Here is a 57,671-nt window from a genome sequence, read left to right as displayed (position 1 = left end):
TGCTCCGTTGGAGGAGGAGTTACAAGATAGAGAAATTAATGATCTGGCTTTTATTATGCGCGATTGCAGATAAACTATGGCAAGGTGAATCCTTCCTTAATTCTACGTTTACTCCCGCTAATCTTAAAGCAGCACGGGCGGATCAACCCTTTGGTATTTTTCATTTGGCAACTCATGGTGAATTTAAATCGGGTCAACCGGAAAATTCCTATATCCAGTTTTGGAATACGAGACTATCCTTAGCTCAAATTCGCCAACTTGGATTGCATAATCCCCCTGTAGAACTAATGGTATTAAGTGCCTGTCGAACCGCATTAGGAAATGAAGAGGCTGAGTTAGGTTTTACCGGATTAGCGGTACAAGCCGGGGTAAAATCAGCGTTAGGAAGTCTCTGGTATGTCAGTGATGAGGGTACATTGGGATTAATGACCACTTTTTATCGAAATTTAAAAGAAGTCCCAATTAAAGCCGAAGCGCTGCGACAAACACAATTAGCCATGATTCAGGGTCAAGTGAAGATTGAAAATGGGCAATTGATTACTCCAAATGGGACGATTACCTTACCTGAAGAATTAGCTGGAATTGAGGATAAGGAGTTTACCCATCCTTATTTTTGGAGCGCGTTTACCTTAGTGGGCAGTGTCCTCCCTAGGGCATATTCAGGGTTTCGGTGATCCCAAAATCCAAATTTTCAGTGCCATTTATTTTAAATGTGTAGGGGCGGGTTTAGGGAGTTGCGTTTAGTTATTGATGATAACGTTTGTGCAAAACCCGCCCTGACTAAGTGTTAACTCCCACTACTCAACCGGATGCTGATGAAATTTCCAGAAGCGCCACAAGAGAGCGATCGCCAAAATTATAGCAGGTGTGAGTACGGCAATCAGCGCATTCCCGGATGTTGCCGGAATAGAGGGTAAACTAGGACTGGTGTATTTAATCACCAGGGAAATGCTAAGGGAGAGAATTAAGACTTTGACAATGAAATTGAATTGAATACCCATCAGTTTTTGTGCTACCTGGTATGCCGTTGTGATATTATTCCCTTTTTTAGCACTGATGAGCAATGAGCAAATTCCCACCTGATAAGGTTTTTGTTCCTTAAACCAAAGCACCATGAATCACCTCGACCGATTGGACAATCAAAACCTGCAACGTTTACAGCTATTTGCCTACCTGCTGCCTGTGATCGGCTTTTTTCCGGCACTGTGGACACTCTACCGTCGTCAAGGAACACGAGAACAGCAAACGGTGAGTCGCTTGTCCGTCACCTTGGCTTTCGCTTGGCTACTAGGCTACATTTTATTATTGTCAGGGGCGCAGCTTACGGAGTTCTGGATCTTCCGCCTGTTATTTATCAATACCATGCTCACCTCTGGGTATTTTTTAGTGAGTGTTTGGCTCATGGTGCGCTTGTGGCAAGGGAAGTTACCCCGTCTCCCTGGGATTAGCCAGGTGGCAGAAGGAAAAGTGCGAAAGCATCTGTCCGAGTAAACGATTTCAACGTTTGGGTTGTCCGGTTATAGGAAAATGGTGACGGGCTTTTATGCCTGGAGTTGATCGACTGCTCTCTTCTTTTGCCGTATTTGCCTGGTTTTGCCCCAAACGGTGAGAAAACCTGATATGAGTGTTTGTGTAAAACGCTCTAAATCAGACTCAGGGTAAGCAATGAGGGCATCGGCGTGTATCATCTGCTTAAACCCATCCTGATCGCTTATGTGTGTGTGAGGAAACCAAGTGCCAGCTCGAAAAACCTACGAACAACCCCGCCCAGGACAGAAAAAGAGGATTCAACCGCCGAAAAAGAAACCGACTAAAGCTAAACGAGGACATTGGCTTTGGCTGTGGTTAGGCTTTACTGGCGTCGCCATGTTATCAGCAACAGCAGGGGCAATGCTTGCTGTTTCGCTATCGAGTATGCCTTTACTGCAAAGCCAACTGAGTGATGATGATGCAGCCGTCTTTAGTGACAAGGGTAGTATGACCCGCAATAGTATGCGACTACCTGAATTGACACGACCTGTCAATATTTTGATATTGGGGACTAAGGTTCTCAGTTCTGACTTGGATCAACCTCTAGAGGAAGATTTGGGATACCATGCACTGGTCAATTCCTTTGATGGACTCTCCGACACCATGCTTTTGGCTCGGTTTGACCCCAACCACCAAAAGTTAAAGGTTCTCTCCATTCCCCGCGATACCCAAACCTACGTTGAAGGGTATGGTGTGATTAAAATCAACGCCGCTAATTACCATGGTGGACCAGCTTTAACGGCAAAGGCAACCAGTGAACTCCTTGATGGTGTAGGCATTGACCGTTATGTCCGAGTTAATGTACAAGGTGTGGAAAAGCTCGTGGATGCCCTAGGTGGGGTCACCGTGTATGTTCCTCAGGACATGAAGTATAAAGATGACTCTCAACGCCTCTATATCGACCTTAAGCAAGGCAAACAGCATCTTAATGGCGATCAGGCAATGCAATTTTTGCGATTTCGCTATGACAAATATGGTGATGTGGGTCGAGTACAGCGCCAGCAAATACTAATGCGGGCATTGATAGAGCAAGCACTCAATCCAACAACCTTAGGGCGACTGCCCAAAATTCTATCGGTTATTCAGTCTCACATTGACACAAACTTAAGCGTCGAAGAATTGGTGGCTCTGATCGGATTTGCTGTCAATAGCAAGCGTTCTGACGTACAAATGTTAATGGTTCCAGGTCGGTTTAACGGCACCGGAGAAAAGGAAGTCAGTTATTGGTTACCAAACCACCGCCAGATTCGCCAAATGGTGGCTCAACATTTCGATCAAGGCTATAGCGAACTCTCCGATATTGACCCAGGTTATTTGCGGGTGGCGATTCAAGATAGTACTGATAATCCAGAAGCCGTTCAATCCCTAGCCAGTACGCTCAAAGAAGCTGGCTATCGAAACAGTTATGTCGGCGAACCCTGGGCAGAACCCTTGCGCGTCACCCGCATTATCGCTCAACAAGGAGACGAAGCCACCGCTGCGGCTATCCGGGCTGATTTGGGATTTGGTGAGGTGCGGGTTGAGAGTACAGGTTCCCTCGCCTCCGATGTGACCATTCAGTTGGGTCAAGATTGGCTGGAACAGCAGGATTTCTCAGATGAGGGGTTTTTCAATTTCTAGGTAGTTATTTGTCATTTGTCATTTGTGAGGGAATAGGGAACACCTCGGCTTCGCTCGGTGTGTCATAGGGAATAGGAATAGAAATTTTGTCCCTCATCTCCCCCCGCTCCCAGACGCGCCATGGCGCGTCTCTACATTGCTCCCCCCGCTCCCCTAAGCGATCCCCTTTGGCTGAAAATGTTATGGAATCTTGACATTGCGATCCCCGACAAGCTTGTAAATTCGTCAATTCTTGAAAATTGGCGTCTTGATCCCCTTGACCGTACCTAAGGCTTTTCTGTTACATAAATAAATAAAGCGATCCCAAAGAAATGCTGATTTGAGTATTTCTGTGATTCTTGGCGCTAAGTGTTATCGGGAATAATCCCAATGTAAGCCTAAAGAGTAAGTCGTTCTGAGTTTGTAACTGCCCAAACGAAAGACGAATGCAATGCGTCACCGAGACTGACTTACTCTAAGGCGGTAGGAATCATCAACCTTTATCAAACGCGATGCTGTTCAACTATGAGTCCCATTTTTTGATTCATCAGGAGAGATACAACCTACCGTCCTAAAAATTGGAGAGCATATTCATGGCAAAAGAACGCCCACCTTTAGAAGAGATGACCTTACGGCAACTGCGTAGAGTTGCTAGTGAGTACGGCATCTCGCGATATAGCCGGATGCGTAAGGCGCAGCTGCTGGCAGAAATTCAAAAAGTCCAACATACCAAAATCTCACTCAGTCCAACTAGCACAGTGGAGGCACAACCAGAAGTGGAAGCATCTAAATTTGAACTCGGTCAAGAAGATCGCACCGGCGGTAATCTCGCATCTGTAGACGAAGGATTACCTGATTTACCCGCTGGTTATGGAGAAAGTCGGATCGTTCTCATGCCTCGCGATCCCCAATGGGCATATACCTACTGGGATATTCCTAACGACCACAAAGAAGACCTGCGGCGTCAAGGAGGACAGCAATTAGCACTGCGGATTTATGATGTCACTGACATCAGCTTGGACTACCAGAGCCCCCACAGCATTCAGGAATATCCCTGCGACGAACTGGCACGGGAATGGTACCTACCCCTACCCGTTAGCGATCGCGACTACGTAGTAGATATTGGTTATCGTTGTGCCGATGGTCGCTGGTTAGTCCTAGCCCGTTCTAAACCCGTACATGTTCCCCCAGTTTATCCCAGCGACTGGATTGAAGACCAATTCATCACCGTTAACTGGGAAGAAGAACTCCAAGGCAAGACTGTATACGAGTTGGTGCCTCCCAGCAAGCGCACACCTGTTACCGCAGAAGCCGAAAATCCCATCTACGACGAAATCTTTGGCATGGCAAAATCAGCCGAAGCTCAGCGCGTTGCTGGTTCTCTATTCGGCTCAATGCAGCATGTTCCCGGATCGATGGTTCCTTCTCAAGCCGTCAGTTCCTACATCTTCCCCTCTGGGGTAGGTATGTGGGCTGTACCCACTATGTCTGGCTTAACCATGTCTGGTGTCGGCATGTCCGGAGTGGGTATGTCCGGAGTGGGTATGTCACCCATTCGTCAACGTCAGTTCTGGTTGGTTGCCGATGCTGAATTAATTGTCTACGGTGCAACCGAACCGGATGCAACCGTAACCATTGGTGGGCGTCCGATTAAACTGAACCCAGACGGAACCTTCCGCTTCCAAATGTCCTTCCAAGATGGTCTCATAGACTACCCCATCATGGCAGTGGCAGCCGATGGCGAACAAACTCGCTCGATTCACATGAAGTTTACCCGCGAGACGCCCTCACGCAATACCAACACCAAAGAAGAAGCAGTTCCCGAATGGCTCTAACGATTAAAGTGTGAACAACAAAAGATAACCAAGAACTATAGTCAATCTTGCCACTTCACACTTCATCCCGAATCTTTTACATGGCTAAACCTGTCCCCTGGCAACTGTCAGGGGATTTTTTTACGGAATTCTCTCAAAAAAAAACAGCATGAAACCCGAAGAAATTACCATCAAACTGGCAGAACTTTTTAATTCCAGGGCGGTTCAACAGGTAGAATCAGGGACGTGGCAGGTTGAAACACCTCAGCTGAGAGTGTTAATCCTTCTGTCGTCAGACCAGTCTTGGTTAAGAATCTTGGTTCCCATCGCATCGGCTCAAGACGCCCAACCCTTTCTTGAACAGCTTCTCGAAGCCAATTTTGATGAAACTCAGGAAACTCGCTATGCCCTGAATCAAAATGTGCTTTGGGGCGTCTTTCAGCATAAGCGGGAGACGCTTGATCCTGACGACTTTTGTGCTGCGGTTGTACGATTGGTTGGCTTATGTCAACAGGGTTTAGAGTCCAGCTTTGACCAGTTTGTAGACCGTCAGATTCGTCAAATCATTCGAGCGGCGAAGCAGCAAGGGCAATCCTTTGAAACAACCCTGCAAACCCTAGATCGCTTTTATCGGGAAGGGTTGATGGGTGACATGGAATCAAGAGAACAAACAGAAGAAGTATTGGCACAATGGCAACGGCGCTTAGAACGTCTTTGGTCAGAGATAGAACCTTGAGTTGGGGCATTCTTGTTGCCAAGTTCTCCAAGGTAGTGGGGTCATTGGTAAAAAACTGTGCGTACAAATGACATAGACGCGCAAGCGGCTTCTGCTTGGGCTAAACCCTCCTCGAAGAGTAGAGTAGAACATCAGACGCAATATCCATGCGCTGGACTCTATGGTATGAGCTTAGGGGCAGTTATTCCAGAACAATTAGTCGCTGGAGGCGCTCAACGATGAAAGGGTCGGGGAGTAAGCTTTTAGTAAATATTTTTTTAAAGGGGCAGATTCTGGGACAACTGACACCTGTTTGGGTGGGAATTATAGGTCTAAATGCGCCAATGGCATTGGGTACAACTCCAATGTCTGTGTCACAAGTGAGCCAGAACCCCCTCAATCTACCTAATCTGAGGGAACTCTCTCACCAGCAATTTCAGAAGGCAGAAGGCTCTCAGAAGGCAGACGATGACTCTAGGGTAGAGGGTAAATGGCTCCCAGAAAAAGAGTCAAATGGCGGTGAGTTTAGTCATATCCGGATGAGCCAAGAAACGGTAGAAGTGAAACCCACCCTTACACACTCAACAATCAACCCTATTGTTGCCACAGATAACGCTTCCTTTGATGATATTCCGATCGCACAAACCCCACCCACGCCTCCAAACCCCGAAACCATCCAACCCAATCTGGATGATCGTTTTCCTCAACCCACTCCTATTCCTGAACCCTTACGTCCCGATGATTCCCCACCGTTGCTCCCACCCGAACCCACTCCCACGAGTCCCACGAGTCCCAACGTGGAGACTATTCAAATCGAGAAAATCAATGTCACAGGTAGCACCATCTTAGAACCAGAGGACTTCAATCCAATTGTGCAACCCTTGGAAGGACAGGCTGTTACCCTACAACAACTGCAACAGGTCGCCGATGCCATCACCCAACTTTATCTAAATCGCGGCTACATCACCTCAAGAGCCATTCTAGTAGACCAGGTTATTACCGATGGTATTGTGGAGATTTTTGTCCTGGAAGGAAGTCTGGAAGACATTAAAATTGAGGGAATTCGCCGCCTTAAACCCAGCTACATTCAGAATCGGATTCAGCTTGGTGTTAGCACACCCCTAAATACTGCTCGCCTAGAAGATAAATTGCGGCTACTGCGGGCTAATCCCTTGTTTGAGTCCGTAGAAGCGAGTCTTCGCGCTGGTAGTCAACGGGGAAAGAGTATTCTCATTGTTCGTGTCATCGAAGCCAATCTCTTTGAAGGGAGTGTCACCACCGATAACTATTCACCGCCGAGTGTCGGTTCAGAACGATTGGGTATAAACGGGCGCTATCGTAATCTTACAGGTTATGGGGATGAACTGACGGCTAGTTACTTCTATTCCACCACTGGCGGCTCAAAGGTGATTGATATGGGTTATCGTCTTCCCCTGAATCCGAAAAATGGCACCCTGCAAGTGCAAGCAAGCGTTGATCGCAATCAAGTGACTGACGAACGCTTTGCTCAATTCGATATTCAGGGAGAATCTGAACAGTATGAGATTAGTTTTCGTCAACCTTTAATTCGCACCTCCCGTGAAGAATTGGCTCTATCCCTGGGTTTTAGCTTTAGGGAAAGTCAGACGTTTTTGTTGGGTATGCCTGCCCCTTTGAGTCCTGGTGCTGATATTGACGGGATAACACGCACCAGTGTAATTCAATTTGGACAAGACTACCTACGCCGTGATTCTAGGGGAGCTTGGTCAGTGCGATCGCTCTTTAGTCTGGGTACAGGTTGGTTGGATGCTAACATTAATCCCGATCCCTTGCCTGATGGACGTTTTTTGGGCTGGCTGGGTCAGATACAACGAGTCCAAATTCTCAGTGGTAGCCATTTTTTAATTATGGGTGCTGATATTCAACTTACACCCAATACTCTTTTACCGTCTCAACAATTTGTCATTGGTGGCGCTCAATCTGTGCGAGGCTATCGACAGAATGGTCGAATCGGTGATAATGGTGTGCGATTATTTTTAGAAGACCGGATCACCTTGGAGAGAAACGCCTCAGGTGCGTCAACGTTCCAAATTGCTCCATTTTTCGATGCGGGTTGGGTGTGGAATAATTCTGATAATCCGAACCCTCTACCTCAAGAGCAGTTTTTAGCGAGTCTGGGTATGGGGATACTTTGGCAACCTTTACCTGGACTGAACCTACGCCTTGACTATGGAATCCCCTTAGTGGAACTCGATGATCAAGGTCAGAATGCTCAAGATGAGGGGTTCCACTTTTCGGTTCGTTACCAGTTTTAAGGGAACAGGGAACAATCACCAATTACAGTTGTTGGCTGAAAAGACTATGATTGATTGGGTATCGTGTTTATGCAAACCTGCCCCGTGACTTCATCTCATCCTTCCCATTCGTTGCCTGATCCCTTAAATGCATGGCATACCCAATCCATAGAAGACTCGCTTGCCCAACTGGATAGCAATCCACAGATGGGTTTGAGTGCTGAACAAGTCAGCCAGCGATCGCAATACTACGGATTAAATGAACTCGAAGAAACTGCTGGTCGCAGTACTTGGGCGATTCTTCTGGATCAGTTCACCAATATCATGCTAATCATGCTGATTGTGGTGGCAATCATCTCCGGAGTCATTGACCTGATCGATTGGCGACAAGGCGGGTTAGAGGAGGGTCAAGTTCCGTTTAAGGATACAATTGCGATTCTATTAATCGTTATTCTTAACGGTGTCTTGGGCTATCTCCAAGAAAGTCGTGCCGAAAAAGCCCTCGCCGCCCTGAAAAATCTAGCCTCTCCTAAAGTCCGTGTCCTCCGCGAGGGTAGACCGATGGAGGTGGATAGCAAACAGCTTGTCCCTGGAGACATTATGCTCCTAGAAGCAGGTGTGCAAGTTTCTGCTGATGGACGGTTAATCGAGCAATCCAATCTCCAGATACGGGAATCCGCCTTAACCGGAGAAGCAAACGCCGTTAATAAGCAAGCCACTGTCACCTTAGCTGAGGATACCCCCTTAGGCGATCGCATCAATTTAGTCTTTCAAGGTACCGAAGTCGTTCAAGGTCGAGGAACTGTCCTGGTTGCAGCGACAGGGATGAAGACGGAATTGGGACGCATCGCCGAAATGTTGCAAGGGGTGGAAAGCGAACCAACACCCCTGCAACAGCGGATGACTCAATTGGGGAATGTCTTAGTCAGTGGTTCTCTAATCCTAGTGGTGTTGGTTGTTGTTGGCGGCTTAATTCAAAGTGGCGGAGATTTAGGCGTTCTGCAACAACTGGTGGAAGTGTCTCTAAGTATGGCGGTAGCGGTTGTACCAGAAGGTTTACCTGCGGTGATTACCGTCACCTTGGCATTGGGAACTCAACGCATGGTGCGTCGCCATGCTCTGATCCGTAAACTTCCCGCCGTGGAAACCTTAGGTAGTGTGACGACGATCTGTTCGGATAAAACCGGTACCCTGACTCAAAATAAGATGGTCGTGCAATGGGTCATCACGCCCCACCACACGTTCCAAGTCACCGGAGAAGGCTATGCTCCTAACGGGGATTTTCTGATCACCGAGACAGCGGTTTCTGCCCAAGAGTATCCCGAATTACAAGTATTACTTCAAGGTTGCGCTCTCTGTAATGATGCTATCTTGCAGTATGAACAGGAGGATTGGCTGATTTTAGGAGACCCCACTGAAGGGGCATTAATTACCCTAGCCGGGAAGGGTGGTGTTGATAAAGAACCGTTGCGGCGTCAGTTTCCTCGGGTCGGTGAAATTCCTTTTTCCTCAGAGCGAAAGCGCATGAGTGTCATTTGTCAAGGGTCACATGGATCAGTGGCAACGAATGACGGACAAGGGACAACAGATAGCCCCTACATCATGTTTACCAAAGGTTCCCCTGAATTAGTCTTGGAGCGTTGCCATTCTTTGCATGCGGGCGATCGCACTGAGGTGTTGACCGACGAGCAACGGACGCAAATCCTGCGGCACAATAATCAAATGGCTGGGGCGGGATTGCGGGTTTTGGGGTTTGCCTATAAGCATCTGGAGGCTGCACCTGATGATGGGGTAGATGCTAGTGAAACGACTGAGCAAGAGTTAGTTTGGTTAGGACTGGTGGGGATGTTAGATGCCCCCCGCCCAGAAGTTCTGGATGCCGTGCGACGCTGTCGGAATGCGGGTATCCGCCCGGTGATGATTACCGGAGATCATCAGCTTACGGCTCGCGCGATCGCTCATGCTTTGGGTATTGCGGATCAACATGATCGCGTTCTTACCGGTCAGGAGTTACAAAAGCTTTCTCAATCGGATCTGGATAACCAGGTTGAACAGGTGAGCGTTTATGCTCGTGTTTCTCCTGAACATAAACTGCGGATTGTACAAGGGCTTCAGCGTCAAGGTGAATTCGTCGCTATGACCGGTGATGGAGTTAATGATGCTCCCGCTCTTAAGCAAGCGGATATCGGTATTGCGATGGGCATTACAGGCACAGATGTGAGTAAAGAAGCCAGTGATATGGTACTGCTGGATGATAACTTTGCCACGATTGTTGCCGCGACGGAAGAAGGTCGCACGGTTTATGATAATATCCGCCGCTTTATTCGCTATATCTTAGGTAGTAACATTGGTGAGGTGTTAACTATTGCCGCAGCACCGATTATGGGACTCCCAGATGTTCCTCTGTCGCCGTTACAAATTCTCTGGATGAACTTAGTGACTGATGGTTTACCCGCCCTAGCTTTAGCGGTAGAACCAGCTGAACCAGATGTGATGAAGCGTCCTCCGTTTAGTCCCCGTGAGAGTATTTTTGCCCGGGGGCTGGGTTTGTATATGGTGCGGATTGGAATTATTTTCGCCATTGTCACGATTATTTTAATGGCGCTGGCGTTTGACTATTTTCCACTCCACTGGAAAACAATGGTCTTTACCACATTATGTATTGCCCAGATGGGACATGCGATCGCGGTTCGTTCAAATACTCGTTTAACGATTGAGGTAAATCCTTTCTCGAATCCCTATTTAATCTGGGCTGTAACGGTTACGACGATTTTGCAACTGGCGTTGATTTATGTGCCATTTTTGCAAAATTTCTTTGGTACAGAACCTCTCACGCTTACTGAACTGCTGATTTGCTTGGGGTTTAGTACGTCATTGTTTATTTGGGTTGAGTTGGAGAAGCTGTTTATTCGTTGGTACAAGAATCGGTAATTGGTCATTCGTCATTTATCATTCGTCATTAGGCATGAATAGGTAGATGAGGGAGTTATCAGTTAAAACTCAGTCGGGGCGGGTTTAATCACATTTGGATTAGGTAAGAGACGATAGTAGTAAAACCCGCCCCTACACAAAACTAGGTTTTTTGGGCGAAGTTAAGGGTTCCCCAATCACCAATCACCAGTCAACCATGACCAATGTACTTAAAACGCTTAAACTTGCGCCAGTTTCGGAATTACCAAGATTGCTTGGTTAATTTTGAGACACCGAAAACTATTTTGGTGGGAAATAATGCTCAGGGGAAGTCTAATCTGCTAGAAGCGGTAGAATTACTCTCGACGCTGAGGAGTCATCGCTCAGTGCGCGATCGCGAATTGGTTTTAGAGGATGCCTCGATTTGTCAAATTCAGGCTATCTTGGAACGTGCTTATGGTTCTGTTGAACTGGGGTTAACTCTCCGCAGTCAGGGACGACGTACTGTGGCTCTCAATCGCGAATCCTTACGTCGCCAGCTTGATTTTTTGGGCATCTTGAATACGGTACAGTTTTCTAGTCTGGATTTGGATTTAGTTCGCGGGAGTCCTGAGAGACGACGGAATTGGCTTGATTCGATTTTGACCCAACTCGAACCTGTTTATGCTTATATTTTGCAGCAATATAATCAAGTACTGCGCCAGCGCAACGCCTTGCTCAAAACCATGGGGAAGCAGCAGGAAGATGGGACAAAGAATGGGGTATTATCATCAAAGCCGCCTCAGGCAGAACTGTCCCTTTGGGATGCTCAACTGGCAACGGCGGGGTCGCGTGTGACTCGGCGTCGTGCTAGAGTGTTGCAACGATTAGCACCCCTTGCCCAATCTTGGCATGCCAGTATTAGTGGTAAAACAGAGTTACTTGAGGTGACCTACGCGCCTAATGTCAACCTAGAAAAGGATGACCCAAAAGGTGTTCAGCAGGCATTTTTAGATAAACTCTACCATCGTCGTCTTCCAGAACAGCGTCAGGGGATAACCCTGGTTGGTCCACACCGAGATGATGTAGAATTTACAATTAACCAAACCCCAGCCCGTTCTTATGGTTCCCAAGGACAGCAACGGACGTTGGTTTTGGCACTAAAATTAGCAGAGTTAAAGTTAATTGAAGAGGTTGTGGGAGAACCGCCCCTATTATTACTTGATGATGTGTTGGCAGAACTTGATCCCAACCGTCAAAATCAGCTTTTGGATGCGATTCAAGATCGGTTTCAAACCCTGATTACAACGACTCACTTAGGCGCATTTGATTCCCAGTGGTTGAACTCCTCCCAAATTCTTTCGGTTCAAGCGGGTCAAATTCAACCGCTTGGTTAAATCTTATTTTTCAGTTGTTCTAAATATATATAGTTTTTGCCTGAGCGCTATATCAGCGAATGAGTTACAAGTTTAAACGTTAGTTGTATGACAAGTATTGCAGTGTAATCTAAATTGTTAGGAGTATAAGGTTGAGGCTTAACATCACTTAAAGCTTTGTTTAAGCTTGATAAAGAAGTCGGCGATTTTGCCGGAATTGCCATAGTCTAGCAGTATAATCTTTACTAGAAGCCCTGCTTGATAATTTTTTAGACGTTAAGGATTACAGCGATTTTTGCGATCAATCCCATCCTGCTTGCTGAAAGGGCTTGCTGAAAGTGGGGAGCAGATTATACTACAGTTCAAGGGAATTGAGGATAAACGTAAATTTTTCCAAAGAAGGTTTATTTATTAACTATCAGGATTAAAGTAGAAAGAGAATCCTAGGAAAATTATGAATTCATTTAACCTTACCCAAGTCATAAATACTTAGTGGACGTTGTAGCTATGAACGTTAGACAACTTCTCAAGCTTTACGAACAAGGAAATCGAGAATTCACCGGGATTGACCTCAGTGGGGCTAACCTCAGGGGAGTCATGTTAATCGGAGTGAACCTAAACGGGGCGAATCTCAGAGGTGCTGATTTTACCAGAGCATTTTTACTCAAATCAGATTTGAGTGGCGCTCAGATGAATTGGGCTAATCTCAGTTATGTCAAAATGAACGATGCCAAACTTATTGACACTGATTTGACTAAAGCGAATATGAGCGGTGCCTTTATGGTGAAATCAAAGCTCACGGGTGCTAAACTCAGTGGGGCAATGTTGAGTGGGACGAACCTCAGACGCGCCAACTTATGGGGGGCAAATCTTTGCGGAGCGCAGTTAGAACGGGTGAATTTGCGGGATGCGAATTTAACCGGAGTGAATTTCAAATGGGCGAATTTATCTGAAGCAAGGCTGATTGGTGCTAGAGTTTATGGGTCAGCGCTGAGTTTTGTCAATCTCAGCTATGCCTGGTTAAAAGAGTTAGATTTAGCGGGCGCTGATTTAGAAGGGGTTAATTTCAGTGGAGCGAGATTAAGTCGGGCAAACTTAGAAGGTGCAAATTTGATTGCCGCTAATTTGGAATCGGCTAAACTAGATTGGGCAAATCTCCAAGGAGCAGATTTAACCGGTGCCAATCTAGCCAGAGCGAATCTAGAGAATGCTAATCTAACATGGGCAGTTCTCAGAAAAGTTGATTTGCTTGATGCCAATTTGAAAGGGGCAAAACTCTATGGTTTGGATATTAACGAAATGCAAGTGAGTAATGGGGTGGGATTTCAATCGAGCAACCAAGGAGTTGGATTTCAAGCCAGCAACCAATTTGCTTATTCAACGGCTGTTTGACGAAATTTGATACCCTAGAATCGGGCGCAAAGCGAGGGTTATTTAGGGTTTGCGGGCGTAAGGTTAATTGATCAAATTAGGTAGGTAGTGGCGTGACACAACTAAAATTGTGTTCGTAGTAGGGGCTTTAGCCCTAGATTCCGTTGGGTTTGGTTTCGTTAATCCAACTTACTGACGTGACACAACTAAAATTGTGGCATAGATTTGATGGTTAAATCGGGCGCAAGGATGGTGCCCCTACAGTGTCTGGATGTAAGGTTAATCCATTGACAAATGACATAAACAAATGAAGAATGACGAGTGAGAAACGTCAAAGTAGATTCAGGGTTTTTCTCGCCTTAGGGCTGATATTGAGTATTGTCATACTTGTTGCTAAATCAATTTTATTTTCCCCATCCTTAGCTCGTTCTCAAACTCCGACAACAATCACGGAAATTAGAGGGGTTTGGTTGACAAATGTGGCGAGTGGTGTATTTTTTTCGCCTTGGGGAATTAACCGAGCGATCGCGCAATTGTCTCAACTAAACTTTAACACGATTTATCCGGTGGTTTGGAATCGGGGGCATACGTTTTATCCGAGTGCGGTGGCGAAACAAGAATCCCTGCTGACGATTATGCGACTCAACGGAGATGTTTTGGCTGAAATTGTACAGCAGGGACATCGCCAAGGATTACGGGTTATTCCCTGGTTCGAGTATGGATTTATGACACCGATTTATTCTGAATTAGCGCGGCGTCATCCCACCTGGATAACTCAAAGTTTAACCCAAACAGAAGGAGCGATCGCACCAACTGCTCAGAAGCCCCAACTCTTATGGCTGAATCCTTTGCATCCAGAGGTACAACAGCTTATCCTCGATTTGATTAAGGAAGTGGTGAGCCAGTACGATGTGGATGGGATTCAGCTTGATGATCACTTCGGGATGCCTGTTGAATTGGGCTATGATCCCTATACCATTGAGCGTTATCAGCAAGAGCATTATGGGAATAGTCCCCCGAATTCGCCGTTCAATGGGGAATGGATGCGCTGGCGGGCGAATAAGATTAGTGAGTTTATGGGAGAAATTGTTCAGACGGTTAAATCGATTAAACCGGATTGTATCATTTCCCTATCACCCAATCCCCAAGCTTTTGCCTACAAACACTATCTGCAAGACTGGCAAACTTGGGTACAACGGGGTTGGGTTGATGAATTGGTGTTACAGGTTTATCGGGATAAATTAAGTAGTTTTGCGGCGGAACTCAATCAACCCGCAGTACGCATGGCGCGGCGGACAATTCCGGTAAGTGTGGGCATTTTGACGGGAACCTTACGTGCTCCGATTCCCTTTGAGCAAATTCAAGCACAAGTTGAAGTCATTCGCGATCGCGCCTTTGATGGTGTATCCTTTTTTTACTGGGAAACCCTGTGGAGTTATTTAACACCGGAGTCCCCTCAACAGCGGCGACGGGAATTTCGCGAATTATTTCCCTATCCGGCGATTATACCCAATTGACACCATTAATTGATCTGCGCCTCATTTCACCCAATCAATTATTGTAGGGGCGGGTAATGGGATTTAATTTCGATACCCACAGAACCCTTAAAAACTCAACGATTTTGATAACAATTAAAACTGGCGTCGCGAACCCACAATTGAGCCAGCATTTTGGCTTATATTTCCCTTTATGACGGCGCTGTCGTTGTCGGGTGGGCATTGCCCACCTTACCTGAAAAGGGAATGCTAAAAAAAGGAATAAATCATATTCTGTTTAGTTTGTCAAGACAGTCATCATAGAAAAATTTCCCGTCAGGGATGGCACAGTAGCCCTTGTCAACTGTGTGATATTTGCCCCAAGAGCGCGTGAAAACCGACACGATTTTTTATAGCTTATTTAAGGAGTTTCCCAGTATCTTCTTTGAACTGATTAATCAAGCGCCAGAACAAGCCGCAAGTTATGAATTTACCTCCCGTGAAATCAAACAACTGTCATTTAGACTAGATGGGTTGTTTTTGCCTAAGAACGAAACCCTAGACCAACCATTTTATGTGGTTGAGGTTCAGTTTCAACGAGATGAGAATTTATATTATCGTTTATTTACTGAACTGTTTATCTTTCTGAATCAATACAAACCGCCTTATCCTTGGCAGGTTGTGGTGATTTATCCAAGTCGCCGGATTGAGAGAGAACAACCGTTACAATTTCGGGAACTCTTCAGCCGAGTGACTCGGATATACTTGGATGAGTTAGGAGATGAGGCATCGACATCTGTTGGGGTTAATATTGTTAAGCTAGTGATTGAGCAGGAACAGACAGCCCCAGAACAGGCAAGGCGCTTAATCGAACAAGCTCAAGTAGAGATAACTGATGAAACAATAAAACGTGACCTGATTGATTTAATTGAAACCATCATTGTTTATAAATTACCGCAAAAAAGCCGGGAGGAGATAGAAGCCATGTTGGGGTTAAGTGAACTTAAACAAACCAAGGTTTATCAGGAAGCCAAGCAAGAAGGGTTAGTAGAAGGAGAACAACGAGGAGAACAACGAGGCAAACTCAAAGCCAAGTTAGAGGCTATCCCACGCATGATGGAGTTGGGTTTGAGTGTGGAGATGATTGCGGAAGGATTAGATTTACCGCTGAATGTTGTTCAACTAGCAGCGCCATCATTTGCTCAACAGAATGTTATGTCTTTTATTGAACTTTTAAATAATCGCCGTTCGCTTTTTTCGCCTCAAGACTTAGCGGAGTTGGCGGAGTTAATTGAACCTTTAACGGATAAAATAGAAACGCTGTCTGACGCGATCGCACAGTGGTGTAAACAGGATGGACATTCCCTACAACGTCAGGCTTGGCGTGATTGTCTCTCTGGTAAGCTGGCGGCGACGGTGGAGGAATGGTTGGCGAGAAATCTGGCATCCCTGGAAACTTGGGGACCTTCGGTTAATAAAGCCATCCTACAGCAGGCGATTGAATCAGGAGAGAATTCTAATTAGCGATCGCGTCTCCAGATCGGGATAGATAAGATTAGTCGAGGGGTCATGGTTATGGCTGGAACCCAAAAGGAGAAAGGTTTCATGCGTTGAAGTCAGGACGAAGGCAGGGGCGAGTAAATATAATTGCAGATCTTTGTCAGGGTCAATTGATAGCTCCCTTTACTGTAGAAGGGGCTTGTAATCGAGCTGTAATTGAGATTTGGTTGGAAACCTGTCTAATTCCAGAACTCTTTCCCTGGGCAGGTTGTGATCATGGATAACGCCACGTTTCATAAAGGGGGTCGCATTGAGCAACTATAGCGCTTCGCTAGGCGTGTATTTACACATTAGAGAGGGATGCTTGATCAGGAGTAATTTAGAACACTTGTACTGTAACTACGCGAGAGCGAACTGCTATAATTCAGCAAGCCGGCTGTGAGTTGCTTTATTTACCTGCTGGCTTCACCGGATTTCAATAAGATTGAGCGATGCTGGTCTTGGCTCAAAAGTCGGTACGCCAAGCAAATTGGTCAATTTGAGTGTTTGCGTGATGCCATGGAGTATGTCCTACACCTAGCTACAATAGCAATAGCCGGATTGGTGGTGAAGCCTACACCAACCTGAGCACAGGTATGGTGTAGGAGATGTCACCGAGTTACTCCCTGCACGACTGGGCGAATGGCAGAACCATCAAAAAGTCCTGGATTTCCTGTCCAATTAAAATCATTAATCCGGAAGCTAATCGAACCTAACTCCTGAACTGGATTGTAGCGTAGGAGAATACTGTAAGTGCGACGGCTGTACTCTAAAAATAAATCCGTACTGATTTCTTCACCCGTGTCCAAGTTGTAAGATGTCTGAAAACCAGCAAGAAACGGACCATAGATTTGTTGGGTGATGCCAGCAGAAAGAACAATTCGATCAGCAACTCGGTCAAAAGGAAATGGGGATAAGTTACCGCGTGCGACCTGAGTGTAGCTGAGGTTAAATCGAGTGTAGTCGAGATAGGGTCGAGAAAAATGCCCTAGCTGACCCACAAGCCCAATCGTACCACTGAGGGATTCCTGGGTATCGCCACTACTATAGGCACTAGCAACCCCTGTTGCCACTCCCTGCAGTGCCAAGAAAGGAACCACGGGTGTTGGCGTATATCGTAATCCTTCGGTGGGGGTTAAGGGTAACGCTTCACCTCGCCAGAGGGTAAAACTTCGGCTTAACGATGCACTGGCTTGATAGCGTGTCAAGTCGATCCGATTATTATTTCGTGGAGGGGGGGGTAGCAAGTCGGGTCGGTCTGTATCGGCGTTGATAGCCTGAATACCTGCTTGATAGGAGAGATTGATACCCGTGTCGCCTAAGGGAATCACTGGGGAGGTGACTACCGCTCCCAGACTCTGTTGCACGGTTTGAAAGCCCAAGGAACCGTTAAAGAGGCGATCGCGAAAGCTATATTCCAGATTCAGGTTATGGGGTAAACCTGTACCGATAACTTGTTGAAGTCGTACACTAGCTCTGAGTTCTTCTTCAAACTCATCCGGATCAAGACTGGTGAAGACGGCTGAAGCCCGTAGGCTTGTCCGAGGGGTAAAGGTGGCATCCAGTCGAGCTTTGAGACCGAAAGACGAGGGGTCTAAAAGACTACCACTATCATCTTTTCCTGGGGTGTTGGGGTTATTTTCACCCAAGACGGCTCTCTGGAGAAAGTATTGGGGAGTGACTTGAAATCGTACCCCTGGAGTGTTGACAATATTAAAGGGTCGCTCGATAAATAAACCGCCGCGATCATCATCATCGAAGCCAAACTGGATTAAACCAGGTTCCCGTTCGCGACGATCAATAATCACGCGATCGCGAAATGTGGGTACCGATAAACCTTGATCAAATACCAACCGGGGACGAGTGGCAACGATTTCATCCACTAAGGGTGAAATCCGGCGAAATCGAGCCGTTCGAGCTTGTAATTCTAGTTCAGGTGGGGAAAAGGGGTCATTGGTGATCCGTACATTTTGGGCGATCGCTTCTGAACCTTCAAAATCAATGCGATCAGCTTCATAACGGAATCGGTTGATTGTCCCTGCAGGAGGCGCACCCGAAACTACATTTGAGAGATTTCCAGTAGTTGTTGTGCCAAAACCTCCTCCAATTAAGAAGGAATAATTGCCTGGATTGCTTACGCCTTGAAGGGGTTGATTGCTGATAATGCGATCGCTGATCGGTCGTTGTTCTTCTGGAGCATTCGGATCAGCCGGGGAGGGTAAGATAGTCAAATCAGTACCTGATGTCGGGACGTATAATTCACCACTGGCATCAAAAATCACGCCGCTATCCTGGACAAAGGAATACTCAAAGCGTTGACCCCGTAAAACCTGATTCCCTCGCGTCAAGGCTACATTATCCTCAGCCACCAAAATCCGATTCGGTAGGTTAACCTGGACGCGATCCGCTTCCAGCAAAGCACCGCGAAACTGCAACATGACATTTCCCTGAGCGGTAATCACCTGTCGCTGTTGATCATATTCTTGTTGATCAGCAGTCAGTTCCAGCACCCCCGTGATTGGACCTGGAGCCGCCGATTCAGGAGTTTGTGAGGAAGGATCGGGGGTTGGCTCGGAGGGAAGCGATCGCGGCTGTCGCTCATGGACATCTGGTACAGGGACTAGCTCTGGGTTAGGTATCGATGGAGTATCGGGTTGGGGGATAGTAAATTCAAACTCTCTCATCTCTCCTCCCCGCTCTTGAGTGATGATACGTTCAACGTTTGAGAGTTCCAGGGTTACGGCGGAAGAACCTATTGGGTTTCCATTCGTTGTCTTTGAAGCTAAGCTCACTGAATTTTCTTCAGTGGAGGATTGAAACCCTTGCTCCTTATCAGTCGCGCGAACAAGAGTAATCAAGCCATCAGGAGCAATCCCTTGTGCCATCTGTTCTGGCGTTGAAGCCTTTGTTTGATCATTTATCCTTGGTGGTTGACCAATGGTCAATGATGGAGCTGGCGTAGTTGAAGTAGGGCTAAACTGGCCATGTTCATTTAGACTTGTGACAGGCTGCGGCAAATCCTCACCCGCTAAACCCTTGCTGACATCTGTACTCTCCGACACCTCGGCTCCCTGGCTTTGGGTGGGGGCATAACGGACAGAAATCGTTGGTCTGAGCAAGGCAGCCTGTGAGGATGTTATATCAGATGAAAACTCCGGTGCTAACGTTTCTGGTGAGGTTGGTGTCGCCAATCCCTTTGGAATTTCCTGGGGAAGGTGAGTCGATACTGAACTCACAGGTGAGGACGAAAGGGGAACAACAGCGTCCTCAGTCGTTAACGATTGAATAATGGCAGGAGTTTCAGGCGGCTGAACGGGTTGGGGCATTTTTCAACAATAACGGTCGAAGGAACAAATCCGAAGCGTACCCCCTTACCGCGCCTAATCAAAGCGGGGCGAGGTACGCCTCGCCCCTTTGAAAAATTCAGGGATGAAGCAAGTACAATTTACTCCAGATCCCGTCGCTTGGGGTTACGAGCCGGATCGTTTGACAGGAAGCCAAACACAAATAAAGCAACGAAAATACTAACAACGATATAGACCACAATCTTGAGTGTCAGCATCTTGAATATCTCCCAGAGGTATGAATCATCGAATTGGCGGTTGTGTTGCGTTTTGCAACAACTTTTTTAATCATACCCAATGGTGGTCTCCTTGTTGATAGGCAAAGTCTACTCACGCTCAGGATAAAGGTACGATACCCAACCGGGTTTTATCCTACGTCCTAATACACATCAGACTTTTTTAGTCAAGACTTTTTTAATAAGCAAGTGAGTTCCCTTACCTATAGCGTTTTTGCCGTCATCGAAAAATGAGCCTAAACCTTTTGCTGATGGGATTTTAGCCTTAATCTGACACCGATAAACCGAAATCTGTCACTAAAACAGTATTAAAAGTCTCATCCTTTGTGTAAAAGTATGTACACAATGTTATCCGTGTAAGACTTGAAATTTTGTCGCTCTATGCAGCCTATTCGCACTTTTAACGTTTCTCCCGCTTTGCCAGAAGCCTTGGAACCCTTACGTAAGCTGGCATACAACCTGCATTGGGATTGGAATGTAGAAACAAAAGATTTGTTCCGACGCCTAGACCGTAAACTTTGGGAATCCACCCGTCATAATCCTGTTTTGATGTTGGGGATGATTAGCCAAGCCCGCCTGGAAGAAGTGGCTGAAGATGATGGGTTTCTGGCACAAATGGAACGGGCATCTCGACAGTTAGACGACTACCTCAAGGAACGAACCTGGTATCGTAAACATCGTGGCAACAGCGATGAAAAGGAATGCTATGCCTACTTCTGTGCCGAGTATGGATTAGTCGATTGCCTGCCCATTTATTCCGGTGGCTTGGGTGTCTTGGCTGGCGATCATCTCAAATCAGCCTCTGACCTCGGTTTGCCTTTAGTGGCGGTCGGTTTACTCTATCAAGAAGGATACTGTGCCCAATACCTGAATGCGGATGGTTGGCAACAAGAGCGCTATCCCATTAATGACTTTTACAATATGCCGGTGCACTTAGAGCGCAATGGTGATGGTTCAGAAGTGCGGATTTCCGTAGAGTATCCAGGTCGTACTGTTTATGCTCGCGTCTGGCGCGTGCAAGTGGGAACGGTTTCCCTGTACCTGCTTGATACCAACATTGAACCAAATAATCCCTACGATCATGACATCACCGACAGACTCTATGGGGGTGATCTGGATATGCGGATTCACCAAGAGATGATGTTGGGGATTGGTGGGATGAGAGCCTTAAAAGCCTTGGGATACAAGGTCAATGTTTATCATCTCAACGAAGGTCACTCCGCTTTCTTAATTCTGGAACGCATCCGTCGGTATATTGAGGAAGAAGGGTTAAGCTTTGCCGAAGCGAAACAATTGGCTCAGTCAACCCAACTGTTCACCACCCATACCCCTGTCTCGGCGGGATTTGACCTATTTCCTCCCGATAAGGCAATGTACTATGTGGGTCATTATGCGAATATCTTTGGTTTATCGCGGGAAGAATTTCTGGGGTTGGGACGAGAAGATACGGGCGATTTGGAATCCCCGTTCAGCATGGCAGCTTTGGCAATTAAAACCTCTAGCTTTATTAATGGCGTTAGTCGGTTGCATGGGGATGTGTCACGCCAGATGTTCCATGGACTGTGGCCCAATCTGCCTCTTGATGAAGTCCCCATCACCTCGATTACTAATGGGGTTCATGCTCGCAGCGTAGTGGCAAAGGCAAATCAGGAACTGTATGACCGCTACCTAGGTCCGAACTGGTCAAGCCGCAAAGCAGAAGATCCCTTATGGGATCGGGTGGCTTCGATTCCGGATGAAGAGTTGTGGCGCAATCACCAAGCCTGTCGTTCTGAAATGGTCATGTCTGTACGGGAACGCTTGCAGTACCATTTGCGCGATCGCGGCGCTACCCCTGCCGAAATTGATCGGGCGCGTGAGGTTTTAGATCCCAGCATTTTGACCATTGGCTTTGCCCGTCGGTTTGCCACATACAAGCGGGCAAACTTATTCCTGCGGGATCTCGATCGGATTAAAAAAATTATCCAAGGCAATAAAGAACGCAAAGTTCAGTTTGTCATTTCGGGTAAAGCTCACCCCAAAGATATGCCTGGGAAAGATTTAATCCGCGACATTATCCATACAATTCGCGAAGCGGGATTGGATAACTCTGTCGTTTTTGTTCCCAACTATGACATCCACATTGCCCGATTGATGGTCTCTGGTTGTGATATCTGGTTAAACACCCCTCGTCGTCCCCGTGAGGCGTCTGGAACATCTGGGATGAAGGGTTCGATGAATGGTCTAATGAATGTCAGTATCCTTGATGGATGGTGGGACGAAGCAGATTACGTGCGAACAGGTTGGCCCATCGGTCATGGGGAAGAATATGATAATCCTGAGTACGAAGATGAGGTAGAAGCTAACGCCCTTTACGACCTACTAGAACAGGAAATCGTCCCCCTGTTCTATAATCGCGACAATGAAGGATTACCGCGTGGGTGGATTGCCAAGATGAAAGATGCAATTCGGCTCAACTGTCCTGTGTTTAATACCGCTCGTATGCTCCGAGATTATGCGATGCGTGGTTATTTCCCAGCGAGCGAACGCTACAAGGCGATGACTAGCGAGGGATATCAACCGGTGAAAGAACTCGCTCAGTGGAAGCAACACTTATTTGAACACTGGTACAGTATTAAAGTTGAAGACATTGACATTGCTGCTCCCAGCGATCTCATGGTCAATCAATCGGTTGCGGTGAAAAGCCGCATCAACCTAGCTGGATTAACGGCTGATGATGTACAGATAGAACTCTATCAAGGTTCAGTCAATGCCAATGGGCAAATTGTTAATGGCGTACCAGTAGTGATGGATTACCAGGGAACTGACGCACATAATGTCAGTATTTATACGGCTGATATCAGTTATAGTGCCAGTGGATTACAGGGTTTGTCTCTCCGGGTATTTCCCAAACACCAAAACCTTTCTAGTCTCTATGAACCCGGTTTAGTCCTCTGGGCTTCCTAGTATTAGAGATGGGGGGAGTCGGCTGACAGGTGTAGGGATGTAGGGGCGGGTTTTACAGATAACATGAGAGCACCCAACTGATAACTTGACTCGCGCCCGCCCTTCTCCAATAGCTGAAAATTAGAATGGGTAAGGGTTATGGCTTAAGTTGACACGGATGGTAGGGGCGGGCGCGAGTCACTTATGGGTGCAACCGAAAAGATAGTAGTTAAACCCGCCCCTACAGAGGCGTCAGATACCGTAAAAAGTTAGCCAGTTCTCTCTTCTGTTGCTGTACGAGGAGAACTTCAGGTTAAAAGCAAACAGGGGCATTACCTTTTCCTGCCAATATCTAAAACTCTCCAAGTCATTACAGCACTGACGATGCCAATCAATACGCTCAAGCCAAAGATTAAACTAAAACTTGCCCAATGGTTTAGTGCGGGTGTAGGTTGATTAGCAGGGACTGGTAAAATACTATTGACAATCCCTTCTGCTTGTTCGGTCAGTGCAGACGCAGCCAGCGCTGCAGTGCTAATTCCCACACTCGCGATCGCGACGGTTTGGTTGAGGGTTCGTTCATTCTTGGTTTTCTCAATTTCGATGATTCCAGCAATGGTTTTGATACAGGTTTCTAGGGGATTTAATCCGGCTTTCAGGGTTTGGTAATCGCTGTGGATGTGGCGGAGGAATTTCTCCGTCGCTATCTCGCCAAACGCTTTCAGGAAGCCGAGATCACTGGTGGGGTCAAGTTGTGCGATCGCGTCTACTCGCTTGATGTAGTTTTGAGTGTTTATTTCTAGATTCGAGGCTTGTTCTTGCAGATAACCTAAACTGGTTTCGTAGTAATGGGATATCGACAAAGCATGGGCTAAGTCTTGTTGTAATTCATCCAGATTTAGGGGAGAAGCATGAATACGTTTGCGTAAAGAATCAACCAGTTTTTGGATAACCCCCGATGATTTTTTCAGTGTTCTTTTCAGTTGACGGCTTTGTTCATAACTCCACAGTATTTTATTGCGGTAGTGAAATAGAGGAATTAAATGGAGGTAGAGTCTGCCCATAATATCTTTCAATTCTGCGTCGGTTTTATCATAGGGAAATAAGCAGATCAGGATATATTGATTGCGGTTTAAGCCATCGGGAATGATGTCGATTTTTCCAAGTTCAAAGCACGTTGCGCCTTGGAACGTTCCCTGTGGGGGATCGTCCGGTTGCCATTTGGCGTGGGGAAGCAGTTGTAAAGCGTTATAGCAATCTTGGGCTGTTGCTTTTGGGTCTTGATTGGCTGTGGCTAGTTTACCCCAAACCAGCCAGTTTTCACCCATATTACCGGGAATTTCATGGGTGTGTTCGAGGATAATATCTTTGATTTTTCCCAGTTTTTCCTCTAGAGAGAGTTGTTCCCAATCGGGTTCATTTTCTTTTCCTGCACAGTCGATTTGTAGGGCGTAAGTATCGCCAAGTTTCACGGGGTAGTAATAGCCGTCGAGGGGATATTTAAATCGCTCAATTTTTTCCGAACCTAGGAGTTTGATATCACTGTCAAATGGAATTTCAGCATCTTGGAGTTCGGCGAGTTTTTTATCACTGAGGCTATCCTGATAAATACGCTGCCAAAAACGGCGGCGATTGCCCTGAATTTGCTCATTACTCTGTCCCAATCCGTCTGCTAAATCATAGAGGAATAAATCGACAGTGGGATAAATCAGTTGGGGAGACGAGTTCATATAACGTTATCAATTATAAAATCATTGTCGGGGCTGTAGGGGCGCACTGACGTGCGCCCTGTGCTGACTGAGGTGCGCCCTACTCAATGTACTGCGTCAGGCTGTAAAATCCTATAGGAAATAAAATTGATTTTTGATTAATCATATTCCATACTTGTTCTTAGCCGAATTTACTGGGTTAGGATCAGAAAGAATTTGAGCAGTTTGCTCAAGTTTGGTTCTATCTAATTTAGCTTCAATTGTTGCTATCGTACATTCCATCTGGGCAATGAAATCCTGGATACAGCGCTTCGCGCTCTTATGGAGTACAGTATTAGCCCGCTATCCCTCAAACTGCTAGATTGATGTTGTACCTCATAGCAGAGTAAAGCGCTGTATCTCTGGTAAGATTGGGGGTTTCTCGATTATTATCGTCCTCAGCGTTATCAGCCGGAAGAAATTTTAACCCTATCTTCTCTTTTGCAGCTGTATCGGTTAACAAGAGACGGGCAGATTCATAAGGTATCTTCAAGGCAGGAATGCTAATTGCCAAATCGTGCAATTCTCCAATCCGGGTTTCCAGGGATTGGGCAATATCTGCCAGTTTTTCTTTAATTGTATCAGAGAGGGGCGATCGCTGTTGGCAGAGGGCAGCAAGAAAGGCTTTGAGAATCAGAACATCGGCGTCTTTCATCATGGACTCTTGAGTCGGAGCATATAATACTACTTTATTCTAGTTCCCCCCTTTTTAAGGGGGGCTAGGGGGGATCTCTTATAACGATATTATTGCAGTAGGTTTAGGTGTCTAACAGCCTTATAAAAGGCTAAAGCCCTTACTACAAACGACGATGAACGACGAACCTAATCTTTAATACCAGCTATCGTAAACGCCGCCCAATAATACGGATGAGAATAAGGTGGATCATCATTTTCCATTCTATCCAGTAAATCGCGCTGGTCTTGCAGAACAAGCTGAAGGGATTTGTGTTGGGTAAGTTGAGGAATTACTCTATCTAACCACTCAACTAATTGCTTACGAGTCGCTGTTTTTAGCCAGCGTTGAGCCAATTTTAATGCCATTGGTGGCGATTGTCCCGCCTCAAGATGCTGGTAAAATTTGACAATTAATAAAGCGCTAGCCGCTGATTCTACTGTCCACAGGGGACTCATCACATAAGTTACCCCAGCTTTCAGAAAGGCGCTGACTAATCCCACATATTCATCAGTAATAGTTTCGTCGCCAGTCATCGCGGTTTCACAAGCACAAAGACAAGCCAGATAGTAGTCTCTTAAATCCAGATGGATAATATCAGTTAATGTTAGTTGGTCAGTATTGTCGAGGAATAGACAAGATTGAGCCGGATTGCCAGAATTATAGGCTCCATGTCCGGTAAAGTGGAAGACATGATGGGGAGTTTGTAGAGATTGGCAGAGGGATTCACGAGTCGCGTTTGGGTTGGCGATCAGGGTAACCTGGGAAAATCGCTGACGAATTAATGCTGCTTCAATTTCAGCGAAGGGTAAATCGGATAAGGGTGTGGCTTTTCCCTGAATGAATAGTCTACTTTTGGGATTTTCTACCAGTAATAAAGAATGGAGTCGGGGACAATTATCCGGAGTGTCATTAATCGGGAAGTTTCCGCCATCGTCCCTATTTTCCTCATCCTCCAGAATCAACCGCAATTTAGAATAAGCACTGGGGAGATACGTACAGGTATAATTCGGGAAAAAATAGTGCAGGGGGAAGCGGTGCAAGTCGCGGTGGGGAATCAGGATAAGATTTTCAATCGGCTGATTTTGCAGGTGTTCGATAATACCAGAGATATTTAGAATCGCCCGGAGTTCCTGGAAACTTTCCTCCATTTGATGACGCCAGGGATGTTGTTTTTTCTCGGTTCCGTTGGCTGTCTCCTTTGAACTCCGATATGCCTGATACCGTTGATTCCATTCGGTTAACCATCTTTCCCAAGCCAGAACGTGCTGTAACGACGGAGAACGCTGGTCATTCATATCTATAAACCCTCTGCGTTCCTCTGCGTTCCCCTCTGCGTTCCTCTGCGTTAAAACAACCTGCAACGCATCAGGTACTATCACAAATGTGGTTAACGCACTGGGACTCAAATGCCAATAAATCGCCGCCGTCGTTGGCGTTAAAAGACGTTGAATCTGGCGGTAATCCAGTTCCGGAACCTCCTCATATCCTAAGAACCAACGCAAACAGGTATTTTTTCCGGTTTCGGCGAGGGTTAAAGCACTAGAGATATCCCCCGACTGAATCGCTAAATCGACGGTTAATTGATTAAATAGGGCAGATTTTAGTGCCAGTTGTTGTTTTTGCGGCGTAGTTCGTTTTGGGTCAGCTAAAAGGCGCTGTAATAGGTCAGCACCCTGACGCTGTAATTCTTGCGCTTCCTCAATTTCTCCTAAGTTTAGTAATACCCGAATCAAATCTTGGAGAACTTCGAGATGTAATTCTTCAAAGTCAGGCGGTTTCAGGGTTTGCAGGGCGGTTTTGTAGCTGGTTTCTGCCTTGCGCCAGAAGGAAAATGGGTTGGTAGATTGTCGCCCTTGGAAATAATGCGCCCTGCCAATTACGCGATGTAAAACTCCCCAGCCTTCAGGATGAGTATCGCGACAAATGGTTTTATCGAGTGGGGCTTGAAAGCTGGCAATTGCTCCCTCATAACCGCGTAAATTCAGTTGAGGATTAGTTAGGGATGGATGGTTGCGGGAATCTTGAGCAATCTTGGCGATAACATCCTCAGAGAGAGGTTGTTGGATGAGGTCAATTAATGTTTTGGAGGGCGGTTGCTGGATTATCTGGCTGAGTTTGGGTGAGGGCGGTTGTTCAAGTTGGGCAATAACTTTGGGTGAATCAGTAAAAGTTTCTTTGAGTAAGGCAATGCTGGAGTGGAGAGAAGCTTGGAATAAAGCAAGATGTCGTTCTCGATTTGTGTTTTGCAGGGTAGAAATTAAGATATCAGGAGTTTTGTTATATTCTAAGTGAAAGCAGTCGGTAAAGTTTTGTTGCAAAAAGGGTTCGTGACCGAATGATTTCATTGCTGCAACGCCCCGATTTGCCCAAGCTTGGTAGTCATCAGGTTGGAGAGAGATTGCCTGGTCATAATTTGCCAGTGCTTCTTCATGTCTTCCTAACTTACTAAGCGTAATGCCCAGGCTGTTCCAGGCTGAAGAGTAATCAGGTTGGAGAGAGATTGCCTGGTAATGACTTGCCAGTGATTCTTCGTATCGTCCTAACTCACCAAGCGCAGCGCCCCGGTTTTTCCAGGCTTGGTAGCCATCAGGTTGGAGAGAGATTGCCTGGTCATAACTTGTCAGTGCTTCTTCATGTCTTCCTAACTTACTAAGCGTAAAGCCCTGGTTATACCAGACTTTGTAGTCATCAGGTTGGAGAGAGATTGCCCGGTCAAAACTTGCTAGCGCTTCTTCATTTATTCCTAACTTACTAAGCACAAAACTCCGTTTTTTCCAGGCTTGGTAGTCATCAGGTTGGAGAGAGATTACCTGGTCATAACTTGTCAGTGCTTCTTCATTTCTTCCTAACTCACCAAGTACAATGCCCCGGTTTTTCCAGGCTTGGTAGTCATCAGGTTGGAGAGAGATTGCCTCGTCAACATTTGCCAGTGCTTCTTCATTTCTTCCTAATTTGCTAAGCATGACACCCCGGTTGTTCCAGGGCCGATTCAGTTATCACAGAATTATCCGGTTCCGGCACAACCAACAATCCCTCTGCCAATTCCCGCGCCACCCGTGCCAATTCCCCAGGTGCCACCTCTGCCAACCGCCTCAACCGCCGCGCCAACTCCTGATGCACCTCTGGCTGTGCCAACCAGCGCTGACCAAATTCCTGTAACCACGCCGCCAGCAGTTGCTGATTCACATTCCGACTAATCAAAAATACCTGCAATTGTCCCCAAGTTTTCCCCTGCGCTACTTATGCCAATAGCGCAAAAACCACATTCTCGTAGTCCAAATCACTGGGTTTAGTCGGTGGAGGTGGAGGCGGTGGCGGTTGACGCACAAACCAGCGTTTCAGCCAACGCCAGAGTTTAGCGAGTAACTTGAACATGGGATTGAGGGAGGAGCCGTTTAACCCTGGGTCGCTTTACCTTTGTGGTTAAGATTAATTCCAAGATAATCCAGTGTATCGTTGCCTGCGTATTCGCACAAGCTAAATATGATACCAAGTTGCGTTCTATAATGTCATTCTGAGCGAAGCGAAGAATCTGGGCAGATGCTTCGCTTCACTCCGTTTCACTGCGTTTTGCTCAGCATGACAGATTCTACCTTAGACTGAAGTTCCCCCTAGCCAAAAAATCGAAACTACCGCACCGTGCGACTTTCCGCGATTTTTCAGTCGCCTTACATGGGTACAATCGCTAAAACCTTGATGTGGCGGGGGTTTCAGTCGATCTTTTGTCTATTGCAAGTCTTCGCGATCGCGAAGATATGGCAAGGGCAACATGGGTACGATTTTTGAGGGTTTGAGCGCTCAAACCCTTACGGTATAAGGCTTGACGCTGGGTGGAGTACATCTGTATGGGGGGAACTTCAGCTTAGACTGCAACTTGGTATGAGTTCTGACCCAAACCTCAACAGCCTATCTTTGTTAGTAATCACCAGTCGGTCTAACTGCTACAAGCCCTTTGGGTAGCATCCTACTTTGTATAGCAGTAGACACATCGATTAGGAAGGCACCATTGTAGAGACGTTGCATGCAACGTCTCTACTGTTCGGCATTTAAACCTTAAATGTCAATAAATGCGAAAGCCTTGGTGTGCAAGCATCTTGCTCGCTACTAATACCCCATTTAAATGCATGACAGCTTACTCCAATTTAAAGTGCTGAATGTGGACTCTAAGATTGAGGTGACAAGGTGCGTAAATCCTCTAACACCTTTGTCACAGACTGATATCTATCCATGAAGTAGTAGCGCACCATCTTTTCTAATATCTCAGCTAATTCATCACTCACATTTGCCAAATGACGCCAGCTAATTTCGCCTGTCTCTGAATCCAGCACCAACTGGTGAGGAGGAATGCCTGTCAGCGCTTGAATCCCAATCACCCCAACAGCATAAATATCGCTACTCAGAGTGGGGTGTCCAGCGTATTGTTCTGACGGTGCATAGCCACGAGTACCAACCGCAACCGTATTATGTTCTTGTGTATCGTGTTCCTGATCAAGCTTTTGTTGGGGTTGAATCTGTTTGACTGCCCCGAAATCAATTAGCACCAATTGATCATCGGCTTGGCGACGAATAATGTTACTGGGTTTGATATCCCGATGAATAACATGATGCTCATGGATAAACACCAGAATTTCTAAAAGTCCTTTGAGTAACTCGACGACTTGCCCTTCTGGCATACGCTTATCCACAGGTAGCTCGTCGCTGAGTGATTCTCCTTTAATGTATTCTTCGACAAGGTAGAATTCCCGACTTTCTTCAAAATATGCCAGTAATTGGGGAATGTGAGGATGTCTGCCCAACTTTTCTAAGATTTCTGCTTCTGTATGAAAGAGGCGTCTGGCAATGGCAAGAAATCGTTCATCGCGACGGGCTGGTTTTAAATGCTTAACCACACATTTGGGTTTACCGGGTCTTTGGGTATCTTCAGCTAAATAGGTCAGACCAAATCCTCCAGAACCGAGAACTCGATTAATCTTATAGCGTCCGGCTAAAAGGTTGGGATTGTCTGAGGGTTTAACCGTTGGCGCGGGTTGACTCGGAACTGACTCGGGCGTCCAAATTGCCGTTGAATCCCCTTCCTGCTGCGATGGGGCAATAGCCGTTTCTTCGCTGAGGGTTACCTCTTGCTGTTGTGCAATCAGAGTCTTATCCTCATCTTCCTGAATAGTTATAGGAGCGCTGGTTCTACTATCCTGTAACATACCCTGAAGGGCGATGAGGTTATTTTCCTGTTCTTGGAGTAGACGGGCAAAATGGGCGCGTTCTTGCTGATTTTGGTAGGCGTTGTAAGCCAAGACAGCCGTAGATGCCATCACCAATCCCAAGGCTGGTGTCATCACGGGTATCCAACCCGCCTCCAGAAAAACGAGAAAGGATACGCCGCCCAAAAGACCCACCGCTAGCGTCTCAGCCAGGAGCAGTTGCCGGATATTGTGGGTGATTCGCACTCCTAGTGCACCGATGAACGACCAACCCCAAATCCAGATCACTTCGACCCAATTGGGCCAAAACCAAAAAAGCTGGCGTCCATTCAGAACAGTACTGAGCAGTTGACTAATGATTTGACCATGTATGACAACTCCCGGCATTGTCTCGATAATTAGCCCTTGTGAACTATAAGGAGTGGAAAATCTATCTTTTTCACTGGGGGCGGCGATTCCAATTAAGACAATGCGGTCTCGAACCAAGCTGGGATCAAGGCGACCTTCGAGAACCTCAGTCAAGGTCACGGTATCGGCTAGCTTGTCCGGAGAGCGATAATTCAATAAAATTTGATAGCCACCAGTATCAGCCTGTTGGTAACCTCCTGATGTTGGCTTTAGAGGCTTGAAAACCACATCACCCCATTTCAGGTACTCTTGCTCGTCTGGCGTAATAGTTGGTTCGATTCCTTTTTGTTCCAGATAGTGCTTGGCTAGCTGAAAGCTAAAGGAAAGTTGGGTTGTACAACCTGCGGGAATATCGACAGAGTGAAACAACAGCGCTCGGCGCACGACACCGCCTTTATCAATGGCTAAATCGGCAAAGCCAACCCGTGAATCGGGAACGCCTGGGGGTGGGAGAGTGCCTCTATTCTCACTTTCACTAATTTGACAGATGGGGATAATATTATCACTCGTTTGCAGGAGCTGGGATAACTCAGCATGACCGGGGGGTATGGCAATATCCCGATAAATATCTAGACCAATCACCGCTGGCTCATACTGCTGTAGGGTTTGCAGTAGCTGCGTCATCACCGCATCGCTCATGGGCCACTGCTTTAGGGATTGAATATCTTTCTCAGTCACCTCGACCACCAACAGACGTGGGTCTGGCGGCAATGAGGGTCGCAACTGCATCAACCCATCATAGGCACTTATCTCCGCCTGTTCCAACTGATCGAGTAGAATCTTCAGTGCTTCAATTCTGAGCTGAACTCCGAGTACCTCAACATTTATCTGAGATCCTAGCTGAATCCCCACAAACAAACCTGTAATGGCTAAACTGGTCAGCCATTCTGGATATTTCAACGCAAAACTACCAATGCGCTTAAAGCGCGACCACAAGGCAGAGAGCTTTGACCCTTCGCTTCGCTTAAGGGCATTGGTTTTGAGCTAACTCCCCACTAGTCTCTTTCACGTATCTGATTACTCACAACTAACACCTTAACGCTAGCAAGAATTTCCCTGAACTGTAACTGACATCAACACAGAATTGACGCAGACGCTGGTATCCATTATGACTCAAGCTTGGTTGAGCAATAATTCTCTGAAGAACGATAAATTAATAGGATGGGCATTGCCCATCCTATCCAAATGTTCAACTTGTTTTTAGTCCTCATCCTTGAGGTGCTAGCTGTTTGACTTACTTTTCGGTCATCGTGTAAGCCCCATCCCACTCAGGAGGAGGTGGGTCTTGGAGAAAATGTTGACACCGCTTCAGGTGTAATGCAGCGGCTTTGTCATTGTTGTCAAATTCTTCCAGAATAATGCCAAATTCACCCATTGCCCGGGTAAACTTCCGACTGAGATAATACTCCCGTCCTTTGTGGTAATGTTCGATAATTTCCTCTTTTTCGGCGGAAATGGGATCAGAACGCAGTCCGACTAGTTCGTAAATTTTCACAGGCTTATTCTTACCTTTGACGCGAATGCAGTCGAGTTCCCGATACCAAATCTTATCCTGGCAGGGAGCAAAGGTATATTCGCTAATGACAATGTCACAGCCGTATTGCTTGGTGGCGCCTTCGAGTCGAGAGCCTAAGTTCACACCATCGCCAATAGCAGTGAACTCCATCCGCTTACTCGAACCAATATTGCCACTAATCACGCTGTCAGAGTTAATCCCAATCCCAATGCGGATTTCTTCTTTTTTCTGGGCTAAACGACGGGCATTAAAATCTACCAATCGGTGGCGCATTTCCACTGCCGTTTGTACCGCTCTCCAGGCATGATCGGGTAAAGGAAAGGGCGAACCAAATACCGCCATAATCGCATCGCCGATGTATTTGTCGAGGGTGCCTTTGTGCTTAAAAATAGCCTCGACCATGGATTCAAAATAGTCATTAAGCATACCCACCACTTCTTCGGCTTGGAGTTTTTCGGTCAAAGAGGTGTAGCTGCGAATATCAGAAAACAGCACCGAAACTTCTTTGCGATCGCCTCCCATCTTAGCATCGCCCAGTTTCAGCAGTTCTTCTGCCAACTCCTGAGTCATGTACCGATACATTGTACTCTTGAGCCGCTTTTCATCACTGATGTCGTCCATGACAACCAGTGCCCCATAAACATTGGTCAAATCACTCGTATCGGCAATGGAGTTAATAGAAAGATGCACGCTATGTTCTTCATTGCTCGGCGTCAACAATACCTGATCAGGGTAGTACTGATTGCGGTCTTTCTCATTTTTCGCGTCTAAGGCATTCTGTAGCAATTGGGCAAAGCTGGCAAAACTGCCCTCTTTTTCTTTAATTTTGACCAACTCTGATACCGATTGCCCTTCGATACTATATTCCTTACTAAACCCCAACAGTTTCTTGGCACTTTCATTCGCCGCGATCACTTTACCAGCTTTGTCTGTCGAAATTACACCATTGGTCAGACTGCGAAGGATATCCCGCTGCATTTGCTCCTGCTGCTTCACCGTGGCAAACAGTTTGGCGTTTTGCAGCGCCACACCCGCTTGGATATTAAATGCTTCCATAAAGGCGATATCGCTTTGATCGAAACTCGCCTTCCAGCATTCGGGTGCGTCTTGTTCCTCCTTATTGGGATCGGGATTGTAAGTGGGAAAATCTCCTTTCTTTTTCTTGTTCACCAATTGGGTGACGCCAATTAACTCGCCATCGGCGTTATAGACTGGCATACACAGTAAGCTACAGGTGCGATACCCGGTATTGCGATCGGTTTCCCTAGCTTTGTCTGAATCGGGATGATTGTACAGGTCAAACGGGATATTGAGAATTTCACCGGTCAGTCCGACTCGACCCGCAAAACCCGCTCCGATGGGAACCCGCAGTTCTTTCATCGCTCCCCCAGCCTGAGGAATCTTCGTCCATAAATCATTGCGTTCGTGATCAATCAACCACAAGGTCGAGCGATCCGCATTCATCAGCTCCTTGGCTTCCTCCATCACCCGTTTGAGCGTTTCTTCCAAGTCTAAACTGCTCTTACTCAGGGATTCAGTCGCCTTCATCAGAGCATTCGCCGCTCTCTGTTGCTGAGTTGCCAAGTAAAATGACTTAGACGACTCCAGAATCAGGCGAATAGAGGGGGCAAATTCTTCAAAAAGTTTCTGATCGGTTTCGCTAAAACCCTGTTTATCGATTTTTTCTTCTAGGGGTAAAGAATCATCTGGATCATGAGACGCCTTAAGTTTATTCAACAGCTGAACCACAGCCACTAAGTCTCCCTTCTCATTGAGTAAGGGGAGCGTCAGCATTGTATAAGTTCGGTAGCCGGTTGTTTTATAGAGCTTTTTCGACCCTTCCGAACGCGGATCATCGAAGAAATCGTAGGGATTATTGACCACTTTTTTAAATGTTGCCACTTCCCCAGCGATTCCCTGATCAGCGGGAATCCGCAGTTCTATGGTTTTGCCATTCTCACCCTCGGCGACAATCGAAAATAATTCATTCTTGTTTTCATCCAGTAAAAATATCGTTGTCCGGTCTGCACCCAAAAGCTCTGCGGTCTTCAGGGTGATAGCATTGAGCATCTCCTGGAGAATTGTCTCAAACCCTTGGCTGTCGAGGAGCATGGACAGGGTTTGATGAACCACTTCGAGCTTCTTTTCCACCCCCGTAACAACTTCTTTAAAACTGTCTTGGGTTAGGGGAGCAAGAAACGCCGTAAACGTTCCATTGGTGGTTGCTAGGGCACCATCAGACGCGGGTTGATGTTCATGCACGACTTGGTCTTCGGTATAGATCGGCTGTACTTCAATGGTGTTTCCATTGTTAGCCGCAGACCCGGTGGGCGATGTAGCTGTCATATCTCTTGTTAGGGTCAGAGAACGTTCCTGGCATACGAATAAGATTACTCTATCAGTTAAAGTTTTACCACTCAGGTTAATTTAATCAGTGAGCTACGATTTAGACTACTCTGCTGTTGAGCTTAACGTTTGATTCGTTCTCTCAGCAAGTCGGGGACTCGGAAGCGGGGGGAGCGGGGGGAGCAGAGGGAGCGGGGGGAGCAGAGGGAGCGGGGGGAGCAGAGGGAGCAGAGGGAGCAGAGGGAGCAGAGGGAGCAGAGGGAGAGCATTTAAAACTGGGTTGGGGCGGGTTTAGTCGCATCCCTGGTGAGGGGAAAAAACGATAATCGTCAAACCCGCCCCTACAAACCCGTTTCTACTCGCGAAATGCAGGATCAACACTCAACCATCAAACTAATTCTGACGCCAATGACGGGCTTGAGTCAGGAGCGAATCGGCAAAAGTCATGGCTTCCTGACCGGATTGCCCACCAGCTAGCTGGGCGATTTCTTCCTGGCGGTGAGAATGATGATCGAGGAGACTGACGCGAATGACTGTACGCAGGTCAATTTCAGGCATTTCTTCTTCGGCTAGAGTATTCGTCTGGCTGTTTTTGATTAAGGGGGTTTGATCGATCACCTGTTTATCGACGCGGAAATGTCGATCTGCCATGGCGGCGATGATGGGTTGGTGCGTTACACACAACACTTGATTTTGCTGACTCAGGTGATGAAGTCGTTCTGCGATCGCACTCGCTACTCGCCCTGATACCCCGGCGTCAATTTCATCAAAAATTAAGCTGACTCCTTGATCCCCACTGCTGGAAAAACAGGCTTTCAACGCTAGTAAAAAACGGCTCATTTCCCCACCCGATGCCGTTGCTGCCAACGGTTGCAGGGGTTCGCCCGGATTTGGAGATAAATAAAATGTGACTTGATCAGCACCCGTCGCTGTCGGCGCAATGGGCGTGATTGCCACCTGAAATTGTACCTTGGACATGGCTAGGGGCTTGAGTTGCTCCACTAGACGATGTTCCAGTTCCTCCGCCGCGACTCGACGCAATTGGGTGAGCTGAGTACAAGCTGCTGTTAAGGTTTCCTGACATTGGCGGTAAGTTTTTTCCAATTCATCCAAGGATTGACCGTTACCCCTGAGTTCAGCCAATTCTGAGTTAAGTTTTTCGTAGTGCGCGATCGCATCGGTTAGAGTCGGTCCATATTTACGGCAAATTTGTTTAAGGGCGCGGATACGTTCTTCGACTTCTTCTAGGCGTTCGGGATCAGTTTCGAGTCCATCCCCATAGGCATTAATTTGGTGACTTGCTTGCACCACCTGCGCCAAGGCGCCACTGACTAACTCCAGGATCGGTTGTAACTGGGTGTCATATTGCGCCATATCATTCAACGTGGTTTCAGCTTCCCCTAGTAAATCGGCACAGGCAAATGCACCACTATCATTTTGGTAAAGTGACTGATAGATCTGATAGCTGTGTTGTTGGAGTTCCACGACATGAGTTAACCGCTGAGATTCTTGTTCAAGTTCGGTCAGTTCTTCGGAATCAGTAAGATTAGCGGCGCTCAGTTCCTGAATTTGATAATCTAGCCAGTCAAGGCGTTGTAAGCGCTGCTGTTCTGACTGACGCCGTTTTTGCAGGGCTTGGTAGGTTTCCTGAGACGCCAGATAAGCCGTAGCGACAAGATCAAGTTGTTTGTTGAGGGGAAAACCACCGTAAAGATCCAGGAGTCGCCGCTGGCGGGTTGAGGCGAAAAGCTGCACCGTTTGACCTTGGGCGGTAATTTCCACCAAGCGATCGCGCAATTGTTCCATTAAGCGACGGTTTACTAAAATACCATTAATTCGCGATCGCGATCGCAGCGAGTTCTGTTTTACCGTAATCTCTCGACTACAGACCAAATCCGCTTCATCGAACAAATCAATTTCCTGTTCACTCAACCAAGCCATCAACGTCGCATCAATGCGAAACGTCGCCTCAACCAGCGCCCGTTTTTCCCCCGTGCGAATCAGACGATGGGTGACTTTTCCTCCCAACGCCACATCAATGGCATCCAGAATAATTGACTTACCAGCACCCGTTTCGCCCGTTAAAACATTCAAACCAGCGGCAAATTCCAACTCCAGTTGGTCGATTAAGGCAAAGTTTTGAATCCGTAATGATAGCAACATAACTTTTTCATCCACCTGATTAGCTAATTACGCTAGGAGTATCACACTGCAATAATAGAGTCAGTGTCGTGAGGAATGGCGCATCTATCGTCTTTGCTGCTCTTTCAAAATAGTCAAGTTGCTAAGCTAAAACGCATTTAAATTGTGTATTACCTGTTACCTGTTGCCTTTCAGGGTTTTAGGTATCCCAATTTAAATGCTGAACAGCTTATTTCAGTTTTTCTGATAGTCTAATATTTGATTTTCCACATTTTTTCATATGTAATTTTACCACAATCTATTTAGGATTACTATATTAAACCCAGGACTTACATACTTAACCAGAAAAGCAAGGGTATAATGAGCCTTTCAGTTTCTCCACTAACGCTTATAACAAAGAGATTTGTTTCAGTGAGTAAGTCCTAAGATCGTTAAAGATTGCCCTCTTTAGTCCAGAAAATTAGTTCCACCTAGTTTAGCTGTTCATTTGTCTTTCCCTTGATGCCGCCGAAGGAGAGCTGAGCCGAAGCCGAGAGTAACCACACATAGGAAACTCAATACAGGGGAGGTTTCAGGGACAGAAGTGGAACCGACAATAACAAATCGATTTGGAGAAACTGTATTTACCCACCTGGCTTCAAGTGGAGGAGTATCTACATCCCAGAAAAATACTGAACTACTACGCGGACTTCCTTGCAGAAAAGACATAACTGAGCTTCCTGTCGCGCCAAACAAACCACTACCAAAGACCAGAGCATAATTTCCAGGTTCAAGCCTCACCTCAAGCGGAGTCAATAGATCGTTATGTCCAATTGGTGTAGTTAAAGTAGTTACCGCTAGAACTTCTTCTGGCAAAAACGGATTTCCTAGTGGCAGCGCATCAATTCCGTTTAAGGAAATAATAGCTCCGAAAATATTCCGGTTGGGAATGGAGCTAAAACCAAAAAAAGTTCCACCAATATCTGTAACATTAAGTCGGCTATTAAGATCAAATCTCCAGCCTAAAAATTGATCAGCATCAACATCAGTTCCGCCACGGCTTCCGGTGTCAACTGAGTCAAAAGGTACTGATTCTAAAATTAATGTTGATGCTTGCGCTGTGGTAGACCCTCCAAACATAATTAGTGCTGCTACAGCAATAGATATTGTAATTTTTCTTAACATTTTTATTCTTCCTTGTGTTCATATTCATAATCACAGTCCTAATGTTAGTTTACAAAACAACGCTCAGAAATTACTTCAATTTAAATTTTATGTCACTTGAAACTGAACAGCCTGTCTTCGTGTACTCAGCATGACAGATTTCCTGTGCCAGGGGGCCTATGGCAGCTTGAAGCAGCTTTACCCTATTTAACCTGATCTTGTTTTGGTCGTTGCCTCACAATAAAAATACGAATCCGGGCAATCTCGGAGAAGAAACCCATACTCTAATCTTTGACTAGAGTATAGGAGTACACCACGATAAACTGAATAGCGTTGTATATTGATCATTTATTTGTTACAATTCTTTACAGAGTTGCTCCTATTGGTGAATCCCAAATTAATATGAATCTTAAAACAATTCCCCCATCCACTCCCCACCGAGATTCAATAACCGAACTCAATCCCTCAGTTGTGCCCTTACCCCCTGAGCCAATTGTGGTTGAGTATGAACAGACGCCGTCTTCTCCATCAGCGCTACCACAGGATTACTCCGAAAACAAAACAGAAGCGCTGCGCTATGATCCAGTGGCGATTGAAGCCCAATATGGACGAGCGCCCCTACAAGTCCTAGGACGGCTACTCAGGATTACTTTACCGACAGCCGCCTTTGCCATCAATCTATGGTGGGATCGCAAGTGGGGGCGCCGACCGATCAAAGAACGGCGACGAGCGATTCAGCTGCGGGAACTCTTAACCCAACTAGGACCTGCGTATATTAAGGTAGGGCAGGCACTTTCGACGCGACCTGACTTAGTGCCACCCATTTACCTGGAAGAGTTGGCGTTGCTACAAGATCAACTCCCTCCCTTTCCCAATGAAGTCGCTTTTCGATTCATTGAGGAAGAATTAGGCGCTCGCCCTGAAGAAATTTATGCCGAACTTACCCCATCACCAGTAGCCGCCGCCTCTTTAGGACAGGTTTACAAAGGGAAACTCAAAACTGGGGAAACCGTCGCCGTAAAAGTGCAGCGACCTGGCTTAGCACGGCGCATTGCCCTAGACGTTTATATTTTACGCCGCTTGGCTCAGTGGGTACAAAGCAATATCAAGCGGGTGCGGAGTGACTTGGTTGCGATTATGGATGAGTTTGGCACCCGCATCTTTGAAGAAATGGATTATACCCAAGAAGGGTGTAATGCAGAACGCTTTGCCAATCTTTACGGACACCTTCAGGATATTTATGTACCCAAAATTTACTGGGAATATACAGGACGGCGTGTCTTGACAATGGAGTGGATCAGTGGTACTAAACTGACTAATCTGGAAGCGATTAAAGCTCAAGGAATTGACGCCAAGTATTTGATTGAAGTTGGCGTACAATGTTCGCTACGCCAGTTGTTGGAACATGGATTTTTCCATGCTGATCCCCATCCTGGAAATTTATTAGCTACACCAGAAGGTAAACTGGCTTATCTGGATTTTGGGATGATGAGCGAAGTCAAACCCTATCAACGCTATGGGTTGATTGAGGCGGTTGTTCATTTAGTTAACCGGGACTTCGCGGGTTTGGCTCATGACTATGTAAATTTAGAATTTCTCACGCCGGATACAGATTTAACCCCGATTATTCCAGCGCTGGCTAATGTATTTAGCAATGCTTTAGGCGCTAGTGTTGCCGAACTCAATTTCAAGAGCATCACGGATCAACTCTCGGAAGTGATGTATGAATATCCATTTCGAGTTCCCGCCTACTACGCCCTGATTATTCGTTCCTTGGTCACTTTAGAAGGGATTGCGATTAATGTTGATCCGAACTTCAAGGTTCTCAGTAAAGCCTATCCTTATGTGGCGAAGCGTTTGTTAACCGACTCTTCCCCCCAATTACGCGCTTCTCTAAAAGACTTACTCGTCAAAGATGGTAATTTCCGCTGGAATCGCCTGGAAAATTTATTGCGGAATGCAGCTAATTCCCAAGACTACGATTTGAATAAGGTTTTGAATCAAACCTTAGAATTTTTATTCTCAGAACGTGGTTCTTTGATTCGGGAACAGTTGATCGAGGAGATTATCAAAGCTGTGGATATGTTTGGGCGTCGAACTTTTGATAATGTTACGGAGTCTCTGCGCCAACGAGTGGGATTACAGCAGACAACGACATCTACTAGCAAAGTTGTAGAACTGCCGCAAAGTGCAGAACATATCAAACGAATTTGGCAAATTCTGCAAGATACGCCCGGTTTCGATCCCTTCCAACTTGCCCCCCTGGTTCCCCAACTCTTGATGAAGCCGGAAACTCAGCAAATGGGACAAAAAATTGCTGGCGGTTTAGCTCAACGGGTGATGGCACGGTTAATTCGGGAAGTTTTACTGCAGGAGACTCAAGCTCAAGGTGCAAAGCCCTCTAAGGGTTCTAGCGTCAAGCCTGTGCCTAAGCTCGTCCTGCCACCAGCAGCGGCGATTCACTGAGTTAAGTTAAGCTTTGAGCCGGAAATAAATTTCCCGGCTCTTGTCTAATACCTAATCCTTACCCGACGCACTAGTTGTGCCGCAAGAATTGAGTCAATTGAGTGAATGAGAATTAGTAACGACGCGAAAAGTTACCGTTTTTGCGGTTACCGCCTGAACCCCCCTTGTTTTCGCGAGGTCTGGCTTTATTCACCTTCAGATTGCGCCCCATCCATTCTGCCCCATCGAGTGCCTCAATAGCGGCTGTTTCTTCGTCGTCTGTCTCCATCTCTACAAAACCAAAACCCCGGGGACGTCCGGTTTCCCGATCAGTGGGTAATTGCACCCGCTTGACAGCACCATAATCTGCAAAGACAGCATTCAGGTCTTCTGCAGTAACGTCGTAGGATAGATTGCCTACGTAAATTGACATGATTGTCTCCAAACTCAAAGTTGTATAAAGATGTGGGTATCGGAGACAAGTCTGTCAAGTCGAAAGGAAAAAAGCCCATCTGTACTAAGCACAAACACTGAAACCGAACACATTCTCAATGATTAAGCTAGCACAGGCTTGAAGGTTTGGGTAAGGAATGTCTGGATTACACTCTATCGGTGCCGTGGCGCGATCGCAATTTTCCAGATCAGGTGTTGACGCCTGCCAACTGGGTAGAATATGAAAGACCCTGTAACTCAAGACTATCTGTGGCTCAGTCAAAACCAACTGTTGCAAGAACTCCCCTATTTGACCTCGCGGTTGAACAAAATGCCCGCTTCACTGGCTTTTCGGGTTGGGAAATGCCCGTCCAATACAGCAGTATCGGACAAGAACACGAAGCAGTACGCACCAATGCGGGTATGTTTGATATCTCCCACATGGGTAAATTTGCCTTTACCGGAAAGCAGCTCTGGCAAGAGTTACAGCGATTAGTCCCCTCAGATTTGAGTCGGTTGCAACCCGGTCAAGCCCAATATACGGTGTTATTAAATCCTCAAGGGGGCATCATTGATGATGTGATTGTTTACCACCAAGGGGAGGATGAAACGGGCGAACCCCAGGCGATGATGATTGTTAATGCGGCAACCTGTCAGAAGGATAAAGATTGGTTGTTAGCGCAACTGGAAAACACCGGGGTAAAATTACTAGACCTTTCTAGGGAAAACGTCTTAATTGCTTTGCAAGGACCCCAAGCTGAGACTTATCTACAATCCTTTGTCCAGGAAGACTTAACCGCGCTGAAATCCTTCGGACATCTTAAGGTAACGATTCTAGATCAACCCGGATTTATCGCCAGGACAGGGTACACTGGCGAAGATGGGTTTGAGGTGATGGTCAAACCAGAGGTTGGGGTAGAACTGTGGCGTCGTCTGTTCCAAGGGGGAGTGACTTCCTGTGGCTTGGGGGCGAGGGATACGTTGCGATTGGAAGCAGGGTTGGCACTTTATGGGCAAGATATTGATGATACGACGACTCCCCTAGAAGCAGGTTTAAATTGGCTGGTGCATTTGGATAGTAAAGGGGATTTTATCGGACGTTCTGTATTAGAAGCCCAAAAAGCTAAGGGCGTGGAACGTCGGTTAGTGGGGATTGAAATGCAGGGGCGACATATCGCTCGTCACGGTTACTCGGTGGTATCCGATGGCAAAGTCGTGGGAGAGGTGACGAGTGGTACTTATTCACCCACACTAGGGAGAGCGATCGCGCTTGCTTATTGTCCCACATCCCTAGCCAAGATAGGTCAACCCTTAGAGGTGGAAATTCGCGGTAAGACTTATCCCGCTATTGTCGTGAAAAAACCTTTTTATCGCACCAAAAAACGTTTTTAAACCCAATAGTATTGTCTTGATCCGCTTCTTGGCATCGTTCTGACTTTTCACGGCAAGTCGGGATGGTATTCGTGCTAAAATAAAAACTAAAAACACTAATTTTACCTATTAGTTTGGATAGTGGCTAAAGATATTTTTCATGATTCAGTTAGAAACGGATTGGAAAAAGAAGGTTGGGTGATTACCGATGACCCCCTGAGAATTCGAGCAGGTAGGGTTGATATGCAAATCGACTTGGGTGCAGAAAGAATCATAGCGGCTGAGAAAGGAGAAGAAAAGATAGCCGTTGAAATTAAAAGCTTTATTACGCCGTCGAATATTTCTGAATTTCATACGGCTGTTGGTCAATTTCTTAACTATCGTGTTGCTTTGGAAGAACAACAGCCGGACAGAGTTTTATACTTAGCTGTTCCCCTAGGGGCTTATAAAACATTTTTTAATCTGCCATTTGTGGAAACTGTTATTGAGCGCTTTCAACTTAGTTTGCTGGTGTATGAGCCTAAAGATGAGGTGATTTTAGAATGGAAACGGTAGAGCAATATCGTACCTATATCCAACAGTTATTACGTGACTATGCGAAAGGAAGTCCATCGGATGATGAAGTGGAAACAGAACTGATTTTTGACACAGAACGGGATCATTATCAGGTTGTTTATACAGGTTGGAAAAATCGTCAACCGATGTATGGGTGCGTATTGCATCTGGATATTAAAAATGGGAAGATTTGGATACAGCATGATGGAACAGAAATTGGTATAGCCAATGAATTGGTCAAGTTGGGCGTACCCAAAGAGGATATTGTTTTGGCGTTTCATGAACCTTTTGTGAGGCAATATACAGGGTTTGCTGTGGGTTGATGCAACCTGTAGGGGCGGGTTTTAACTATCTTTTCGGTTTCACCAAGATGTGACTAAACCCGCCCCTACTATAGATTGGTAGAGACGTTCCGCTGGAACGTCTTTACAAACTGAATTAAATACTATTATTTTGAGGAATTGGATTATTTTTGACTTTTCATGGGCAATCACGAAACCTGGGAAGCGGGGCGGGCGTCAGTCACATCTGGATGCGAACGAAGAGATACAGCGCTTTTGGTAGTAAGTAAGGTACACAGTCGTGTGCTAAGGAAAGTCTTTATTTTTAATAAATTGCTTCAGTTATCCAAATTGCCAAATTGCCAATTCTATACCTATTTTTAACTTGGCATTGTCACCAAATATGAATGTTTTTTCCGGATGCGGTTTATCTTTCATCGTGCAAACAACCTGGCGAATTCGATACCTTGGAGCAACGTTCTGGGATACTTGTACAGTAAAACCATCAGAACGATAGATCGTCATATCTCCTACGCCAGATGAGTGATAACCAAAGGAGCGCAGGAGTAATGCGAGTTCCTCATGTTCCGATACAGTCAATTCAAGATGAACCTCTGATATGTCCTCAAATAAAGACGTTTCGGAAGTATCCAAGGTTTTCAGATACGCCGCACGATCAAAGCAACCCGCCGGGGTAAGTTTGATGTTTTTATAGTCTAAATAATCCTGATGAAATTCCATTAACCACGAAGCAAAGGCTTCTCTCTCTGATGGGTTGAGCGTCAAGTAATGAAACCAGGGGACTTTTCCATATTCGGTGTGACGAACTTGCAAATCAGAAAAGGTTTCTTTGGCGCCGAAGGATCTTAGTTTTTCCGCTACACTATCAATCTGTCCGGCTTGTTGAGTATTGAACCCAATACCCGAAAACCCTTCCTTTAATCCTTCAGCACCTCCTGGGGGAAAAAGTTCAAGATAGGCATAGTTGCCCCTGAGATAAATTCCTGACCAACTTTCTGTATCCGTTTCTACGGTATCTCTGGATATTGTGCAGAATGATTGGTTAATGAACTCGGATTGGGCGATTAATTCTAGAGTTTCTGTGTCGAGCGTAACATATAAATGATTAAATTCTATTCCCATAGTCTTACTTATTGAGATTAAACCAAGTTGCATTCTATTATGTTTAGGAAGAGCGAAGCGTAGTTATGCATAACCTCTATCTGTAGTGCCGTGACCCACCTAAAATGGTGGATTAGAATTGTAGGGGCGCACGGCGTGCGCCCAATTTAACCATCAATCTATTGCACAATTTTAGCTGGTCAGTCCGCCATCGTGAAGAGAGCGAAGCGTAACGCACCATCAAAACCTCTAAAATTGTGGGATATAGCACTACGGGGTACGGAAAGGACATTTATCTGTTGCCTGTTGCCTTTTCACCTAATTTTTTTGTCCTAACCTCAATGCGTAGCGCTATAGATTTGACGGTTTGATGGTCGCACGTTGGTGCGGGAAAAGGGCGCACGTCGGTGCGCCCCTACAATTTTAATCCACAAAATTAGGTGTGCCGAGCCAGTAGAGTAACCCAACAGGGTAACGGTGGTGTTGGGTTTCGCTTACGCTCTACCCAACCTACAAGAACTACGAAATTTTGTTATAACAAATAACAAATGACAAATGAATTAACTGACAGACTTGCCAGGGATTGACCAGCGCTTGATCCGACCAATGGTGACGGGCATATTCAGCGCCACATCTAGGGTAAACCGGAAGACTCGACGCGATCGCCGACTGTTATCTGGGTCAAAGAAGATTAGTAATACATCCCAGCAATCGCTGTTAATCCGACAGTAGGGGCTTTTCTTCACCTCAATGGTGTCCAGTTGACGCTCAGAGGCGATCGCTTCGGCAAAGACGGAGGCGGATTGGAAGATGTTGGTGGCGGCGAAGTTCAGGGCGCGATCGCGTGAGGTTTGTCCCAGGTTACGCAAGTCATGGTAGACGCGATTCAGGAAGGCGCTTAAAGCTTCCCGGATTAGGGGTTCTTGTTCGGGGTCAAATCGGTTACTAATGGCGGCTAGGGCAGCGTTTACTAGGGCGTTAACCGTCCAACCATACATCCCACGCACGTTATTTACGGTTACAACAGGGACGACTTCCCCGGAAAAGAGTTCCACGGTGCGGGTGGTGCGGTGAGCCGGTAGACTGATCCGCTCCACAAAGTCATCGCTGGTTTCTGGCTCTAATTGCCCTGCCAACATCAGCAGGAAAACTTCGTAAATGTCGTCGGCAAAGGGTCCTTTGGGTTCTAAAACATAGATGGTGTTTTGATCCAGGTTGAGCGTCCAGATTAGGGAGCGCCGTTCGTCGGGGTAGCGATCTAGGTGTGCGAGCATCTGGCGCGGATCGTAGGGGTCTGGCGGTACCATGATGCCGTCAATTTCGGCAGGCGCCATCAGTTGCTTGAATGTATCGCGGCGGGCATCATCGCCAAAGTCGTAGCCGAGGGTGCCGAGGGCGTAAACGTTACCGGAAAAGGCGGTGCTGGCTTCAACGGTGGCGGGGTTGGCTGGTGCAGCATCGGAGTCAGCCGCCGCGATAACCGAGGCTTCTGTGGGTGTAGCGGGTTGTACGGCGGGGCTGGCGGCAGTAATGCTGGCGGGGACAACAGCGGGGGTAGGCATGGCATAACCAGCCCGTTCGGTGCGGGTTACTTGATCGCCAGCAAAGGAAATGGTGACGGAGGGTTGCCCAAATAGCAGGTTCATTGCGCCTGGGATATTCACAAAGCCGCGTAAACAGCGATCGGGTTCTTCCACAACATTGGGGTTGCAGGGAATGGCGGTGTTGAGGAGTGCCATGCGGATGGCTTCCGCATCGACGGGTTTGCCTTCTTGCAGTTGCAGACTCATCAGCAGGGCAGAAATGCCCGTGATCGTGGGAGCTGCCATGCTGCTTCCTGTCTGACGCACGGGTTTTTCAGTGCAGGGTTGCGCTCCCAAAATATCTACACCTGGAGCGAGGATACCTTCTTCTGTGTTATTGCCCCCCCAATTACTAAAGTCGGCTGGTGTACCATCGACTTTTGCGGCTCCCACTGCCAAAGTTCCCGGCAGCATGGCGGGCAGACACGAGTATTGGTGTACATTGTTCCCCACCGGCGCGACGATCAAAATATTGTTGTCTTGACATTTCTTAATCGCTTGGACAAGGATCTCTTCCCCTTCCCCCGTTTGGGTGGGGCGACAAAAAGCGCAGTGGATAATATTTGCCCCCAACTCTAAGGCTAAGTCGAAGGCACGGGCTAAGTTGAGGGGTGAGAGCATATCATCATAGTTTCCTAGGGCATCATGGGGCATATTGATTACCCGACAATTGGGAGCCACACCGAAAACAGGGCTATGCTCTTGCCCCACAATGATACTGGTGACGTGGCAGGCATGGTCATTGAGTTCAACCCGCTCCTTGTTTTTTGGGAGGGCAGCGTAGAATGCATCTTCCTTCTCTTTACCCTTTAGCCCCTGATCGCGGATTGCTTGGTAGGTGGCGTAATCTTGTGGGCTGATTGGTTCTGCTGGTTCGTGCCAGTAGGGAACCACCTTGGAGACTTCAGCTCCGGCAAAACAGGACAATGTGTAATCTGGGTCGCCGTCTAGGATTACGATCGTGATGCGAGGATCGCCAAGGGTTTGGTTGTGGAGTTCAGCTAGTCCGGGGATGCGATCATCTAGGTCATGGGGATGGAGTGCGATCGCGATTGGGGTGGCAGAACTCTCAATGTCACTGACTGAAACCGCCGCCGACTCCATTTCACTTTCCACACTATCGGATTCTACCTGGCTATCCCCAGCCTCTGATCCTGTGGGTTCAGATGAAGATGGGGTTAACTCAGATTCAAGAGATTCCACTGCATGACTGGATGGGTCTAGAGTATCAGTTGGACTCTCTGAAGCGTCTAACTCCGCAGACTCAGCCCCTGTTTCCTCAACTGGCGCTGAGGTATTTTCTGAGATTTCCCCAGCTTCAGTCGGCTGAATTTCTGCTACTAACCCTGCTGGCTCAACCTCACTTGCCCACATTTGTGCTTCAGCCGACTCGGATTCAAATTCAACCCCATCAGATTCAGTCTCACTGGTTGATACAGTTGCTTCAGCAGGGTCAAGTGAGTCATTCACCTCACTCGACTCCAGCCCACTGGCTTTGATATCACTTTTGGGCAACGACCCCAGGAGAAATTCTCCGACAGCCGACTCTTCCACATAGTTTAGACCCACCGCCCGACCAAACGCATCGCTATCCCCAACCCCCCAAGCACAGGGAGCCAGACCCATATTAGTTGCCACCAAGTAAAAGTTTTGATAGAGTACCCCAATAGTCTTAAGTACCACCGCATAAGCGGTAGAACGATAGCTACGAAATAGGCGACCGAATCGTGCCGTAATCACCAATAGCACTTGCGGACGCGGATCAATAACATACTCGCATAGACCATAACCTAAAACAGTCAAAAGATCCTCCTCCGATTCGACAATCTGCTCTAGCTGGTGATTCAGCGGGTCGTAGTGATATATCCCTTGGTTCAAACCTTGACAATGCAGTACCACCGGATAAATTTCTAATTCATACATTGCCCCACCACCAGGATAGGGGCGACGACTCACTTCGCCATAGTCAACATTTGGAGCGGGTTTATAAGCTGGGTTTCTTCGCAGCACTTCACCCATCAACTCTTCTACGTCAAGTAATTCCTTAACCCGAGCGGTGCGATATAGGAATTCGCCCAGTTGCTCAATCGAGATCGGATGGCTATCGTCATATTCTCTCACTGATTTCCGTGTCTCGATCGCTTCTGTGAGCGTGGCATCGTTACAGATTAACGTCCCCAAGTTTGGACGCGGCAGCGGCACAATCCGATCGCTCATGGGCGGCTTCACCACTGGGAAATCCGACCACTGGTCAATGCACCGCTTTTTATCTGTGACCGGATAGTCATGGCGACCATTACGGTTGCGGCTGTGGAATAGCAAATTATGAAACTCCCAAAGCTGGAGCGAGGGGGGTTCAGGGTCAGCCGCCAGAAACCCCGCCGCCCACAGTAAATTGAGGAACTGATAGGCAGTTTCAGGTCCGAGGTAGGGTGGTGGCGTCAGTGCCCCTAAGGTTTGGGGTTGGGCGAGTTGGGCTAGGATCGCGCTCGCTCGCCAGTCAAGCAGCTTGACCCGAAACTTCGATAGGGGCGACTCCAGCACCATTGTGCCCTCGTAGGGATGCTGATAGGCAAAGCGGGAGAGGGTGATACGGGTTTTTGTCCAGTAGGGTTCGGTTAGATTCAACTCGGCGGAATCCACCATCGGAATCGCCACGGCTAGGGGAGGTACGGCGTAACTCAACCAGCCTCGCTCATCCAATTGTTTTAACATCAGGGCGAACTGTTCCCTAGCTGCCCCACCATCAAGTTCGGCTAACCCTTGCATGAGTGATTCGGTGGTAGTGTTGCCCGCTTTGAGATGATCAAGAGCCATACTGATTCCGGGCGTTGTGGCAAGGGTGAGCCAAGCCGTCGGATCAGTTTCGGCTGATTGCAGGGTGTAGTGATCTCCAGTGCTTGTGACTTGGATATCGGGATTGAGGGAAACAGCGAAGGGGTAATTGCTCATGGTTGGATAATGGGAAACGATGATTGGCTAAGTGAGTCAATGGCAAATGACAGTAGGCAATAGAGGATCAAGTTTCGACCCTCCCAACGCCTCTTAACAAGGGGAGCTAGAAATTCCTGTTTACCCTCATGTGGAGTCAAAAATTTATTCATCTGACTCCCCCCTTAATAAGCTACGGTTTACACACAAGTATCGGTTATGTCGTTTCGACACCCTAGATCCCCCTAAATCCCCCTTAATAAGGGGGACTTTGAATTTAGTTCCCCCCTTAATAAGGGGGACTTTGAATTTAGTTCCCCCCTGATGAAGAGGAACTTTGAATTTAGTTCCCCCCTGATGAAGAGGAACTTTGACTCCGGTTCCCCCCTTATTAAGGGGGGCTAGGGGGGATCTCAGGATTTGTTCAGTGTACCGTAGCCTTTTAAAGGGGGGCTGGGGGGGATCAAAAAGGGTAAGAGAGAGACGATCTGACATATATTTTATAACTTAAAGGAGAAATATTATGGCAGCCGCGATCGGTGAAATTATCAGAAATATAATTTTATTTGATGTCAATAATTGGAGCAGTTTAATGTCAAACGGTTAGGAATTTTTTTAGACGGTTGAACAATTATTTGACACGCTGACTGAACGAGAGATTCCTTATGTATTGGTTGGCGGGGTAGCTTTACTCAGCTATGTGGAAGGTCGCAATACCCAAGATATTGATCTAATCCTAGATCGGGCTGATCTTGATAGTTTACCAGAGTGAGACAGCCGGACATCATCCGATAGATGTATAGTGGCTTCCTTTCCCTGTGAGGTAAACCAAAATGTAGGGGCGCAAGGCTTGCGCCCTTACCGAACCTCGTCAAACTGAGAATTGCTATAGTCGTTTTCAGTTTTGATGGGAGCATGTCAGTTTTGCACAAAATATTCTCGTAGGTTGGGTAGAGCGCAAGCGAAACCCAACACCATCGTATGCCTGTGGGGTTTCGTTCCTCAACCCAACCTACTGGCGTGACACAGCTAAAATTGTGGAATAGATTTGACGATTTTCTGGGCGCACGCCGTGCGCCCCTACAATTCCTGGATGTAAGGCTAATCCACCAAATTCGGTGTGCCACGCCACTACAAAGGTGACATGCTCCTGTTTTGATCGCCTTGTCAGAGTCATGTTCAAGAAAAGTCATAATCTGGATGCGGTTGACACTCGTCACGTTGATCGTAGTAAAAACAAAAATTTTCTAATCGACTCTTCTCTAACTCTTGCTCTGTCACAGCAACAGCCGCATCTATGATGCAACTTTGACTTTTACAAAAATCATAGATTCGATCACCTATGCTGTTAAATAGAAAGTATTTGGGTATGTCTTTTATTTTTGTGAAATAAAAAAATAAGAGTGGCTTGGCATAGGCTTTAGAGAAGCATGGCATCAGCAGATAAGATACCCTGAAAATGTAATTCGCTTTCTGTGAAAAGTATTTTTGTATGTAGGGTGTAAGATACTTTCCTCGGGTTCCTAATGTTCCAGGCTGTGCTGGAGCAACAAAACCTATATCGACTCGACTACGACCATCAAAGAAAAGTTCAAAGCCAATGACCATAGTATCTCTAATCAGTACCTGTGTTAATTCATCTGAGTAATAACCACCATCGAGAGCGATCGCTGTCCTGGCTAATTCTTCAGGATCTTCGTCGTTTTCGATATGGATATACAGCATCACACTGGAATCTTCAAGCTTTGAACCTAAGTGAATGCCAATCGTATTATTCATAATTTTACGAGAGCCATGATGTGCGGCGGCAAACTGTTCAAACGAGTTTCGATTAAGACGAACACCTAACCGGTTATCAACCTTATCTAATAGCTTAAACGCATGAGTTAGTGATTCTGGCCACGTCGTTCCCTGATCATTACAAACCTCATAACGTCCGGCTAGCAGTCGCCCCCCTTCAACTTGGCAAGAAGATTCCACACAACAAGAACCTTCTATCTCAAGAATAGCCTCTTCAAAAAGAGGGAGAGGAAAGCTTGGCTCAACATCAAAAGCCTCTTGATGAGTTCGGATAAACTGAAGACGGCGGTCTTTGAGACGATTATTTTGAAGCATAGAGTTTAAGGACACAATTCTTGGAGGATGATAGTAAAGGTAAATTGCGAAATATTAGGTCATTTTTAAGAAAATTCAAAACCCGGACGTGGCTGACATCCGTCACGTTGATCGTAGTAAAAACAAAAATTTTCTAATCGACTGTTCTCTAACTCTGGCTCTGTAACAGCAACACCAGTACCTGTGATGCAACTTTGACTTTTACAAAAATCATATATCCTATCACCTAAGCTGTTAAATAGAAAATATTTTGGGATGTCTTTGATGTTTGTGAAGTAAAACCATAAGACTGGCATTGCATAGTCTTTAGAGAAGCGTGTCATCAGGATATAAGAACCCCTGAAAATGGAATTCACCTTCTGTGAAAAGTGTTTTTGTATGTAGAGTGTAAGATACTTTCCTTTAATTCCGAATGCTCCTGGCTGTGCTGGAGCATAAGGACATAGCTCGACGCGACTACGACCATCCAAGAAAAGTGTAAAGCTAATTGCCTTAGTATCTCTAATCAAAACCTGTGTTAATTCATCTGAGTAGTGACCGCCATCAAGAGCGATTGCTGTCCTTGCTAATTCTTCAGGATCTTCCTCGTCATCGATATACACATAGAACACTGCACTGGAATCTTCCTGCTTTGAACCCAAGTGAATGCCAATACTGTTGTTCGTGATTTTACGAGAGCCAATATGTGCTGCGGCAAACTGCTCAAACGAGTTACGATTAATGCGTACACCCAACTGATTCTCAATTTTATCTAATAACTTAAACGCATGAGTTAGCGATTCCGGCCAAGACTTTCCAGGATATTTACAAACCTCATGACGCCCTGCTAGCAGTCGGCTACCTTCAATTTGGCAAGAGGATTCAACAAAACAAGAACCTTCTATCTCAATAATTACCTCTTCAAAAAGAGGGAGAGGGAAGGTTGGCTCAACATCAAAAGCCTCTTGATGGGTTCGGATAAACTGAATACGGCGGTCTTTGAGACGATTATTTTGAAGCATAGAAGTTAGGGTAATCATCTTAGTAATTTTTGTTGCTAATTTTAATGGATTGCCTAACTTTAACAACAAAGTACGGATTGCCTTTTTAGCAAAAAATATTGAGTGGAAATTAATCGCCATCAGGTCAATCCCAGTGGCGATTAATTTCCCATTTTTCACACCGCTAAACGCCGAAGCGTTGTAGCGCGTGTCTTTTGGGAGGTGTAAGATGAAGACGAGGTAGATGAAGAAAGTGTACAAAACTCAGGATAAAGTAAAGTTTTGCTCGCAACTCGACATCTTTAACCTCGTCAACAACACACAGCCTAGGAAATCACTGCGATGGCAACTGGAGGTTAACTGTCGTACCACTAAAGTGAGCTAGGCTATATATCCTTATTCACAATCGTAGGCAGTGACACAGCTAGTGGCAGATGCTTCCGCCCCATCGTAGGCAGTGACACAGCTAGTGGCAGACGCTTCTGCACCATCGTAGGCAGTGACACAGCTAGTGGCAGATGCTCCCACACCAACACCACCGAGAGCTTCCTCAGAGAGTTCAGCCAAGTAGCTGGGGAGTTTACCCGTGGTGGTACGGAACACGGGCTTGCCTTGTTGGGGCAGAATGTTTTTCTTGTCCATTGGAGTAATCCTCATGTTGTTGTTTTGTTTATTAACCCGTTAGGGTGGGTTAGTCCCCTTCCACCTTGCGGCGAAGCTTGTTAGTTGGCACCTGGTTTGAAGGGAATGATCAGTTGCCAATCAAATTCTTAACTATCGGGTGGATGCCAATTTTCAGCCACCCAAATTCGGCGTGATGGGGCAAGATTGGAGGCGCTTTAGCGCCCACTACGAACTAAAACGGTATATTCATCGGGTTCATCTGTGCCTCAGCCAGGGGCGCCGTGCGCCACCCCAGCTTCACCGGCACGTCATAGAGTCGCCCTGAACCCAACCGCAACCATAAGCCTCGCATTCCTGGTATAATCACCTTGACCACATTCAAACCGATATCCGGTCGCGTCTGGTCTAGCACCAGAGTTTCTAGCCCTACCCCTTGGGCAATTTCCACACAAGTCATCACATCGGTATAGATGTCATCACTCCAGCGTTTGGGGTAATCCTGGGCAGTCTTCATCGGCTGGGATGCATCGGGGACTAAACAGGGATGACTGGTTCGAGTCACTTCTAGCAGCCAGTCTTTCGACTCACCCTGAAGCTTATCGTCAGGAATTTTGTCCAGTTCCAGCCCAATTTGATTCACCTCAGTCAGGGCGCGAAGAATGGCAATCTTCGGGTCAAGGTGGGCGCCAAACCCAATCGCGATTCGCTCGGTTCCCACCGTGCGATAGGACAAACCCGCAAATGCTGGAATCCCTAAATCCGCTGTCAAATCCAGCACCCAGAGTTCCCGGTTCTGTTTCCGGTAGAACTGCTGCAACTGGATAAAATACGGCTCATCAAAGCTGCTCAAATCCACCCCGGGGCGGCTCAATTGGTTGTACCACCACAGCGCCACACTGTCCCGCTCCACCAGTTCCAGAAACCCTTGCAAAATTGCCTCTTCCAGGGTATTTCCTGTGGCATTCCCATTAGAATCCGCCTTACAGAAGCGCTCGGCTTCTGGCATGGGGTAGTGATAGTAGCAAAAGGCAGTGGGGAGATATTTGTGCTGCTGCTGTGTCAAGGACCAAACCGGTGTCCAGTCAATCGCTTTACTGGCATCAAACCGATTAGGAATCCAGCGATAGGCGGCGGCTGAACCCTGGGCATTTAACTCGTCCCGATTGGCATATTGACTGTCGCTAAAGTACAGCAGTGACTCCGGATGAAATGCCAAGTCTCCTAGTTCCGCCAGGGTAGCCCGTTTCCGGGGTTCATCCCCCTGAAAGATCCCCGAATACCGTTCCACTGCTTCACACAACCCACTCGCCCGGGATTGGCTATCAGTTTTCCCCTTACCAGAACTCTTGTGTTTCAAGGTATTCCGTAGTCCCCGTAGGGAGGTGGCACTGCCGAAGCTATGCCCCGCTTTGTAGGTATGCACCAAGGGATTGGCTGGGTCAGAGAGCCGCACCAGTTCCGTTACCACCCCCGTCACCGGACTGATTAGATGCTGGTATCTCTGCACCGTCTGTTCTGGGGTAGTGGCACGATGACCGCCATCGCTGGTGAACTGCTTGGGACGCGACTCCAGGTTCAGCGGCTCAAACCCCCGCCGTTGCAAGAGTTGCGGATCACCACAGGTGGGACATTGAGGACGCTTAATCAGGATGTGGCGTTTCAACTCCAGAATCATCTGGTTGAACGTGATAATCGTACCAACTAGGGTGGGGAAGCCTGCCGTTTCCGATGTCGTGGTATTGATATAGTGCTTAACCACCCACTTGGAAATCTCCGTCGCCGCCAACTGTAACCCGGTTTGCCGAGTCGAGGGCAGCGTCGCCCGTGCTGTGGGAAAGCAACCCAGCATCCCCTGCCCATTCTCACCATTACGCTGCTGTTGTGCCTGTTTTTGCTGCAACACCGACGATTCCACTTCCCGATTCCCCCGGAGAGGATGGGCAAGACAGCGCCAACACCCCGTCTTCCCCGGCACAAACACAGGACCCAACCACAGCACACTACCCACCGGCTTCACTAGCAGCCAGGGTTGCTGACGCTCTAATGCCTGCTGGTTAATCGCCGCCAGTTCCGGTTGCAAATAGTCATCGGTTAAGACAACATGCAGTGCCGTTGGCGAACCCGCGTCTGTGGCAGTTGCCACGGAAATGCCCACGTCCCCCAGGGCAGCTTTCAGCGCAGCCACCGTCACCTCACTAATCCCCTGACCCACCGTTGTCAGCGTCACCGACTGCTGTAGCCCCTGTGCCGCCACAGGCGGGGCAATCCCTAACTCACTCCAGAATGCCGCCACCTCTGAAGATAGCTCTGGCGCCGCCTCAGTCAGATACCCCTTCTCTGCCAAGCGATTTAGCACATAGTCGATGTAGTCTGGGGGGACTTTTCCATCCAGCTTTTCCACAATCTGCTCAATGGTGTATTGCCCATTTAACAGGGGCAGAATCTGGCAGTAGAGTTGTCCGGTGAGGGCGTGGTTGCCCTGTTCACCGAGGAGATACACCTGCTTCGGCTCGATGATCTCCACATGGAAGTGGGGCTTAATTTGGGGCAGTGTCGTGGATTCCATAGCGCGAACAGTCAGTAATGAAGTGTGAGTGCAAGAAGGAAGAAGACAGAAGATGGGGCGGACTTTTCACCGTATGTAGGGCAACGTTAGTGTAGAGACGTGCCATGGCACATCTGTAGGGGCGGGTTTCACCACTCTCTTTTCGGTTGTAACTAGATGTAACTAAACCCGCCCCGACTCAGCCAAAACCTTTGATATCCCGTAGGGTGGGCAATGCCCACCAGCCTCATCGGAGCGTGCCATTCGGTTAAGCCCAGATACGCCCCCGACGGAAAGACTTGGATTTGCTCCCAGATTTTTTTGCCTGCTCCCGGGCGTAGTCCCACCAATATGAGTAGTCTTGCAGCCCGGTCATTGACGTTGGCACGTAAGACTTCTGGGGTTCAGGCGTAGGCGTCTCGTTGACTGGAGGGGCTTCTGGCGCCTGATCTTCAGATGGTTGGCTGTTCGATTTCTTGCTCATGTTAATCTCCTTATAGATAGGGGTCTGGCTACCACAGATGATTCTGACTTTTCACGGGAAACCTAGAAACCTGCATCGGGGCGGGTTTAGTCACATCCGGGTGTCACCGAAAAGATAGTAGTGAAACCCGCCCCTACACACATGGCGCCACATACCGTGAAAACTAAGACAGATGATTGGCTCTAGAACCGCCGCCGAGTTTGTTAGCGTATCTGAAGCTGCAAGAACTATGCCTAGGTTTCATCCGCCACGGTGCTTGCTTTTGGACGTGCTAAACTTTCAAACCATTAACCGATTAAAAGAAGCTGCCCATTCCGCCAAAGCCACCCCAGCCTGAGCTGGCACTTGAGTGCATCACTTGGTTAAAACTGCGGTTGGCATAGGCGGCAGGATCATTATAGTTAGCGCCATGGAGCAAATCCATGCGAATATGCACTAAATCTTCGAGCCGACCATTTTCCACATCCACGCATAGTGCTGGCTGGACGAAATGGGGTCGTTTGACCGGGGGAGACAATACAGGTAGTCGCATCGTTGAAAATCCTCCACATTTAACGTATTGAGTGACCAGGGGTGTAGGGTTCGGCATTTATCGTCGGGACACGGCACTGCCGTGCCTCTACAACTATCCCAACCCTCACCCAAATTTGGCTGTCCCTTAGTAAGGGGAAGACCAGGAACGGACTTCGCCCAAGGTAACCGGAACTAGGTCACTTACATCAATCGTAAATCGGAAAATCTTCTTGGCACGACGATTATTTTCCGGGTCGAAGAATTTCAGCTTCACATCCCAACAGTCGCTATCCAGACGACAGAAGGGACTTTTCTCAACGGTGACACTATCGAGTTCCATCCCCACCGCAACGGCTTGGCTGAAGGTTTGCGCCGCTTGGAAGGCGTTGGTAACAGCGAAGTTAAGGGCGCGGTCTTGGGAGGTGGTTCCCAAGTTGCGGAGGTCATAGTAGATGCGGTTGAGGAAGCCATCTAATGCCGAAACTGCCACAACCTATTTAGGATTTCTATATCTATAAATTCTATTTGAGTTGTACACATACATTTAACCCACAAAACCCAAGGTTATAAGCTAAAAGACTTGATTTACAAGCCTTTTCACGCCTATTCAGGATCAACATATACCCTCTGTTATTTGTACAAATGATTTAGAAAAACATTTTTTAATTCTTTTAAAACTATGGAATAATCAATTGACGTTGGCAACTTCATCTCAGTTGTCTAACTCATATAGACAACCCCTAAAAACCCATCACAATCTTGGACATAGGAATAATAAATTCCTTGTCCGCAACGAGTTACTCAAACGGCAATAACCGTGAGCTGAGGATAAGCTCTTAGGCATTTATGGTTTTGATCCGAAGCCCTAGTAATGACTAGGGGCGGCAAAAATCCCAATTTAAATGCCTGTTAACTTATTGTTTATTCTTTTGAGCTAGAAACACTGTTGAGTAAGGGCTTGGTGACCAATCCCCTACGGCGGCTTGCTCGCCTCTTGAACGATGGGTTCAGATCCCATTGGCGAAGCCTGTTCCTTCAGAACCTATGGCACTCAAACCCGCCAAAAACACCAACTTGTCAGTTGAATAAGCCATTGATTGTGTAGACATGGCACAAAACAAATGCGGCACTGACCAGCCAAGTCACAACTATCATTAGAACTCCTCCGTTGTGGGAAACCCCGTGTCCCTTCGCTTCGCTTGTCGGGCAAGCTTCAGACCGGGGAGGAACGCGCGGTAGCGGTTTTAACCGCATACCCCTTTCGGGGTGGAGGGGTATGGTTGCCCCTCCGGTTTTCACCCATTTCTGGGGTAAAGTTAGCCTCGCCAAGGTTATCGGTCGGTAACTGTCCAAAAAGCACTGTTTCAGTGACCTTAAAACTGTTTAACTTTTCGGTTCTAGAGCAGCAAACTGGCTATCGCATCCGC

Annotated in this window: 43 protein-coding genes and 3 pseudogenes (1 of these 46 running past the window's edge); 22 read left to right on the top strand and 24 right to left on the bottom strand. The window is 47.0% G+C overall.

Annotated features, from left to right (window positions below):
• On the top strand, positions 1-73 hold the end of the coding sequence (locus RLO19_RS06955; RefSeq protein ID WP_446355021.1) for a hypothetical protein. Its footprint begins 203 nt before the window's first position; 73 of the gene's 276 nt are visible here — the last part of the coding sequence; the start codon falls outside the window, past its left edge; its stop codon occupies positions 71-73.
• Positions 39-674, top strand: a complete 636-nt coding sequence (locus RLO19_RS06950) for a CHAT domain-containing protein (protein ID WP_446355020.1) — start codon at positions 39-41, stop codon at positions 672-674. Before RLO19_RS06955 ends, RLO19_RS06950 begins: the two co-directional genes overlap by 35 nt.
• A 123-nt stretch (positions 675-797) precedes the next feature.
• Here RLO19_RS06950 and RLO19_RS06945 read toward each other — a convergent pair whose 3' ends face one another.
• Complete coding sequence (locus RLO19_RS06945) at positions 798-1,115, bottom strand: hypothetical protein (RefSeq protein WP_446355018.1); 318 nt, start codon at positions 1,113-1,115, stop codon at positions 798-800.
• On the opposite strand from RLO19_RS06945, the gene RLO19_RS06940 reads away from it, so the two are divergent.
• From RLO19_RS06940 to RLO19_RS06875, 14 genes and pseudogenes are all read left to right on the top strand, one after another.
• Positions 1,114-1,491 carry a hypothetical protein gene (locus RLO19_RS06940; protein ID WP_446355016.1) on the top strand — a complete coding sequence of 126 codons (378 nt, stop codon included), beginning with the start codon at positions 1,114-1,116 and terminating at the stop codon, positions 1,489-1,491. The two genes, RLO19_RS06945 and RLO19_RS06940, sit on opposite strands and share 2 nt — an antisense overlap.
• A gap of 243 nt (positions 1,492-1,734) precedes the next feature.
• On the top strand, positions 1,735-3,150 hold the full coding sequence (locus tag RLO19_RS06935) for an LCP family protein (RefSeq protein ID WP_446355014.1): 1,416 nt from the start codon (positions 1,735-1,737) through the stop codon (positions 3,148-3,150).
• A gap of 120 nt (positions 3,151-3,270) precedes the next feature.
• Positions 3,271-3,420: a hypothetical protein gene (locus tag RLO19_RS06930; RefSeq protein WP_446355012.1), complete on the top strand. Its 150-nt coding sequence runs from the start codon at positions 3,271-3,273 to the stop codon at positions 3,418-3,420.
• Positions 3,421-3,722: 302 nt separating this feature from the next.
• A complete protein-coding gene (locus tag RLO19_RS06925; RefSeq protein WP_446355010.1) occupies positions 3,723-4,964 on the top strand; it encodes a DUF4912 domain-containing protein in 1,242 nt (413 codons plus the stop codon).
• Positions 4,965-5,112: 148 nt separating this feature from the next.
• Positions 5,113-5,679 (top strand): CesT family type III secretion system chaperone, encoded by a 567-nt coding sequence (locus RLO19_RS06920; RefSeq protein WP_446355008.1) that lies wholly within the window; start codon positions 5,113-5,115, stop codon positions 5,677-5,679.
• A 57-nt stretch (positions 5,680-5,736) separates the two neighbouring features.
• A complete protein-coding gene (locus RLO19_RS06915; protein ID WP_446355006.1) occupies positions 5,737-5,901 on the top strand; it encodes a hypothetical protein in 165 nt (54 codons plus the stop codon).
• Positions 5,898-7,952 carry a ShlB/FhaC/HecB family hemolysin secretion/activation protein gene (locus RLO19_RS06910; protein WP_446355004.1) on the top strand — a complete coding sequence of 685 codons (2,055 nt, stop codon included), beginning with the start codon at positions 5,898-5,900 and terminating at the stop codon, positions 7,950-7,952. Before RLO19_RS06915 ends, RLO19_RS06910 begins: the two co-directional genes overlap by 4 nt.
• A 69-nt stretch (positions 7,953-8,021) precedes the next feature.
• On the top strand, positions 8,022-10,862 hold the full coding sequence (locus RLO19_RS06905; RefSeq protein ID WP_446355002.1) for a cation-translocating P-type ATPase: 2,841 nt from the start codon (positions 8,022-8,024) through the stop codon (positions 10,860-10,862).
• Between the two features lie 203 nt (positions 10,863-11,065).
• Entirely contained in the window at positions 11,066-12,217 is a 1,152-nt protein-coding gene (gene recF, locus RLO19_RS06900; protein WP_446355000.1) for a DNA replication/repair protein RecF, read from the top strand.
• A 486-nt stretch (positions 12,218-12,703) separates the two neighbouring features.
• Positions 12,704-13,588, top strand: coding sequence for a pentapeptide repeat-containing protein (locus RLO19_RS06895; protein ID WP_446354998.1), 885 nt, complete (start codon positions 12,704-12,706; stop codon positions 13,586-13,588).
• 293 nt (positions 13,589-13,881) lie between these two features.
• The gene (locus RLO19_RS06890; protein ID WP_446354997.1) at positions 13,882-15,084 is read left to right on the top strand and encodes a glycoside hydrolase family 10 protein; all 1,203 of its coding nucleotides are present in this window, start codon (positions 13,882-13,884) and stop codon (positions 15,082-15,084) included.
• Between the two features lie 348 nt (positions 15,085-15,432).
• Positions 15,433-16,566, top strand: coding sequence for an Rpn family recombination-promoting nuclease/putative transposase (locus tag RLO19_RS06885; RefSeq protein ID WP_446355092.1), 1,134 nt, complete (start codon positions 15,433-15,435; stop codon positions 16,564-16,566).
• 56 nt (positions 16,567-16,622) lie between these two features.
• Positions 16,623-16,858, top strand: a pseudogene (locus tag RLO19_RS06880) (transposase); the annotation flags it as partial.
• Between the two features lie 112 nt (positions 16,859-16,970).
• Positions 16,971-17,169: pseudogene (locus RLO19_RS06875) on the top strand (transposase); the annotation flags it as partial.
• Between the two features lie 23 nt (positions 17,170-17,192).
• On the opposite strand, the gene RLO19_RS06870 reads toward RLO19_RS06875, so the two are convergent.
• A complete protein-coding gene (locus RLO19_RS06870; protein ID WP_446354995.1) occupies positions 17,193-19,907 on the bottom strand; it encodes a DUF3769 domain-containing protein in 2,715 nt (904 codons plus the stop codon).
• Between the two features lie 119 nt (positions 19,908-20,026).
• On the bottom strand, positions 20,027-20,143 hold the full coding sequence (locus RLO19_RS06865; RefSeq protein ID WP_006099131.1) for a photosystem II reaction center protein I: 117 nt from the start codon (positions 20,141-20,143) through the stop codon (positions 20,027-20,029).
• Positions 20,144-20,542: 399 nt separating this feature from the next.
• Here RLO19_RS06865 and glgP point away from each other — a divergent pair, with 399 nt between their 5' ends.
• Positions 20,543-23,107 (top strand): alpha-glucan family phosphorylase, encoded by a 2,565-nt coding sequence (gene glgP, locus RLO19_RS06860; protein WP_446354993.1) that lies wholly within the window; start codon positions 20,543-20,545, stop codon positions 23,105-23,107.
• Between the two features lie 311 nt (positions 23,108-23,418).
• Here glgP and RLO19_RS06855 read toward each other — a convergent pair whose 3' ends face one another.
• The 7 genes from RLO19_RS06855 to RLO19_RS06825 all read right to left on the bottom strand — a co-directional run bounded on the left by RLO19_RS06855 (position 23,419) and on the right by RLO19_RS06825 (position 34,978).
• Positions 23,419-24,816 carry a hypothetical protein gene (locus tag RLO19_RS06855; protein WP_446354991.1) on the bottom strand — a complete coding sequence of 466 codons (1,398 nt, stop codon included), beginning with the start codon at positions 24,814-24,816 and terminating at the stop codon, positions 23,419-23,421.
• Between the two features lie 328 nt (positions 24,817-25,144).
• Positions 25,145-25,492 carry a hypothetical protein gene (locus RLO19_RS06850; RefSeq protein WP_446354989.1) on the bottom strand — a complete coding sequence of 116 codons (348 nt, stop codon included), beginning with the start codon at positions 25,490-25,492 and terminating at the stop codon, positions 25,145-25,147.
• Positions 25,493-25,656: 164 nt separating this feature from the next.
• Complete coding sequence (locus tag RLO19_RS06845) at positions 25,657-28,473, bottom strand: CHAT domain-containing protein (protein ID WP_446354987.1); 2,817 nt, start codon at positions 28,471-28,473, stop codon at positions 25,657-25,659.
• Positions 28,466-28,711, bottom strand: coding sequence for a hypothetical protein (locus RLO19_RS06840; RefSeq protein WP_446354986.1), 246 nt, complete (start codon positions 28,709-28,711; stop codon positions 28,466-28,468). Before RLO19_RS06840 ends, RLO19_RS06845 begins: the two co-directional genes overlap by 8 nt.
• A gap of 39 nt (positions 28,712-28,750) precedes the next feature.
• Positions 28,751-28,885 (bottom strand): hypothetical protein, encoded by a 135-nt coding sequence (locus RLO19_RS06835; RefSeq protein WP_446354984.1) that lies wholly within the window; start codon positions 28,883-28,885, stop codon positions 28,751-28,753.
• 788 nt (positions 28,886-29,673) lie between these two features.
• Positions 29,674-32,016 carry a CHASE2 domain-containing protein gene (locus RLO19_RS06830; protein ID WP_446354982.1) on the bottom strand — a complete coding sequence of 781 codons (2,343 nt, stop codon included), beginning with the start codon at positions 32,014-32,016 and terminating at the stop codon, positions 29,674-29,676.
• A gap of 334 nt (positions 32,017-32,350) precedes the next feature.
• Positions 32,351-34,978, bottom strand: a complete 2,628-nt coding sequence (locus tag RLO19_RS06825) for a GAF domain-containing protein (RefSeq protein ID WP_446354981.1) — start codon at positions 34,976-34,978, stop codon at positions 32,351-32,353.
• 116 nt (positions 34,979-35,094) lie between these two features.
• Here RLO19_RS06825 and RLO19_RS06820 point away from each other — a divergent pair, with 116 nt between their 5' ends.
• Positions 35,095-35,304 carry a hypothetical protein gene (locus RLO19_RS06820; protein WP_446354979.1) on the top strand — a complete coding sequence of 70 codons (210 nt, stop codon included), beginning with the start codon at positions 35,095-35,097 and terminating at the stop codon, positions 35,302-35,304.
• 67 nt (positions 35,305-35,371) lie between these two features.
• On the opposite strand, the gene recN is transcribed toward RLO19_RS06820, so the two are convergent.
• Both recN and RLO19_RS06810 read right to left on the bottom strand, forming a co-directional pair.
• The gene (recN, locus tag RLO19_RS06815) at positions 35,372-37,141 is read right to left on the bottom strand and encodes a DNA repair protein RecN (protein WP_446354977.1); all 1,770 of its coding nucleotides are present in this window, start codon (positions 37,139-37,141) and stop codon (positions 35,372-35,374) included.
• Positions 37,142-37,603: 462 nt separating this feature from the next.
• The gene (locus RLO19_RS06810) at positions 37,604-38,284 is read right to left on the bottom strand and encodes a hypothetical protein (RefSeq protein ID WP_446354975.1); all 681 of its coding nucleotides are present in this window, start codon (positions 38,282-38,284) and stop codon (positions 37,604-37,606) included.
• 381 nt (positions 38,285-38,665) lie between these two features.
• On the opposite strand from RLO19_RS06810, the gene RLO19_RS06805 reads away from it, so the two are divergent.
• Positions 38,666-40,729, top strand: coding sequence for an ABC1 kinase family protein (locus tag RLO19_RS06805; RefSeq protein ID WP_446354973.1), 2,064 nt, complete (start codon positions 38,666-38,668; stop codon positions 40,727-40,729).
• A gap of 112 nt (positions 40,730-40,841) precedes the next feature.
• Here the strand turns inward: RLO19_RS06805 and RLO19_RS06800 are convergent, their stop codons facing one another.
• Entirely contained in the window at positions 40,842-41,141 is a 300-nt protein-coding gene (locus RLO19_RS06800; protein WP_446338281.1) for an RNA recognition motif domain-containing protein, read from the bottom strand.
• 84 nt (positions 41,142-41,225) lie between these two features.
• Positions 41,226-41,402 (bottom strand): hypothetical protein, encoded by a 177-nt coding sequence (locus tag RLO19_RS06795; protein WP_446354971.1) that lies wholly within the window; start codon positions 41,400-41,402, stop codon positions 41,226-41,228.
• A gap of 8 nt (positions 41,403-41,410) precedes the next feature.
• Here RLO19_RS06795 and gcvT point away from each other — a divergent pair, with 8 nt between their 5' ends.
• The 3 genes from gcvT to RLO19_RS06780 all read left to right on the top strand — a co-directional run bounded on the left by gcvT (position 41,411) and on the right by RLO19_RS06780 (position 43,389).
• Positions 41,411-42,532, top strand: a complete 1,122-nt coding sequence (gcvT, locus tag RLO19_RS06790) for a glycine cleavage system aminomethyltransferase GcvT (protein ID WP_446354969.1) — start codon at positions 41,411-41,413, stop codon at positions 42,530-42,532.
• Between the two features lie 117 nt (positions 42,533-42,649).
• Positions 42,650-43,066, top strand: coding sequence for a XisH family protein (locus tag RLO19_RS06785; RefSeq protein ID WP_446355091.1), 417 nt, complete (start codon positions 42,650-42,652; stop codon positions 43,064-43,066).
• Positions 43,054-43,389 (top strand): element excision factor XisI family protein, encoded by a 336-nt coding sequence (locus RLO19_RS06780; RefSeq protein ID WP_446354967.1) that lies wholly within the window; start codon positions 43,054-43,056, stop codon positions 43,387-43,389. Before RLO19_RS06785 ends, RLO19_RS06780 begins: the two co-directional genes overlap by 13 nt.
• Positions 43,390-43,689: 300 nt before the next feature.
• Here RLO19_RS06780 and RLO19_RS06775 read toward each other — a convergent pair whose 3' ends face one another.
• From RLO19_RS06775 to RLO19_RS06730, 10 genes and pseudogenes are all read right to left on the bottom strand, one after another.
• Positions 43,690-44,490: a DUF5829 family protein gene (locus RLO19_RS06775; protein WP_446354966.1), complete on the bottom strand. Its 801-nt coding sequence runs from the start codon at positions 44,488-44,490 to the stop codon at positions 43,690-43,692.
• Between the two features lie 539 nt (positions 44,491-45,029).
• A complete protein-coding gene (locus tag RLO19_RS06770; protein ID WP_446354964.1) occupies positions 45,030-49,004 on the bottom strand; it encodes a PatA/PatG family cyanobactin maturation protease in 3,975 nt (1,324 codons plus the stop codon).
• Positions 49,005-49,995: 991 nt separating this feature from the next.
• Positions 49,996-50,166: a hypothetical protein gene (locus RLO19_RS06765; protein ID WP_446354962.1), complete on the bottom strand. Its 171-nt coding sequence runs from the start codon at positions 50,164-50,166 to the stop codon at positions 49,996-49,998.
• Positions 50,163-51,098 carry a LynF/TruF/PatF family peptide O-prenyltransferase gene (locus tag RLO19_RS06760; RefSeq protein WP_446354960.1) on the bottom strand — a complete coding sequence of 312 codons (936 nt, stop codon included), beginning with the start codon at positions 51,096-51,098 and terminating at the stop codon, positions 50,163-50,165. Before RLO19_RS06760 ends, RLO19_RS06765 begins: the two co-directional genes overlap by 4 nt.
• Positions 51,099-51,163: 65 nt before the next feature.
• Positions 51,164-52,258: a LynF/TruF/PatF family peptide O-prenyltransferase gene (locus RLO19_RS06755; RefSeq protein ID WP_446354959.1), complete on the bottom strand. Its 1,095-nt coding sequence runs from the start codon at positions 52,256-52,258 to the stop codon at positions 51,164-51,166.
• A 216-nt stretch (positions 52,259-52,474) separates the two neighbouring features.
• Positions 52,475-52,720, bottom strand: coding sequence for a microcyclamide/patellamide family RiPP (locus RLO19_RS06750; protein ID WP_446354957.1), 246 nt, complete (start codon positions 52,718-52,720; stop codon positions 52,475-52,477).
• A gap of 214 nt (positions 52,721-52,934) precedes the next feature.
• Positions 52,935-55,268: a TOMM precursor leader peptide-binding protein gene (locus RLO19_RS06745; RefSeq protein ID WP_446354955.1), complete on the bottom strand. Its 2,334-nt coding sequence runs from the start codon at positions 55,266-55,268 to the stop codon at positions 52,935-52,937.
• 247 nt (positions 55,269-55,515) lie between these two features.
• Positions 55,516-55,731: a cyanobactin biosynthesis PatC/TenC/TruC family protein gene (locus RLO19_RS06740; RefSeq protein WP_446354953.1), complete on the bottom strand. Its 216-nt coding sequence runs from the start codon at positions 55,729-55,731 to the stop codon at positions 55,516-55,518.
• Between the two features lie 295 nt (positions 55,732-56,026).
• The gene (locus RLO19_RS06735) at positions 56,027-56,263 is read right to left on the bottom strand and encodes a cyanobactin biosynthesis system PatB/AcyB/McaB family protein (protein ID WP_446354951.1); all 237 of its coding nucleotides are present in this window, start codon (positions 56,261-56,263) and stop codon (positions 56,027-56,029) included.
• Positions 56,264-56,389: 126 nt separating this feature from the next.
• Positions 56,390-56,719, bottom strand: a pseudogene (locus RLO19_RS06730) (cyanobactin maturation protease PatG family protein); the annotation flags it as partial.
• Positions 56,720-57,671: the final 952 nt, after the last annotated feature.

The sequence above is a fragment of the Coleofasciculus sp. G2-EDA-02 genome (assembly GCF_040226375.1).
Taxonomy (GTDB): Bacteria; Cyanobacteriota; Cyanobacteriia; order Cyanobacteriales; family Coleofasciculaceae; genus Coleofasciculus.
The sequence above is the reverse complement of the archived record's forward strand: the minus strand, read 5'-3'. Positions and strand labels throughout refer to the sequence as shown.

Bases quoted from the DNA above. Each gene is read 5' to 3' on its own strand.
- RLO19_RS06950 (WP_446355020.1), top strand. From the start codon at position 39: ATGATCTGGCTTTTATTATGCGCGATTGCAGATAAACTATGGCAAGGT.
- RLO19_RS06940 (WP_446355016.1), top strand. From the start codon at position 1,114: ATGAATCACCTCGACCGATTGGACAATCAAAACCTGCAACGTTTACAG.
- RLO19_RS06945 (WP_446355018.1), bottom strand. From the start codon at position 1,115: ATGGTGCTTTGGTTTAAGGAACAAAAACCTTATCAGGTGGGAATTTGC.
- RLO19_RS06930 (WP_446355012.1), top strand. From the start codon at position 3,271: ATGGCGCGTCTCTACATTGCTCCCCCCGCTCCCCTAAGCGATCCCCTT.
- RLO19_RS06925 (WP_446355010.1), top strand. From the start codon at position 3,723: ATGGCAAAAGAACGCCCACCTTTAGAAGAGATGACCTTACGGCAACTG.
- RLO19_RS06920 (WP_446355008.1), top strand. From the start codon at position 5,113: ATGAAACCCGAAGAAATTACCATCAAACTGGCAGAACTTTTTAATTCC.
- RLO19_RS06910 (WP_446355004.1), top strand. From the start codon at position 5,898: ATGAAAGGGTCGGGGAGTAAGCTTTTAGTAAATATTTTTTTAAAGGGG.
- RLO19_RS06905 (WP_446355002.1), top strand. From the start codon at position 8,022: ATGCAAACCTGCCCCGTGACTTCATCTCATCCTTCCCATTCGTTGCCT.
- recF (WP_446355000.1), top strand. From the start codon at position 11,066: ATGTACTTAAAACGCTTAAACTTGCGCCAGTTTCGGAATTACCAAGAT.
- RLO19_RS06895 (WP_446354998.1), top strand. From the start codon at position 12,704: ATGAACGTTAGACAACTTCTCAAGCTTTACGAACAAGGAAATCGAGAA.
- RLO19_RS06890 (WP_446354997.1), top strand. From the start codon at position 13,882: ATGACGAGTGAGAAACGTCAAAGTAGATTCAGGGTTTTTCTCGCCTTA.
- RLO19_RS06870 (WP_446354995.1), bottom strand. From the start codon at position 19,907: ATGCCCCAACCCGTTCAGCCGCCTGAAACTCCTGCCATTATTCAATCG.
- RLO19_RS06865 (WP_006099131.1), bottom strand. From the start codon at position 20,143: ATGCTGACACTCAAGATTGTGGTCTATATCGTTGTTAGTATTTTCGTT.
- glgP (WP_446354993.1), top strand. From the start codon at position 20,543: ATGCAGCCTATTCGCACTTTTAACGTTTCTCCCGCTTTGCCAGAAGCC.
- RLO19_RS06855 (WP_446354991.1), bottom strand. From the start codon at position 24,816: ATGAACTCGTCTCCCCAACTGATTTATCCCACTGTCGATTTATTCCTC.
- RLO19_RS06850 (WP_446354989.1), bottom strand. From the start codon at position 25,492: ATGATGAAAGACGCCGATGTTCTGATTCTCAAAGCCTTTCTTGCTGCC.
- RLO19_RS06845 (WP_446354987.1), bottom strand. From the start codon at position 28,473: ATGCTTAGCAAATTAGGAAGAAATGAAGAAGCACTGGCAAATGTTGAC.
- RLO19_RS06835 (WP_446354984.1), bottom strand. From the start codon at position 28,885: ATGTTCAAGTTACTCGCTAAACTCTGGCGTTGGCTGAAACGCTGGTTT.
- RLO19_RS06825 (WP_446354981.1), bottom strand. From the start codon at position 34,978: ATGACAGCTACATCGCCCACCGGGTCTGCGGCTAACAATGGAAACACC.
- recN (WP_446354977.1), bottom strand. From the start codon at position 37,141: ATGTTGCTATCATTACGGATTCAAAACTTTGCCTTAATCGACCAACTG.
- RLO19_RS06810 (WP_446354975.1), bottom strand. From the start codon at position 38,284: ATGTTAAGAAAAATTACAATATCTATTGCTGTAGCAGCACTAATTATG.
- RLO19_RS06805 (WP_446354973.1), top strand. From the start codon at position 38,666: ATGAATCTTAAAACAATTCCCCCATCCACTCCCCACCGAGATTCAATA.
- RLO19_RS06800 (WP_446338281.1), bottom strand. From the start codon at position 41,141: ATGTCAATTTACGTAGGCAATCTATCCTACGACGTTACTGCAGAAGAC.
- RLO19_RS06780 (WP_446354967.1), top strand. From the start codon at position 43,054: ATGGAAACGGTAGAGCAATATCGTACCTATATCCAACAGTTATTACGT.
- RLO19_RS06775 (WP_446354966.1), bottom strand. From the start codon at position 44,490: ATGGGAATAGAATTTAATCATTTATATGTTACGCTCGACACAGAAACT.
- RLO19_RS06770 (WP_446354964.1), bottom strand. From the start codon at position 49,004: ATGAGCAATTACCCCTTCGCTGTTTCCCTCAATCCCGATATCCAAGTC.
- RLO19_RS06760 (WP_446354960.1), bottom strand. From the start codon at position 51,098: ATGCTTCAAAATAATCGTCTCAAAGACCGCCGTCTTCAGTTTATCCGA.
- RLO19_RS06750 (WP_446354957.1), bottom strand. From the start codon at position 52,720: ATGGACAAGAAAAACATTCTGCCCCAACAAGGCAAGCCCGTGTTCCGT.
- RLO19_RS06745 (WP_446354955.1), bottom strand. From the start codon at position 55,268: ATGGAATCCACGACACTGCCCCAAATTAAGCCCCACTTCCATGTGGAG.
- RLO19_RS06740 (WP_446354953.1), bottom strand. From the start codon at position 55,731: ATGAGCAAGAAATCGAACAGCCAACCATCTGAAGATCAGGCGCCAGAA.
- RLO19_RS06735 (WP_446354951.1), bottom strand. From the start codon at position 56,263: ATGCGACTACCTGTATTGTCTCCCCCGGTCAAACGACCCCATTTCGTC.